This is a genomic window from Ligilactobacillus sp. RTP31139st1_D10_RTP31139_211217, from assembly GCF_040226755.1.
In the GTDB taxonomy this organism is placed as follows: domain Bacteria; phylum Bacillota; class Bacilli; order Lactobacillales; family Lactobacillaceae; genus Ligilactobacillus; species Ligilactobacillus animalis.
On record NZ_JBCOAR010000010.1, the window covers coordinates 1 to 57671 of the forward strand.

A 57671-nucleotide genomic window follows, 5' to 3' on the forward strand; every position below is an offset into this window, starting at 1 on the left:
GTAACCTAAAGCATGGAACTAAGCATAACGAATATATCTGTTATGAATGCGGAAGTGTTATGGACCGAGATGAAAATGCGGTTTACAATCTTTTGGCTTTAATTAATTAAAAAAATACAGGGATGGGCTACACCCTTAAACTGTAAGAGTTAGTCACTGTCATTACCCTCTCGTTAGGATATGGGAATACTAATATTGACGGCAGTAAATAAAATTAGGAAAGGAAAAACTATATAATTCTTTCTAACAGTGTAGAAGAATGTACTTAAACTTCCATATTGTTCTACATTTTATATAGCAGATGAATATTGCGCATCCTTTTCGTGAAGGAAATGGGCGGAGTATGCGTTTGTGGCTCGATAATCTGCTAAGAGCTAAATTAGGTAAGATCGTAGCCTGGAATAATATCGATAAAAACGAATACCTGAATGCAATGAAGCGCAGTCCTGTTTCGACCGGTGAACTCAAATATCTTTTGCAAAATAATTTGACGGATGATCTGAGTAAGGAAAGTTTTTTCAAGGGGATCGATGTTTCATATTACTATGAAGGTTTTAATACCTATAAAACTGAAGATTTGAAGTAAAACTCATGCTGTAGGATATTTGTACTCAGATTTTAAAATTTATTTTGCAAATATACTTGACGCACGATCTATTGCATGGTAATATACTAAAGGTCAATATATGATTCTACCTAAGACTCAGGTGGCGCAAGCCTTAATATCCTGCCGAGGAGTAATGTTACGGTTATTCTCTCTGTGTCTTGGTGGACATGGAGCTTTTTTATTTTAAAAGAGTTTCGACACAATGACTAGGAGGTGAATCAATTGAGTAAAGAAATTATCGCTAAAAAAGCTGCGATCGTTGAAGAAGTTGTTGAAAAATTTGAAAAGGCAAGTTCTGTTGTCGTAGTTGACTACCGTGGTTTAACGGTTGAAGAAGTTACTAACTTGCGTAAAGAATTACGTGAAGCAGGCGTTGAAATGCGTGTTATCAAGAACACATACTTGAAGCGTGCTGCTGATAAGGCAGGTTACGAAGGTCTTGATGATACATTCTCAGGCCCTACCGCCGTTGCTTTTGCTGATGAAGATGTTACAGCTCCTGCTCGTATCTTATCTAAATTCGCAGAAGATCATGAAGCTTTGGAAATCAAGGGTGGTATGATCGAAGGCAAGGTCGTTTCCTTGGAAGAGATCCACGCTCTTGCAAAATTACCAAACCGCGAAGGTATGCTTTCTATGTTGCTTTCTGTATTGCAAGCACCAGTTCGCAACTTCGCATACGCTGTCAAGGCAGTTGCCGACAGCAAAGAAGAAGATGCAGCTTAATGCGCGCATCCTGATCGCTTAATTAAAATATATAATTATTATCTACAAAATGGAGGATTTTAAAATGGCCTTAGATACAGAAAAGATCATTGCTGACTTAAAAGAAGCTAGCATTCTTGAATTAAACGACTTAGTAAAAGCTATCGAAGAAGAATTCGGTGTTTCCGCTGCTGCTCCAGTTGCAGCTGCAGGTGCTGCTGCAGGCGCTGCAGAAGAAAAGAGCGAATTTGATGTTGAATTAACAGATCCAGGTGCTGGTAAAGTTAAAGTTATCAAAGCAGTTAAGGATATCACAGGTCTTGGCTTGAAAGATGCTAAGGGCTTAGTTGATGGTGCTCCTTCCGTTATCAAAGAAGGCGTTGCTAAAGAAGAAGCTGAAGAAATCCAAGCTAAACTTGAAGAAGTTGGCGCTAAAGTTACTCTTAAATAAGAGTTTCTCAACTGATTTACTTTCAGTTTGCTAAAAAACGTATCTCTCATTTGAGGGATGCGTCTTTTTTTAGATTTAAATATCTGTTGTGCGCGATTTTGATTGACAGTTCTTGATGTGTGGTCTAAAATATACAAAAAATATTTTAGAATATGCAAAGTACAGATTTTAGAGATTAGGCAAATAAGTTAAGTATTTGCTAGGAAAAAGCTACAATAAAATTATAAGTGAAGAAAAGAGGTCAAAATATGGGTACTTTAGTTAACGGTAAATGGACGCAAAAAAGTTTAGCTCAACTGCGAGCTGAGGGCAAAGATATCCAAGTCGATCCCGGTTTTCGTAATTGGATCACCCCAGATGGTGCAGCGGGGCCAACAGGTAAAGGTGGTTTTAAGGCTGAGAAAGGTCGGTACCATCTGTACGTTTCTTACGGTTGTCCGTGGGCAAGTCGTGCTTTATTGATGCGTGATCTCAAGGGCTTACAGGACTATATCGGCCTCTCAGTCGTTGATCCGGTATTGGGAGCTGATGGGTGGCAATTTAGCGATTTTCCAGGCACGATCGCTGATCCGATCTTTGGGGCCAAATCATTGCCAGAAGTTTACACCAAAGCAAAAGCTGATTACACTGGGATCGCTAGCGTACCGGTCTTGTTTGATAAACAGACGGGACAGATCGTTAATAATGAATCAGCGGACATCATGCGCATGTTAGAGTCGGCATTTGATGAATTGACGGGAGATCACACCGATTACTACCCTGAGGCTTTACGCACCCAGATCGATGAACTAAATGTTTATTGCGATTCGTTTTATGCTAAAGTCAATGCGACGAAAGATGCTAAAACACAGTCTGAATATGAGCAAGCAGTCGCGCAAGTGTTTACGATGTTAGATGATTTAGAACAGCGTTTAGAAGGTCAAGCATATTTGCTTGGCGATGCTCCAGTTGAGAGCGACTGGAAGATATTTGTTTTCTTAGTGCGCTTTGATGTCGTCTTTTATGGCTTATACAAATGTAACCTCAAACTTTTGAGCGACTATCCTAATCTTTGGCGTTATGTTCGTCAATTGTACAATACGCCAGGAGTAGCAGATGCAGTCAACTTTGAGCATATCAAAGTCCATCATTATCGCGGACAATTAGACTTAAATCCATCGGGGATCGTGCCGGTAGGACCAAAAGAAGATTGGAGTTTATAACTTCCCTAGGTCACCTGTTGTGGGTGGCCTTTTTTTAGTGGGGCATATGGTATAATTAAGAAAGTATAAATTACGAGGGGGTTTTACAAAAATGAAGCAAGCGTTTCAGCAGATGAAAAGCTTCGTTGAAAAAAGAGCAACTATTCTGAAATTAATTTTTGTCCTTTCAGTATTGATTTTTGTAACTTTTGAAATCGGAAAGATCTTTCGCGAGGTCGATTGGTATCAAGTTGAACAGGGACTCGCTGATCAATCATTATTTAGTATTATTTTAATGATTGGTGCCGGTGTTATTGCGGTCAGTCCCATGCTATTGTATGATTTTTCGATCGTTAAATTTTTACCAGATAAATACAGCCTGTGGTACATCTTACGCAGTGGGTGGATCACTAATACGGCGACTAATATTGCCGGTTTTGGTGGCTTTTTAGGAGCAGCTTTGCGGGCTGATTTTTATCACAAAAATGCTAGTAAAAAGCAGGTCGTCTATGCGTTATCTAAGATCGCACTGTTTTTATTAGCAGGTCTATCGCTCTATTGTTGGGTCTCACTAGGATTGATCTTTGGCTTTGATCTTGGTCCACATTTAAAGGGCTATTGGCCGTGGCTGATCGGTGGCGGACTGTATTTTCCGATCCTGTTTCTAACGACTAAATTCAAGCAGGGAGATTTTTTTAAGGATCTGACTTTAAAGCGAGAACTGGTCTTGATCTTAGCTTCATTGTTAGAATGGGGTTTTGCAGCGTTATTTTTCATCTTCATCGGTGAACAACTCGGGATACATACGAATTACGCTGCCGTTTTAGCGTTGTATTTTACAGGTTCGGTATTAGGGATCGTCTCCATGGTGCCAGGGGGCTTGGGCTCATTTGATGTCTTCATGATGTTTGGGTTATTGCCGTTTGGTGTCACCACAGAGCAAGCCGTGATCTGGTTATTGTTTTTCCGTTTGTTCTATTACATCATTCCTTTTGGGATCGGGTTGAGCTTTTTTATCCACTATGCGGGCAGTCAAGTCAATCAGAAGTTAAACGGGATCCCAAAGTTGATCTTGCAAAAGACGGCCCATATATTATTGACCGCTTTTCTATATGTCTCCGGGATCTTATTGTTATTAGAAGCAGCTATTCCTAATTGGGCGTATTCAAACTCATTTTTAGCAAAACTATATCCGTACACCTTTTTATTTATCAACCAGTTGACCGATATTGTCTTTGCATTTGCCTTGATCGGGATGGCACGTGGAATCGAAGCTAAGGTCAAAAAAGCCTATTGGCCGACATTGATCATTTTAGGGATCGGGATCGTCAATACTTTATGGCGCGTCTACACGCCAACTTTAGCGATCTTTTTAGGTGTGATCTTAGTGATGGTCGTCTTGTCACGTAAAGAGCTCTATCGCAAGCAACTACGCTATTCGATCATTAAAAAGATCGTAGATGGCTCGATTTTTGCGGGGATCTTCTTCTTGTATGCGATCGTTGGGTTTATCAACTCACCAAGCTATGTGCATCATCATCGCGTGCCAACGATCTTTTTATTCCCGGCACAAAGTATCTGGCTTTCCGGGTTTATCGGCTTATTGATCGCGGCTTGTGTCTTATTATTGATCAGTAACTATTTGTGCAGTGGTAAAGACATTTTTGCAAATACTGGTTTTGATAAAGAACGTGTGCGGGCGGTGATCGAAAAATTTGGTGGTAATGAAGTGAGCCATCTAGCCTTTTTACAGGATAAAGAGTTGTATTTTTACACCGAAGATGGCGAAGATAAACTCTTTTTCATGTACCGGATCAAGACTGATAAATTGATCATCATGGGTGAACCGGTGGGCGATCATGCTTATCTCCAAGAAGCTGTCCAAGCGTTCATGCAAGAAGCGGATAATTATGACTATCAATTGGTCTTTTATGAGATCAACGAGAGCTTCACGATGTTACTGCATGAGTATGGGTTTGATTTTATCAAGACAGGTGAAGAAGGCTTGGTCAAGCTAAGTGAGTTTACGCTTCAAGGTAAAAAGCGGCGGGCGCAACGTGCTTTGATGAATAAATTTGAACGTGAAGGCTATGAATTTACTTTTGCCAAACCACCATTTGATGATAACTTGATGGCTGAACTTCAAGCAGTCTCGGATAGCTGGTTAGGTAAACAAGTTGAAAAGGGCTTTTCACTAGGTTTCTTTGATGAAGCCTACTTAAATGAAGCACCGGTCTGTTTGATCCGTGATGCTTCGGGCAAACTAGTCGCATTTGCTTCGATGATGCCGATGGACGAAAAGACATTATCGATCGATCTGATGCGTCACAGTCAAGATGCACCATCCGGGATCATGGACAAGATCTTTATCAGTTTATTCGAGTATGGTAAAGAGCAGGGCTATGAGTACTTTGATATGGGGATGGCGCCGTTATCAAATGTCGGTGAATCACGCTTTAGCTTTATCGGTGAACGAGTTGCGCGCTTTATCTTTGAATATGGTGATCGCTTCTATGCTTTCCAAGGGTTACGTTCCTATAAGAACAAATATGTCACCAAGTGGAGCGCTAAATATACGGCTTATCGAAAGCGGACTTCATTAGTCGATGCGATGATCTTAGTGACATTGACTGTCAACCAAAAGCATATCAAAAAGGGCACCAGACGCAATTTGCTCTTACCAAGATTTTTACAATAAACATTAAGCATCCAGGCATGTGTCTGGGTGTTTTTTGCTTTCTTTGGCAGTAGTTGTTCAGATATACTTAAAGTGGGAATAAACATAGAAGGGATCGGGGAAAATGAAGGATCTACTGTATTTTATTTGGGTAAATGCAATATTTTTTTGGTTACCGCTAATTATCTTAGGTGCAAGTGTAGTTGGCATAATTGCTTTGATCAGAACTAAAAAGTTACCGCCAATTGCCAAGATCGTACTCGTAATACTTGCGCTCCTTATTCTATGGTACGTGGAATTTTACTTGTAGAATAGAAAGGGTTGAGAAAGATGGACGGTTTTTTACAGCTTATGTTGCTCAAAGTGATATTTTTCTTACCACTCTTAACTATTTTAGTAGCAAGTTTAGTGATTATGCTCATTGTGATCAAAACTAAAAAAATGTCGTCCTTGGCTAAGGTCGGGCTTGTTGTGATCTTTGGCCTTATCAGTTTGCTTATGGTGTATGGAATGATATTTGTGGTTATATTTGGATATAATTCTTAAAATTTGGCTCCAGTTGTTAGCTGGAGTCTATTTTTATTGAATGGATTTGGGGAATTTAAGTTCTGTGCTATAATCTGTAACAAATCAAAGGGGGGAGTGCTTTGTTACAACTACATAAAAATATCAAAATATTTTATTTAGCAACTATTCTGACCACATTAGCGGCATCTTTACCACATGCAGTTTTGACCGTGCTCTTGTTTGCTAAAGGCTTATCATTGACGCAGATCATGCTGGTCCAAGCGACTTATAGTCTGGTCATTTTAGTCAGTGAATATCCCAGTGGCTTATTAGCTGATTTGTATTCTAAAAAAGTTCTCTTTTTATGGGCAAAAGTCTTTTTGATCGGGATGTTTTTGCTAGTTTGGTTAGGTGAAAGCTTTCAGACGATGCTACTTGCTTGGGCGTGCTATGGCTTGGCAATGGCACTTGAAAGTGGGACGCTGGATGCACAACTGATAAATGAACTCAAGCACCAAGATCAAAGCCACCTAGTCGCTAAATTTATCAGTAATACTAATCGTTTGGATCTTATCGGGTTACTGCTGGGCGGGACAATTGGTTCATGGTTGTATTACTCGTTGGGGATAAAGTTTTATTTGGTGAGTGTGAGCTTGACGTTAGTAGCGTTTTTGGCGGTCAGGTATGGTTATCTTGAGGCAAATACTGATATTTCACAGCAAAATTTGAAACAGAGCTTGGTCGCACAAATGGTAACGGGATTTAGCGAACTCAAGCATTCACGGCAGTTACGGCTGATGATCGCCTTGACGATTGCAGGACAATTTTTCTTTCAGGCTCACCACCAACTCTGGCAAGCGTTATTTTTGAAGCAGGGATTTGATAAGGAGCAATTTTATATTTACTATGTTATCTTCCAACTGATAAGTCTTGGTGCCTATAGCTTGCCGGTAAAACTGGACACATCTACGATCAAACGTTGGTATTTGGCATCCATGTTAGGATTAGTGGGTGCGAGTGTGTTTTTAGCATTTACAGTCAAAATGAGTTTTTTACTCAGTTATTTAGTTTTAGTCTTTATCTTCACCCTTTTTGAATATTTCAGCAACGTGCTATTTTCCAAAACAGTTTCACCGACGCATATTTCATCTTTGACTTCATTGCGTTCGAGCTGTGGGCGTCTGGCTTCATTAGCCTCATTGTTGCTGTCGAGTTTACTTTTGACATATCTTTCAGTCAAAAGTGTAGTTTTATTGAATTTTGGTTTGGCGATAATTGCCAGTTTAGGCGTGATCTTTTTAGCGCTCAAGAACAATACAGTTCACAGTAAATAACAAGGGTCCCATTATGATGCGTATCTTTACATCATAATGGGACCCTTGTTATTATATGTTTTTAAAATTCATAATCGCTGTCTTGCATAGCTTCCACGTTACCAAGTAAGTAACCATTACCAACTTGGGAGAAGAAGTCATGATTGGAAGTCGAAGTGGAGATCCCGTTCATAACGACAGGGTTAACATCTTCGGCTGTATCTGGGAAGAGCGGATCCATCCCTAGATTCATCAAAGCTTTGTTGGCATTATAGCGCAAGAAAGTCAAAACATCATCGACCCAGCCAACTTGATCATAGAGGAGATGGGTGTATTTTTCTTCATTTTCGTAGAGATCATACAAAAGTTCATACATCCAACCTTTGAATTCTTCTTGTTCAGTTTCACTCAACTCGTTAAAGCTCAATTGGAACTTGTAACCAATATAAGTTCCGTGAACAGATTCGTCACGTAAGATCAACTTGATGATCTCCGCCACGTTAGCGAGTTTATTATGCCCCAACCAATAGAGTGGTGTGTAAAAACCAGAGTAAAAGAGGAATGTTTCCAAGAATACGGAAGCGACTTTCTTTTGCAAAGGTGTTCCGTTTTGGTAGATATCATTGATCTTTTGCGCCTTGTATTGCAAGATCTCATTTGAATCGGTCCAAGCAAAGATCTCTTCGATCTCTTTAGGTGTATTCAAAGTTGAAAAGATCGAGGAGTAACTCTTAGCGTGTACTGATTCCATAAACTCGATATTGTTGAAGACGGCTTCTTCTTGTTGTGTCCGGATATCTTTTTTAAGCACTGCGACCCCGTCTTGAGATTGCAAAGTATCCAATAATGTTAAGCCCCCAAAGACTTTAGCAACGACATCTTTATCAGCCTCGGAAAATTCCCGCCAGTCCGCTAAGTCGTTTGAAAGGGGGATCCGAGTATCCAACCAAAATTGTTCGGTCAATTTTTCCCAAGTTGCTTTATCGATCTGGTCTTCTAAATTGTTCCAGTTGATTGCTTTATAGTTTTCCATTTTCCAAATACCTCGCTAAATTACACAGCTTTCGCATTCGTTGACCCCGACTTCATCTTGTGTATCGGTAAACGTGCGGACATAGTAGATCGATTTGATCTGTTTATGATGAGCATAGTTACGTAGGATCGAGAGGTCACGGGTCGTCATCTTATCAGTCCGACCATTCTTCCATTCATAAAGCCCGGCTGGGATCGAGGAACGCATAAAGAGCGTCAAACTCATCCCTTGATCAACATGTTGTTGTGCGGCTGCATAAGTATCGATCACTTTACGCATGTCTAGATCGTAAGCCGAAGTGTAGTATGGTAAAGTTTCGTTTGAAAGATATGGTGCGGGATAATAAATTTTACCGATCTTTCTTTCTTGGCGTTCTTCGATCTTGTTGATGATCGGTTGCAGTGAGGCAGTCGTATCATTGATATATGAGATCGAGCCATTTGGTGCGACGGCTAAGCGATTTTGATGGTAAAGGCCATCTTGTTTGACTGCTTGACTCAATTTTTCCCAATCGGCTTTAGTTGGAATGAAGATATCTTTGAATAGTGCTTTGACTTTTTCAGAATGTGGTGTAAAGTCTTCAGTCAAATACTTGGTGAAGTATTTACCATTGGCATAATCACTCTCTTCAAAACCAACAAAGCTAGTTTGGCGTTCTTTAGCGATCTTGTTGGAAGCAACTAAGGTCCAGTAGTTGAGCAACATGAAGTATAAGCTGGTAAATTCCAAAGCTTCTGGTGAACCATAGTGCATTTGGTTTTTAGCTAAAAAGGCATGTAAGCCCATAGCACCAAGTCCGATCGTGTGCGCTTGGTGGTTGCCGTGTTGCACGGATGGCACGACATCGATATCTGAATGATCGGTCACAAAGGTCAAGGCCCGTGTCATGGCTTCGACAGACCGACCAAAATCAGGGGAGTCCATCAAGTTAGCAATATTGGTCGAGCCTAAGTTACAGCTGATATCAGTTCCTAAAACATCATAGCCTTGTTGATTGTTGACTAAAGATGGTGTTTGAACTTGCAAGATCTCCGAGCAGAGGTTGCTGGTGATGATCTTACCTTTGATCGGGTTGGCCTTATTAGCTGTATCGACATTGACAACATAAGGATAGCCAGATTCTTGTTGTAATTTTGAGATCTCTTCTTCGAGCAAGCGAGCAGAGATCTTCTTTTTAGCGATATCAGGATCGTTGACCAGATTATCGTATTCGGCTGTAATATCGACGTAAGAGAACGGTGTACCGTATTTTCTTTCGACATCATATGGGTCAAAGAGATACATATCGGCGTTTTGCTTGGCTAATTCGTAGAACTTATCCGGCACGAGCACACCTAAAGAGAGTGTCTTGACCCGGATCTTTTCATCGGCATTTTCTTTTTTGGAAGCTAAAAAGTCGATGATGTCGGGATGGAAAACATTCAGATAAACGACCCCAGCCCCTTGACGTTGGCCTAACTGATTGGAGTAAGAAAAACTATCTTCGAGTAATTTCATAACAGGTACGACCCCAGAAGCTGCGCCCTTGATCCCTTTGATCGGTGCGCCAGCTGAACGCAGGTTACTCAAGGTGATCCCAACGCCACCACCGATCCGGGAAAGTTGAAGGGCGGAGTTGATCACGCGGCCGATCGAATTCATATCATCAGTAACTTGTAAAACAAAACAAGAAACTAATTCACCGCGGCGAGCTCGCCCAGCATTCAAAAAGCTTGGTGTTGCTGGTTGATAGCGTTGGTGAACGATCTCATCAGCTAGTTGCAGCGCTAATTGTTCATCGCCATCAGCAAAGTACAAAGCATTGATCGCTGCACGATCGATGAAACTTTCCAAGTAATAACTACCATCATCGGTTTTTAGCGCATATTGGGTATAAAACTTGTAAGCTGCCATAAAGGTCTTGAAACGAAAATCAGCTGCTTCTAATTGCGCATAGAGCTTTTCGATGAAGGCAAAATCGTATTTTTGGATAAATTGTGTTTCAAGATAATTATTGTCTAGTAAATAGTCAAAGCGTTCTTTAAGTGAAGCAAAGGTCATCGTATTAGGAATGACGTTTTCCTTGAAAAAGGCGCTCAAAGCTGCTTTGTCTTGGTCGAGTTGGATCTGACCGTTTAAAGGAATATTGACTCGGTTGTTTAGGTCGTAGTACGTAACATTGTTGATATCGATATCTTTAAGACTCAAGTTCATTCACCGCTTCCTTGAAATTTTGGACGTCTGTGGGTGTTCCATTGAATTCAAACGAATAGATCACTGGAACATTAAACTTTTTAGACAAGTTTTTAGCTGTAAAAATAAATAACTCTGCAAAATTACGGTTGCCGGTCCCGACGATCCCTTTTAATGATGCAGCGTTATTTGCGTATTCTAAAAATTCAGTCACAGGGTAAGTGATCTCGTCTTCATAGGTCGGTACGATCAAGACGAAAGGTTCATTTACCATAAAAAGTGGGTCCACTGGATCGATCTCAGTGGCATCGACGGTAGGCCCAAGTTTTTTGATGAAGCGTCGGGTCTGCCCGGTGACGCTAAAATAGATTATTTTCATTGAGCTGCCAGCTTCTTTAAGAGATCAGGCCGAAAACCATTGATGATCGGTGCGTGATCTTGTTCTAAAACTGGAACTGTGCGTAAACCTTTTTCTTTTAGGTAGTTGATATATTCTGGATGATCGGAGATATTATGTTCTCCAAATTCAATATTATTCTCCATTAAAAACTTCTTGGTCATTTTGCATTGGATGCAGTTATCTTTGGTATATAGATCTAAAGCCATCAGAATAAAACCCCTTCTAATTTGATTGTGATATCAGTATACCACAATTTACACAACATGTAGTATAAATTTTGCTCTGCTAATCGCTAGATATTGTGTCATTGGCTCAACCACGCAAAAAACGGACTCAAAATTTTTTTGAGTCCGTAAAGTTATATTTAACTGATATTAGTACCAGCCGTTAGCAAGCCAAAATGACTTAGCTGCTTGCCAAGAACCGTAACGATTTGCAACATAGTTATCAGCTACACGTTCTTGGTTTTCTGGGGAGTAATCTCCACCAAGGTAAGAGTTAGTCAATTGATATTTACCATAATAACGGCCGTTTTGAGCGGTATAAGAACCACCTGATTCAACATTAGCGATCCAAGCTTTAGCACTTGCTTCAGCATCGTTTGATGGAGTTTGTGGAGCAGTTGTTTGCACTTGTTGTGTTTGCTGTTGTGCAGGTTGTGCTTCTTGGACTTGAGTTTGAGCTTGTGGAGCTGCTTGTGCTGGTTGAGCTTGTTGTTGAGCAGCTTGTGAAGCAGCTAAAACGTTGCTACCAAATTCTAAGCGTTGACCAACGAAGATCAAGTTTACATCTTGTAATTTGTTAGCTTGTTGGATCGCATCAATCGTTGTGTTGTATTTAAGGGCTAATTCAGATACTGTATCGCCAGCTTTAACGATAATTTCATCGGCATTTGCTGTTTGGCCCAATGCAACTAAACCAGATAACGCGGCAGCTCCCGTAATAACTTTCTTCATTTCCATAAGTAAACTCTCCTTAAAAAAATATTTAATATTTACTTGCTTTTCATTTATCTACACTAGCAGTATACATTTTTTATATAACATACATATTCCGATAAAATTACAATTTGTCACGTTTATGTAACAAACAGATTAATTATTGTCAAATTCCACAAAAATAGAATCTATATGGGAAAATAAAGCATCTTTTTGAATTTTACTTTTTAAGTTATACTTAAAAGTATCGGAGGTGTGCAGAAATGCCTAAAATTTTGTTAATGAATGCCGGAAGTTCATCAGTTAAATGGAAACTATTTGAATTGACCGATGAATCAGTCGTCGCTAAGGGCTTGGTAGAGCGGATGTTAGCTCCAGGTTCAAAGTTTGAGATCAAATATGGAGATCAGACATATCAAGAAATACAAGATAACCTATCTTATGAAAAAGCGGCTGAAATGATCATTGAAAAGATCCAAGAGTTAGAGATCACATCTTTAGCTGACATTAAATGTGTTGGTCACCGTGTCGTAGCTGGAGGAACTAAATTCACGCAAGCTACTAAGATGGATCAAGCAGCGATCAAAGAAGTCTTAGCTTTGAGTGACCATGCTCCATTACATAATCCAATGGAAGCAAAATACATCGAATTGATGCAACAAGTCATGCCCGATACGCCCCAATATGCGGTCTTTGACAGCCAGTTCTTTACACAAATGCCAGAAGAAAATGCGATCTTTAGTTTGCCATATGAATTGACGCAAAAATATGGGATCAGACGTTATGGTGAACACGGGATCAGTCATGAATATTTGGCGCAAAAGACAGCTGATCTTTTAGAAAAACCGTTGGCTGATCTTAAATTGATAACTTTGCACTTGGGGAGTGGCTCATCTGTTTCAGCTGTTAAAGATGGAAAAGCCTTTGCTAGTTCGATGGGATTCACGCCTTTGACCGGACTAACGATGGGGACCCGAGCTGGGGATGTTGATCCTTCAATCGTGCCATTTTTAATGAAGAAACTCAATAAAACAGCCGATGAAGTTCTTGAGCTCTTTAACCAAAAGTCAGGGCTATTAGGATTGTCAGGCTATTCGGATGACATGCGTGATATCAAAGCTAATCAAGCTGATCAACGTTGCAAGTTAGCTTTAGATGTTTACCTAAATAAGATCGTGTCATATGTCGGAAGTTATTTTGCCCAATTAGGTGGGGCCGATGTGTTGGTCTTTGCCGGTGGGATCGGGGAAAACAACCCATGGTTACGCGCTGATGTTTGCCAACGCTTAGCTTGTTTAGGCGTTCAATTAGACCAAGAGCTAAATGAAGCTAACCATGAAGGTGTGATCTCCACGGAAACTTCAAAAGTCAAAGTGATGCTAGTTCCAACTAACGAAGAGCTCGCAATGGTCCAACAGATCAAGGCCCAACTGGACTAATAATATGTTATAATCAACATATACTGTGTCTCTAATAATTAAGCTGAACGGCAATTAGACAAAATCTGGAGGAATTTATGGAAAAAATGCAAGAAAATGCAAATATCAAGTTATTTGCATTGAATTCCAATCAAGCATTGGCACAAAAGATCGCAGATGAACTGGGGATCAAGTTATGTGATGCTTCAGTCAAGCATTTCAGTGATGGTGAGATCCAAATCAACATCAATGAAAGTGTGCGTGGAGACGATGTGTTCATCGTGCAATCAGTCGCTGATCCGGTTAATGAAAACTTTATGGAATTGATGGTCATGATGGATGCGTTGCGACGCTCCAGTGCTGGTTCGATCAATGCAGTTATTCCTTATTATGGTTATGCACGTGCTGACCGTAAAGCACGTTCGCGTGAACCGATCACAGCTAAGATGATCGCTAATTTCATCACTTTAGCTGGGGCTGATCGAGTTGTGACCATGGACCTACATGCAGGCCAGTTACAAGGCTTCTTCAACATTCCAGTGGATCATTTGTTAGCGATCTACGAACAAGCCGCTTACTTTAAGCAAAAAGGCATTTGTGAAGACGTTGTTGTCGTAGCGCCTGACCATAATAGTGTTAAGGGTGCAAGAAATCTAGCAGATCTCTTGAAAGCACCGATCGCGATCGTTGATAAACGCGATGATACTCGTTTAGATATCGAGAATTCTTCGATCATTGGTGATGTCAGTGGCCATAACTGCATCGTCTTTGATGATATGATCGATACTGGTGGTAAGATGGCCGATGCAGCGGCAGCTTTGGATAAGGCGGGCGCACGTGAGATCTATGCTTGTGCAACGCATCCGGTCTTTTCAGGAAGTGCCGTCGAAGAGTTAGAAGAATCACCATATAAAGAAGTTGTGGTAACAGATACGATCGCGATCCCAGAAAACAAGCAATTCTCCAAGCTAAAAGTTTTATCGATCGCACCGATTTTTGCGAAAGCAATTTCTTTGATCTATCACAATCGTTCGGTAGATAGTTTGTTCAATAACAACGATAATATTTAATGAAAAGGGGTTCTGTTTTAAACAGAGCCTTTTTTGTTTTGCTTTGATATAATTGGTGTAAATTACATTTAGAAAGGGAAAAAAGTTATGAGTTTGAATTTTGTGCTAGGCACAGCGGCTAAAGACCACCAGACGTTACTGTTAGAGCAGATAAAAAACATCAGTCAAACTGATCCTAAAGCCAAAATATATTACATCGTTCCCAATCATATAAAGTTTGCGGCTGAAGTTTCAATTTTAGATCAGTTACGGCAAAGTAGAGATCAAGATCTATTAGCCGCTACGGATATCCAGATCCTTTCTTTTTCACGGTTGGCTTGGTATTTTATGAAAAACGATCCTAGCTACCAGTTGCCCCGACTATCGGCTGCTGGAGCTAATATGTTGGTCCATAAGATCTTGCGGACTAAAAACGATGAATTGACGATCTTTAAGAGTGAGCAGACCCAGACTGGCTTTGTGTCACAATTAGCTGGTCAATTGATCGAATTGAGTTTAGCTTTGATCACAAGTGAGGATCTGTGGCATAGTTATGAGATGTTAGAACAGAGTAAAGATACCGATCTAGTAGCTAAGTTGCACGATCTAAGTATCGTTTATCGGGAATTTGAGCAACATATCCAGGGAAAATACCTTGGAACAGCTAATATGCTAGAAGCCTTAGCTAAAAAGTTGGCGCAAAGTGAGCTTAGTCACAGTTATTTTATCTTGGATGGCTTTTCCCAGTTCAACGCCGGCGAATATCAGATCATTACTAGTTTATTGCAAAATGCAGAACAAGTGACCGTTTCTTTAGTCTTGGATCGTCCATATGTCCATCATGCTCCAGAAGCAAGTGAGCTTTTTTACCGCTCAGGTCAGGTGTATTATCGCTTGTATCAGTTAGCACGCCAAGAACATGTTAAAGTCATGGTCGATAGTTTTGCTAAACAAGACCGTGTCAGTGCTGATCTAGTTACGCTGGAAGACTATTGGATTGCTTCAAATGATCTAAAACCATTTACCTTGACCGCTAAGTTGCAAGGTGATCTCCAACTCATCGAGGCTGATGATCGTTTAGAAGAAGTTAAATGTTTAGCCACAAAGATCCGCCAGATGGTCTTACTTGAGGGCTATCGTTACCAAGATTTCTTATTATTGACGCGCCATCTAGATCCGTATAAAAATATTTTGCAACCGACATTTGAGCAATTTGAGATCCCATTTTTTACCGATCTGCAAAAAAAGATGTCCGATCATCCCTTGGTCGAATTGATCCAAGCCCTCTTTTTGGTCGAACAGCGCAACTACCGCTATGAAGATATGATGCGCTTGTTGAAGACAGAGTTGTTGTTACCAAAATGTGAAGGTAAATTCATACCATTAGCCGAGTATCGCCAAGCTCTTGATCTAGCCGAAAATCAAGTCCTTAAATTTGGCTACCGTAAAAAGGGATGGTTAGGTGAAGATTGGGTCTACTATCGGTTTGGAACTAGTGATTTTGGCGCACGAACGAAAAATGAAGATGTGATCACCGCTAAGATCAATCTGATCAAAAATTATGTAAAAGAACTCTTGCCACCGTTTTATGCGAAGTTGGCTAAAGCTAGTACCGGAAAAGCTGCTGCCAGTTTGTTATATGAATTTTTAGTCGATGCCGGCGTAGTTGAACAGTTAGATCTTTGGCGTAAGCAGGCTTTAAAGGCTGGGAAGGTCGATGCTTCAACGCGTGAAGAACAGGTCTGGGGGACTTTTTGTGATCTTTTAGATGAGTATGTGGAGATCTTAGGTGAGCAGCCATTTGAGCCCCAAGATTTCTTAGATCTGCTCCAAGCAGGTTTTGAAGGAGCAACCTATAGTCAAGTCCCAACGACTTTGGATCAAGTTGTCATCTCTGAAAGCGGGATGGTCCAACCAAATGACAAAAAAGTCGTCATGCTTTTAGGGGCGACAGATTTAGTGATGCCCGACGTTGCTGTCAGTGAAGGGTTATTTTCCGATCATGATAAGGAAATGTTACAGCCGACTCTAAGTGAAACGAGTTACCTACCCGATGATACTGAACATGTTTTAGCCAATGAGCCTTTTTTGAATTATCTTGCCTTCTTGACGCCGACCCAAAAACTCTTTTTGAGTTATCCGCGAAGTGATAATGATCAGCTCAATCTCAAATGTTCACCCTATGTCGAGCGGATCAAACAAGCTTTAGAGCTTCCATTGAGCCACGCCCATAAAAATGATGGAACGAGTGATGCTTTAAATTATATCGGTACTAAACGGACCACAATGAGTGAACTCATCAAAGTCGAACGTCAAGCGATCACCGAACAGCGGGAATTACCCGAAGTTTGGGATCATCTATTCCAAAGCTTTCAACAAGATCCTGCGACTAAACCGTTGTTTGAGCAGTTAAATCGGAGTTTGGACTATAAAAATATTCCTGAGCAACTGACCCCTGAAAGTGTCAAAGGCTTGTATGGTAAAGAATTAAAGACCTCGATCTCGCGGCTAGAAGACTTTTATGCTAATCCGTATGAATATTTCCTAAAATACGGTTTGGGCTTAAAAGAACGTGAGATATTTGAGATGAACGCAGCCAATACAGGTGAATACTTCCATACGTTGCTCGATACATTTTTCAAATTGCTCTTAAAAAATGGGCAAGATCTCAAGTTATTAAAGGGGCCCGAATTTGATGCTTACTTTAGAGAAAGTGTCGAACTGACTAAACGTTTACCACAGTTTAAGATCTTGGATAGTTCTAACCGAATGCGTTTTTTGGCGCGACAATTGAATGCAGCGGCTAAACAAGTTGGGGGAGCAATCCACAAACAGCGGCAATTCAGCAAGTTAAAGACGATCCAGACCGAAGCTTTATTTGGACATGTAGGTGAATTATCCGGTCTAGCTGGGCTGCAATTCACCACACCAAATGATCGTTTAGTGACCGTGCGTGGTAAGATCGATCGGATCGACGAATTGGTTTTAGGGGATAAGCATTATCTAAGTTTGGTCGATTACAAGTCGAGCGCAAAGAAATTTGACCATGCGAAAGCTTATTTTGGCTTAGCGCTACAATTATTGACGTATTTGGATGCTTTACTCAAGAATAAGACGACTTTAGTTAAAGATGCTACAAAAGAGCAGATCGCGACAGCTGGTGCGATGTATATGCACCTTTACAATCCGACCTTCAAGCAAAAAGAGATCTATCAAGCTGTTTATGAAGATGAAGTGCTCAAAAAGAACAAATATAATGGGCTATTGCTAGATCAGACCGATGTGTTAGAGGGGCTAGATGAAAGCTTGCTCGAGAGTTCAGGTAATTCATTGATCTATCCTTTTAGACGAAATAAGAATGGGAGTTATAAAGCAACCGGCGCACAATTAGTGACTGCCGATCAGTTGGAGGCGTGGTTGTTACACAATGAAGAATTGATCAAACAAGCAACGGATATGATCTTTAGTGGGCGGCTCGATCTGATGCCCGCCTTGTTCAAAGATGGTTCGGCGTTACAATACACACCATATGAAGCGATCATGCAGTTTGATCCGATGCTACCTGAAAATAATTATTATCGGCTCCCAACGGAAAAGCCCGCCGATATTTTAAAACTTTTACAAGCTGAGGAGGAAAAATAATGGCTGAGATCAAATTTACACCTGGTCAGCTCCAGGCGATCAACGATGAAGGCAAAAATATTTTAGTTGCTGCTTCAGCCGGCTCAGGGAAGACCCGGGTGTTGGTCGAACGTGTTATCAGGAAGATCAAAGAGAAAACTGCGGTGGATGAGATGTTGATCTTGACCTTTACTGAAGCAGCCGCGCGGGAAATGAAAGAACGGATCCAAGGCGCTTTGCGACAAGCGATCAATGCTGAAGCCGACCCTGAGACTAAGCGGTTTTACCTACAACAACTGACAAAACTCAATGTAGCTGATATCAGTACGATCGATGCATTTTGCTTGCGTATGGTCCAAAAATATTACTATTTAGCCCAGGTCGATCCTGATTTTCGCTTGTTGACTGATGAAACAGAGCGGGCTTTACTGCGCGAAAGTGTTTGGGAAGATCTGCGGGAAGAACTTTACGGTAAGTTAGATCCCTTGTTCGAACAGCTGACCTTGAATTTTTCTAATGATCGCAGTGATGATGGCTTGACTGAACTTGTGATGGAGTTATTTGATTTTGCCAATGTCAATCCTGATCCCAAAGCTTGGCTTGAAGATTTGGCTAAAAATTATCATTTGGAAGCGGGTAATTTAGAGCAAAGTGGTTTTTATCGCAATGAATTCATGCCGTACGTCGCTGAGCAACTGCAAAAATTTGCCAACTATATGGGGCAAGCAGCGCAGATCTTAGAGGAGATCGATGATCCAGAAGATAAGTTAGCAAAATTAAAGGCTCTTTATCATACAGAAGAGCAAGCGCTGTGTAAATTAGCTGAGCTTGATCTGTCAACGATCTCGTATAACGAGCTAAAAGTGACTTTAGAGGCGGTCGAATTCAAACGGGCCCCTGCAGCCCGCTTGGATGATGAACAAAAAGTGCTAAAAAATCAAGCTCAAGCGCTGCGTGATGAGACGAAAAAGCAGTTGAGCGAACTTTTGAGTAATTATTTTAATGCCCAAGAAAGTGAGGCCATTGAGCTATTTACACAAGCTGAGATCTTGGCTAAAAAGGCAGCTGAAGTGGTCTTACGCTTCATGCGCCGCTATCAAGCAGAGAAAAAACGGCGCCATGTCTTGGAATTTAGTGATCTAGAACACCTGACGTTAAAGATCTTACGCCAACAAGAAGATACAAGTGTCAAAGAACTCTTGCAAGCACGCTACAAAGAGATCATGGTCGATGAGTATCAAGATACTAATCAACTGCAAGAAGCGATCTTGACGACTTTGGCGCAGGATAACATGTTCATGGTAGGGGATGTCAAGCAGTCGATCTATGCGTTTCGTTTGGCTGATCCAACACTATTTTTAGGTAAATATCAGAGATTTGGTCGCTCAGATGATCCAAACGAGCGGATCATTTTGGCTGAGAATTTCCGCTCAGCTGAAAATATCACGGCAACGACGAACTTTATCTTTTCACAGATCATGGATCAAAAGATCGGGGAAATGGATTATGACAAAAATGCGCAGTTAGTTTATGGAGCTAAGGATTACCCGGAAATGTCGCTACCGACTGAGATCTTGTTATATACCTCGGAAGAAGATCCTTTGAATGATCCAGCTAAAAAGCCATTAAAAATGCGTTGGGATCAAGAACCAGAAGCGATGGGGCCTGACTTTGAGATCAATTCCAATCAAGAAGGTCAGATCGCTTTAGTGGCTAAGAAGATCAAAGAATTGCATGATGAAAAGTTTGAGATCTATGACCGAGGATCAGGCCAGATGCGTCCGATCACATACGGCGATATTGCGATCTTATCAGAGACACGGACCAATCATCTATTGTTATCTGAAGAGTTGAAGCGACTAGAGATCCCATTTTATGTGCAGAAGTCCCAAAATTATTTTCAAACAACGGAATTGCGGATCATGTTGGCGCTTTTAGCTTTGATCGATAATCCTTACCAAGATATCGAGCTTGCTGCGGTCTTACGTTCACCGATCGTGGGGCTAAAGGAAAATGAGTTAGCCTATCTGCGGATCAATGATAAGAGCGGGGATTATTTCCACGCCCTAGAAAAATTCTATCAAGATCCAAGCAATCAAGGAAAAGAACCGTTTGTCCAAGCGCTTTATGCTAAGATCACACGTTTTATGGAGCAATTGCAAGGCTTTAGAGATCTGGCGCATCAAAATGAACTGGCTACCTTGATCCTAGCGATCTATGAGCAGACAGGCTTTTTGGATTATGTCGGTGGCATGCCAGGAGGGCCCCAGCGCCAAGCTAATCTGCATGCACTTTATGAAAGAGCCGCGATGTATGAACAGAGCAGTTTTAAGGGACTATTTCAGTTCATTGGTTTTATCAAAAAGATGCAAGAAAAACAAGATGATCTCTCCGAGGCGGTCTTAAAGACAAGCGATGACACGGTAAATATCATGACGATCCACGGCAGTAAGGGGCTGGAATTTCCGATCGTATTTTTGATCGATGCGGCTAAAAAATTCAATATGCGTTCACTGGATAAAAAGTATATTTTAAGTGAAAAAGCTGGTCTAGCGATGAATTACTTAGATCAAGAGCGCCGGATCGAACATGAGACTTTGGTCAAAAATCTTGCTAAACAAACCGCTAGAAATAAGAGTGCCGCTGAAAAGATGCGCTTGTTATATGTTGCCTTGACCCGGGCCAAAGAAAAACTCTTTATCGTGGCAGGCTATGATTCACGAGAACAAGTGGAAAAACTGGTCGAAAAGGCTCAAACTTCTGAATTGTTATTGCCAGATGATGTTCGCGCCAATGCCAAAAATTTCATGGATTGGATCTTGCCCGCAGTTGCACGGCGGGAAAATATTGCTCAAGCATTTGATCTCTTAGTGCGACCACACCCAGCTTTAGATGAGATACCAGCCGAATTTGCATTGGATTTTGCTAATTACAACGATATTGCGGATGAACAACGGCTAGCGCAAGTAGATCTAACTAAGTGGTTTGATGAGCAAACCACAGCCCAAACCAAACTTACCCCTGAGATGATAACTAAGATCGATCAGATCCTAGCAGGTAAGTATCAACATGAAGCGGCAACTAGGACTGCTGCCTATCAAGCTGTTTCGGATATCAAGCGTTTGTTTGATGATCCTGACCTTGAGAAAATGGCAAAGATCACGCCCGAGACAACGGCTAATCGTGAAGTCGGTGATTTTAGAAAACCGCGCTTTATGACAGAAGAAGTTCAAGTGACGCCAGCTGCCATCGGGACGGCTGTTCACTTGCTCTTCCAAGAATCGGATCTGACTCAGATCCCAACGATCACAACGGTCAATGCTTTATTACAACGTTTGACCGCTGATGGCTTGATCACGCCTGAAGTCGCTAAACGGATCGATGTTGCTAAGCTCGTAGCTTTTTATACGACACCGTTAGGCCAAGAGCTCTTAAAAAATCATACGCGGGCTAAGCGCGAAGTAGCTTTTTCGATGGTCTTGCCAGCGGGTAAAGTTTTTGAGGAGTTAGATGAGACCTTGACCGATCCGATCTTAGTCCACGGGATCATGGATGGTTATTTTATCACTGAAAATGATGAGGTCGTTTTATTTGATTACAAGACCGATCATGTTTATGGTGAAGATGGAGTCGAAAAGATCAAACAACGCTATCAAGGTCAGTTGAATTTATATCAAACGGCTTTGGAGCAGATCTTAAATAAACCTGTGCCCCATAAATATCTTTATTTAGTTGAACTTGATCAAGCTGTTGAATTACCGTGATGTCTAACAAATAAAATAATACGACAAGGGACCTACTATGACGCAAAATATGCATCGTAGTAGGTCCCTTACCGTATTATTTATTCATTTTTCTTCGTACTGATCAGTCTTTGTAGATGAATTTTCTTTGGAAGAATTTCACAACTTCAACGATGATGATCATTAAAGCACCAGCGCCTAAAACGATGCCCCATTGTTCTAACGCAAGCGTTGTAACGTGGAACGTGCTATTAAAGGCTGGAACGAAGATCGTCATTGCTAATAACACAGCTGAGGCCAAGACAGCAATGTTGAAGTACTTGTTGTTGAATGTTTCCTTAGAAAAGATCGTTCCATGGATCGATTTGGAGTTAAAGGCATGGAACAATTGGATCACACCTAGAGTTGCATAAGACATTGTCAACGCATCAGCATGGATCTGAGCTGATGTCTCATGGAATGGATAGTTGATCGCGATCCAATAGACCCCAAGCGTTAGGACACCTTCCAAGATCCCTTGGTAGATGATACTTGAACCGACACCATTAGATAGGAAGTTCGACTTGCTACCACGTGGTTTCTTTTTCATGATGTCTTTTTCGCCTTTTTCAACACCTAAAGCGATCGCTGGGAACGTATCTGTGACTAAGTTGATCCATAAGATCTGGACTGGAGCAAAGATCGACCAGTTGAGCATGGTCATCATAAAGAGTGTCAATACTTCACCCAAGTTAGCCGACAAGAGGTACTGGATCGCTTTTTGGATATTGGCAAAGACCTTTCTACCTTCGCGAACAGCTAAAATGATCGTGGCAAAGTTATCATCGGCTAGGACGATATCGGAAGCATTCTTAGATACTTCAGTCCCGGTGATCCCCATGCCGACCCCGATATCAGCAGTCTTTAGAGCTGGAGCATCGTTGACCCCGTCACCAGTCATCGCTACGATCTTGCCATGTGCTTGCCATGCCTTAACGATCCGTACTTTATGTTCTGGAGCAACGCGAGCATAGACCGAGTATTTAGCCACATTTTGCTTCAATTCTTCATCAGACATTGCATCTAGATCGCGTCCGGTGATCACACCACTTTCATCATTTGGTTGAATGATACCTAAGCGGATCGCGATCGCTCTAGCGGTATCTTTGTGGTCACCTGTGATCATAAGTGGGCGGATACCAGCTGATTTAGCTTCAGCAACGGCATCTTTGACTTCAGGTCTTTGAGGGTCGATCATCCCGATCATTCCGGCAAAGATCAAGTCATTTTCAAAATTATCCGATGTTGCTTCAACGTTGCTTTCTGCTTCAGTCAAAGGCTTATATGCAAAGCCTAAAACACGTAAAGCTTCGAGCGCTAATTCTTGATTGGTGTTCAAGATCTTATCTTTATCGGCTTGCGTGATCGGTCTGACTTCACCATTATCTTCGATCTTAGTTGTTCGTTGTAAGATCTCATCAACGGCACCTTTGGTCATCAAATAACGTTGGCCAGCATGCGAAACGATCGCTGACATCATTTTACGTTCAGAATCAAAGGGGATCGAATTGATCCGTGGAAAATCATTTTGGACTTGTTTAACGTCCATTTGACGATCCAAATAGTATTGGATCAAGGCGGTTTCAGTCGGATCACCGACTAGGCCATCGGGCGTTTCTTGACTATCATTAGCTAAGATCATGATCTGGGCTAAACGTTTTTCAGGTGAGACTTTGAAGCTATCAGCTGCTACTAAGTTATGGTCAGTGTAGAGTTGTTCGACAGTCATCTTATTTTGGGTCAAAGTCCCAGTCTTATCAGAAGCGATGATCTCAGTTGTCCCTAAGGTTTCGACTGCTGGTAATTTGCGGACCAGCGCCTTGCGTTTAGCCATCGTCTGGGTACCTAAGGCGAGGGTGATCGTTACGATCGCAGGTAGACCTTCAGGGATCGCAGCTACAGCCAGTGAGATCGCTGTTAATAACATGTCTAAGACGGATTCACGTCCTGTCATGACCCCAAAGACAAAGATCACAACAGCGATGATCAAGATCAAAACAGTCAAGACCTTACTCAAATGGGTAATGTTTTTTTGTAGAGGAGTTACGGAGTTGTCAACTTCATCTAACATGGTAGCAATATGCCCAACTTGGGTCTGCATTCCCGTTGCAAAGACGACCGCTTCAGCTGTACCATATGTGACGCTGGTGTTCATAAAGCACAAGTTGCTTTGTTCGCCTAAAGGAGGTTCTTTTTCAGTCAAAACACTACTTTCTTTATCGACGGGCACCGATTCGCCCGTTAAAGCAGCTTCTTCGATCTTGAGAGAAGAAGATTCGAGGATCCGCATGTCGGCGGGAACGATATCGCCAGCTTCGAGCAAGACGATATCCCCTGGTACGATCTCATCACTTTTGACTTGCATGACCACACCATTGCGTTTGACACGTGAATAAGGGGTCGTCATTTCCTGTAAAGCATCGATCGCATTTTCAGCCTTGGCTTCTTGAAAGACCCCAAAGACAGCATTTAGGATCACCACTAAAAAGATGATCAAAGCATCGGATACTTCACCTGCAAGCATGGCAACTAGGGCAGCAACCATCAAGATCACGATCATCAAGTCTTTGAATTGAGCGATGAACTTTTGGAGTAAAGTTGTATGCTTCTTGGATTCTAAGACGTTAGGACCGTATTTTTCTTGACGTGCTTTGACCTCAGCTTCAGTCAAACCATTAGCTGAACTCTTTAATTCAGCAAGTGCCTGTTCTCCAGTAAGTTGATAATATTTCGTTTTCAATCACGAAATTCCTCCTTTAATGTGATTTATTAGGTTACAGGGTTATCGTATCACACTTACTTATTAAAAAGAAATTATTCGATGGTAAATTCATTGTAAATTTTATGTAAAATATTGGAAATTAAGGCAAAATAAATCCACATGTGCACACCTGACAGGGGCCCATGTGGAGCTATTTGTATTCAATTAATTGAACTTTTCCCGGGTTATCAGCAAAATCTCGCGAGTGATCCTGCAGTTAAGATATCCCGGTCAGAGCTCCACTAGTATGTCATGTGGTGCTCAATTATTTAGCAGCTTTTTCAGCTTCTTCGCGTTCCTTTAAGAAACTCAATACAGCTTGATGTTCTGCACGACGCTTCTTAACGTTTTTGTTGTTAACTGGGCGGCGGTCGTTACCAACGCCTACGTGTGTATTTTGTGACATGGTAGTCCCTCCCTTCATTACTCATGCAACTTTATATTTTAGCGAAAAACTTCCTAAATATCAAGGGTAAATTATAGTAGTTCTTTAAAAATAGCGGTTCTATGGTATAATTAGCGAAAGATTTGAGTAGAAAGAATGAATTGAAATGAGTATTTTAGAAGTAACAGATCTCTCGATGAGTTATGCGGATAAGCAACTTTATGATCAAACTTCATTTGTCTTGAACAAAGAAGACCATATGGGAGTTATCGGCCAAAATGGTGCGGGAAAATCGACTTTGATCCGCTTGATCACGGGCCAGACTTTACCGGATGAAGGGCAGATCAAGTGGCAACGTGGCAAAAAGATCGGTTATCTCGATCAATATGCAGAATCAGCGCATGATCTGACTATTGGTGACTTTTTGCAGAGTGCGTTTAAGGAATTATACGAGATCGAAGCTAAACAAGCTAAGTGCTATGCTGATTACGCAACAACTTTTGACGATGCTTTATTGGCCAAAGCGGGTAAATACCAAGAACAGTTAGAAGCAGCTGATTTTTATGGTTTGGATGTCAAGATCGATCAAGTCATGACCGGGCTAGGGATCGATGCCCTAGGTAAAGAACGTCAAGTCAGCAGTTGTTCTGGCGGGCAACGTTCTAAAATCATTTTAGCTAAATTATTATTGGAAGAACCCGATGTTTTACTCTTAGATGAACCGACAAACTATTTGGATACTGAACATATCGAGTGGTTGATCGGTTATCTAAATAAATTTTCGGGTTGCTTTATGGTCATCTCACACGATTATGACTTTTTAGAAGCAATCACTAATACGATCATTGATGTGGCATTTGGTAAGATCACGAAATATACCGGTAGTTTCCAAGCTGCGATCAAACAAAAAGAAGTCAAAAAAGAAGTTCAACTCAAGGCTTATGAAAAGCAACGACGCCAGATCGAAAAAGACGAGGCTTATATTCGCAAAAATAAAGCGGGGACACGCGCTGCAATGGCTAAATCACGGCAAAAACGACTGGATAAATTAGAGCGCTTGACGCCACCAAGTGATAATCTCCAAGCTCATTTCAACTTCCCATATCTAGAACTGCTTTCGAGTGCGACTTTGCGGGTCAAAAAGTTATCGGTGGGATATAACAAACCGTTGCTCGAACCAGTGACGTTTTCGATGAGTCACGGGGAAAAAGTCGTACTTAAGGGATTTAACGGAGTCGGAAAATCAACGTTGATCAAATCGATCTTAGGCAAGATCAAAACTTTTGGCGGGACGGCCCAATTTGTTGATGCGGCGGTGATCAATTACTTTACCCAAGAGTTAACGTGGCAAGACCCCGAACAAACGCCGCTCCAAGTCTTACAAGATGCCTATCCTAAACTTGAGCCCAAGACGATCCGGCAACGCTTAGCTCGGGCGGGGATCAATGCGGCTAATACACTCAAACCGATGAAGTTATTGAGTGGGGGCGAACAGACTAAGGTCAAATTGTGTTTGCTGGAATTGAAACCAAGTAATTTCTTGATCTTAGATGAACCGACAAATCATCTTGATGATGAGACTAAGCAGGCCTTAAAACAAGCCTTGATGAATTTCCCAGGAAATGTTTTGCTGGTCACTCACGAAGCTTCATTTTATGCTGGTTGGATCGATAAGATATTTGATGTGGAAAATATCCAGCTAAAACGCTGATAAAGTTGACATTTTCCAGGCTTATCCTTATATTGAATTAAGGTCAATTAGTTAAGAAAGGATCACTTTAATTATGAAAAAAGCAAGTTGGATCCATTGGGCAGTTGCAATTATTTTAGTTGGACTTGCAGGATATAGTGCGGTATATATTCACCGTGCCGAAGAAAAAAATGCGCTAAAAGTTGAGCGTCAAGCAAAACTTGATAAGCAAGAAGAGAAACGAAAAAAAGAGCTTTTGCGGGAACAAAAAAAGCATATGCGAACACCGATCGCTTGGGACCAGCCGTCAGAGACCTTGCCATATCCTGATGTAAGTCAGGCTGTCAAGTCTAAAAAGCTCGAGCAAAAGATCTGGTTATTGGTCTCACCAAATAAACAACGCGTTTACGTGCGCCAAGGACCGTATACGTTATACACGATGTATGCTTCGATCGGGAAAAATTTTGAAAATGTCAAGAATTATCAAGAAACACCAACTGGAGATTTTAAGCTTCAGAAGGAACGTGGTGAAGAATTCTACGACGCGACGAAGGGCTATGGAGCTAAATACTGGACATCGTTTAGAGGATATGGTGCATATCGCTTTGAGTCAGTGCCATTTGATCAGGCGGGAAAAGTTATCGAAAGTCAAGCTAAAATGTTAGGGCAAAAGGTGACCAAAAAACACAATGTCAAAGCATATGGTAGCATTCGTTTGAGTGTAGCTGATGCTAAGTGGATCATGGATAACCTTCCAGCTAAAACAAAAGTCGTGGTCGAAGATAATGATCCTAAGCATGATGCATGGGAGTATATGAAAGATTGATAAAAAAGGCTCACATCGATATTTTTCGATGTGAGCCTTTTTTATTAGCCGTTGATCACGACTTTTGTACCGGTTTTTAAGTTTTCTGACATCCATTTTGAATCAGGAATGCTTAGACGGATGCAACCGTGAGAAGCGGATTTTTTACCTAGCTTTTTAGCTTCTTTGACGTTGTAATTGCCAGAAGCATCCGTTGGGACCGAATGGAAGAGGTAGATCCCATGGTCTTTGAATGAGACCCAATTATTAGCCCCTTCATTTAGGGATGTGTTGTAAAATGAATCACCGCGTTCGGGTTCGATGTAGAAAGTACCAGTTGGGGTGTAACTTTCGTATTTACCAGTTTCTTCATCGTGATGATAACTCCCGCCAGACGAATACATCGTATAGATCACTTTATCGCCTGACATTAGGTAAGTCCGATTCTTTTTAAGATCGACCTTGACCCAAAAATCACTGACTTGGTCTAGATCAGGATAAGGTTTGGTTTCAGAAGACTTTTGCCAATCGATCGGGGTTCGCATGGTCTTACTCTCAGAAGCAGTTGTTTTTTTAGCAACTGTAGCTTTAGTCGCTTGAGTTTTTTCAGTTATCTGTGCTTGAGTCGTTGTTGAAGTTGGTGATTGTTTAGTTACACGGTAGATCAAAAAGGCACCGCAGATGATCACAGCGATCGCGAGACTCAAATAAAAGCGAGAACTTTGTGGTTTCATATTTTAGTCTATCCTATTCTTTAGTAAGTATTGTCACTATCTATTATACAGATTTCTAAAATTAATTGTAGTAGCATTAGGAAAAATTAAGGTGTAAACTTTTAAAGTGTCAGGAAGGATATGATAAATTATGAATGAACAAGCATGTACGACGATCTTAGTAGGAAAGAAAGCCACGATCGATGGATCAACGATGATCGCGCGCAATGACGACACGTTTTTACCACTGACACCACAACGCTTTATCATGCAACCGGCAGTGCATGGTCGCCAAGAGATATGGCGCTCAACACAAAATGGGTTTGAAGCCCCACTGCCAGCTGATGGCTATCGAACGACGATGACACCCAATGTCGATGTTGAAGGGTTAGGCTACTTTGGTGAAAGTTCGATCAATGAGAAAAATGTTGCAATGTCAGCGACCGAATCTGTTTATGGTAATCCGTTAGCTCTAGCCCACGATCCCTTTGTCGAGGATGGTTTAGCTGAGGATTCCTTACAATCAATGGTCGCACCATTTATCGATTCAGCCCGGGAAGGCGTTTTATACTTAGGTAAATTGATCAAAAAATATGGTTCGCCTGAAGGTAATGGTGTTTTGTTCGCGGATAAAGATGAAGTTTGGTATATGGAGATCGTAACGGGACACCATTGGGCTGCAACGAAGATCCCCGATGATGCGTATGCGATCGCTGCCAATCAAGTTGCACAAGATTACATAGATTTTAATGACCCCCAAAACTATTTGTGGTCAGAAGGTTTACAAGAATTTGTAGAAAAATACCACTTGAATCCCGATAAGTCGACGTTTAATTTTAGAAAGATCTTTGGGACTGACAATGAAAAAGATCGGCATTACAATACGCCCCGGGTATGGTATGGTCAACGTTGCTTTAACCCAGAGATCGAACAAGATCCACAATCAAGTGATCTACCATTTATCTGCCGTTCTAAGCGGTTGTTGAAAGTTGAAGATCTGACATATGTTTTAGCTTCTCACTACAACGAAACTAAATACGATCCTTTGGGACATGGTAGTCAAGCTGATAAGCTCAAATTTCGCCCGATCTCATTGAACCGGACCCAAAATTCGCATGTTTTACAGATCAGAAATGATGTCCCAGCTAAAAATGCAGCCTTGATGTGGATCTGCTTTGGGGTCCCAACATTTACCCCATATGTGCCATTCTATACGAATGCGACTGATACTGATCCAAGCTGGAGCCAAACGCCATTGGATTATGATATCACCAGTGCTTATTGGATGTATCGGACGTTATCGATGCTGACTGAATCGCATTACACGCAATTTATACAAAAAAATCGCGATTATCTGATCCAAACACGTGAAGTTTTACACCGTTTGCTCAGTGAAGTCGACAATGGAGTAGCTGATTTAAACGGTGAAGAAGCAACGACCTATTTGACGAAGCAAAATTATCAGATCATGGCTAAAATGCGAGAGCTGACGATGAAAGCGATCGCTGATTGCATCACTGGCGGACTAGAATTATCCAAATTGACCTTCGATATGGATAAGAATCTTTAAAGTTGTGATATAAAATTTTGTAATTTGGAGACTTTTTGTGTAGAATGTTCACTGAGATTTAATTGGGGTGTGAAATAATGGAAATCAAAGTCAGTGATTTTATCACAACAGTCACAGAAGAAAAATTTAATCGAGATACGATCTTAGCTACACTTGCACAAGTTGAAGATCTAGGAATTGCAGATAGCTTAGCTCCGATCATGGAAAAGATGATGGACGCAATCAAGCAAGGTCAACTGGGACAAGCTGAGCTTTCGATCGAAGGTAGTGACGAACCGATCTATATCCGACTTGAGACGGGGATCATTAATTTACCCTTTGAGAATATCAATCGGGTCGCTAATTTCTTTGATGAGCCCGAGGCAGTAGTTCCAGTGAATGTCTATCTGGTAGTTGTTTCACCTGATTTGAATGTATCGGGGCTACATATTATGCAGATCTGTCCGGCAAGTGACTTCGCCAAAGGACAAGGCCAAGATGCTGTAATGGTCGCTGTCGCTGAAAGTCTAAAACAGATCCAAGAAAATAAAGCCCAAAAAGAAAAAGTACCAGCTGAATAAACTAAAGTTCCAAACTTCGAGCGGAGTTTGGAACTTTTTGATATAAAAGTAATTTAATAATAAAGTATCAGTTAGGTTAGTTTTTTATAATTTTATTTTGAGAGTAAAACCCAGTGATATCAAGTGATTTTTGCTGATGACAAATGTTTTTCAAAAAAATATTAAAAAATTTATTGACAAATTAAAGAAATAAAGATAATATCAAAGCAACAAAGATAACTAAATATTTAAAGACGTTGATGAGAAGAGTAGTCTGTTGGAGTAGATAGACAGAGACCCTCGGTTGCTGAAAAGGGGGATCGAAAGAAGAGATGAAGATGAGCTCGGAGTCTGATCGTTGGTGCAAGCTTGCGGTCCGTTTTAATGCGATATAATTTGAGACTACTGATTTAGAGTTAGTAGTTGATGAGTCTACTTTTGTGAAGAAGTAGAAAAATAAGGTGGTACCGCGAGTTTTCGTCCTTTTAGGGATGGAAGCTTTTTTTTTGCCCTAATTTTAAAATTAACGATGAGAAAGTAGTGATCAAATGATTGAATTTAAGCAAGTTTCAAAGACTTTTGCGACTGCCAGTGGTCAAGTTGATGCGGTCAAAAATGTTGACTTGACCATCAACGCGGGCGAAGTTTACGGGATCGTCGGTTTCTCTGGCGCCGGTAAGAGTACATTAGTCCGCATGTTGAATGGCTTGGAAACACCGACCAGTGGTGAAGTGATCATCAATGGTAAGCGGATCGACAATTTAAAAGGCAAAGAGTTACGTGATCAAAGAAAGAAGATCGGTATTATTTTTCAACATTTTAACCTCTTGTGGTCACGAACTGTTTTAGAAAATATTGAATTTCCGCTTGAATTAATAGGTGTCGCTAAAGAAGAACGCCACAAGAAAGCTAAGCATTTAGCAGATCTAGTTGGTTTAGGTGAACGGATCAACGCATATCCTTCCCAACTTTCTGGGGGCCAAAAGCAACGGGTCGGGATCGCACGTGCGTTAGCGACCGATCCAGACATTTTGATCTCGGATGAAGCGACCAGTGCGCTTGATCCTCAAACGACCGATGAAGTTTTAGATCTACTCGATGAGATCAATGAAAAACTTAATTTGACGATCGTGATCATCACCCATGAAATGCATGTTATCCGTCGTTTAGCCGATAAAGTTGCCGTGATGGAAAATGGCCAAGTGATCGAGGAAGGCCCCGTATCAGAAGTCTTCACACATCCAAAAGAAGAGTTGACCAAACGCTTTGTCAGTGCTGAAGTTGATACCAAACAAACAACTGATGTCAAACAAGTTGTCGCTAACTTGCTTGAGAAAAATCCACAAGGTAAGCTAGTTGAGCTCAAGTTCCACGGTCAACAAGTTGAACGCCCTGTGATCAATGAATTGAGTAAGAATTTCCCTGAACTAGAGATCAGTATCTTAGAGGGTTCGATCCATCAGTTAGCGGATAAAGGGACGATCGGTTCATTATTCGTTCAATTAGTGGGACCAGTTGAACAGATCAAAGAAGCGTTGACTTTATTAGAAAAACTTGAAGTGGAAGCGAAGGTGATCGAACATGGATAGTCAAGGTTTAGCATCATATTTTGAATTTAAAAATGTGAATTGGCCCGATCTTTGGGCCGCCACTTGGGAAACAGTCTGGATGACCGTTGTTTCGGTGGCAATTGTAGCAATTTTAGGATTGTTATTAGGTCTGTTGCTTTATGAAACATCAGATAGTAAGAGTTTTGCAGTTAGAGCTTTAAATTGGATCGTGGCATTGTTCGTCAATGTTTTCCGCTCGATCCCCTTTATCATCTTGATCGTCTTGTTACTCCCAGTTACTCAGGTAATTGTAGGGGCGATCACGGGTGCTAAAGCAGCGATCCCATCGTTAGTCATCTCAGCCGCTCCGTTTTATGCTCGCCTAGTTGAGTTAGCCTTCCATGAAGTTGATGGGGGCGTGATCGAAGCCGCTGATGCGATGGGAGCAACCAAATGGCAGATCGTTTACAAAGTTTTGATCCCTGAAAGTCTACCAGCTTTAGTTTCTGGGATCACAGTCACAGCGATCTCATTGATCGGATACACTGCTATGGCCGGTGCGATCGGAGCTGGTGGTTTAGGACAGTTAGCCTACACTGACGGGTTCCAATCTTACAACAATGCGATCACTTTAGCTGCTACAGCGGTGATCGTGGTCATCGTCTTTGTCTTCCAATATCTAGGCGACTTTTCAGTTCGCAAGATCGACAAGCGTTAGTTAGTAATTATAAAAAATAAACATTTATGGAGGAGATCACTATGAAAAAAGGTATCAAGCATTTATTAGGTATTACAGTTGCAGCCACAGCCCTACTTTTAGGGGTAGCCAACACAGCTAAAGCAGACACAACTTTGACCGTCGGGGCTTCAGCGGAACCACATGCTAAGATCTTAGAACATGTGAAACCTGAATTGAAAAAACAAGGCGTTGATCTAAAAGTTAAAGTTTTTAATGACTATATCTTGCCAAACAAGGCTTTAGCTAATAAAGAATTGGATGCTAACTACTTCCAACACGTACCATTTTTGGATAACTGGAACAAGAAAAATAAAGGGACTTTGATCAATGTTGGTAGTGTTCACCTTGAGCCGATCGGGGTCTACTCCAAGAAATATAAGAGTCTAAAAGACTTACCAAAGAACGCAACAGTTTATGTTTCAAGTAATGTGGCTGACTATGGTCGTGTCTTACAGATCTTTAAAGATGCTGGATTGATCACCTTGAAGAAAGGGACAAACTTGACGAGTGCAACCTTTGAAGATATCAAAACTAACAAGAAAAATATCAAGTTCAAGCACACATTTGAAGCTAAATTGATGCCTAAACTTTATGAATCAAACGAAGCTGATGCAACAGTCATCAATGCTAACTATGCAGTTCAAGCTGGGATCGATCCTACTAAGAAGGCGATCGCATTAGAAAAGAAGAATTCACCTTATGTAAATATCATTGCTGTTCGTAAGAGTGAAAAGAACAACAAAGCGGTCAAGAAATTAGTCAAAGTACTTCAATCCAAATCAACTCAAAAATGGATCGAAAAAGAATTTGACGGCGCTGTGATCCCAGCAACTAAATAATTGCCCTAAAGCACCTAGGTTTATTCGTCTAGGTGCTTTTTGTTTAAAAAAATGATATGATTATCTATAGTAGAAACGAGACTGGACTTTGACTGTTACTGTGATAGAGCTGTGGGAGCCAGAATCAAACAAGATAACTATTTTTTGAATGGAGATGGAGTTAATATGTCTAGTGGTCAGGCGATAACGAATCTGATCATCATCTTGATTGTTTTTTATTTTGCTGCTTTCTTTGTGGCGGCTGAGTTTGCGATCGTATCAGTACGTAAAAGTGCGATCGAAAGTGCGTTAGAGAATGGAGAAGGAAACCAACGGAAGCTTAAATTAGCCTTAAAGATGGTCACCAACATGAATGAGTATCTTTCAACGACCCAGGTCGGGATCTCGACAACAGGGATCATTTTAGGTTGGATCGGGGCTGATACCTTGACTAAGATCTTGACGGATGTTTTAGGTTTCATGCCGATCAACCATGCGACAACTGTGGCGATCAGTGCGATCTTAGGGGTCGTGATCTTAACGTATCTTGAAGTGGTCGTGACCGAGATCGTGCCTAAAAATATCAGTATCGATATGCCATTAAAAGTGATGATGTTCATTGTAACGCCACTGCATTACTTCCACGTGGCATTTTACCCATTTGTGTGGTTGCTGAACGCCTCAGCTTCCGGGATCGTGCGCTTAGTCGGATTAAAACCAGCTGGTGAAGGTCAGGATGTCTTATCGCAAAGTGAGATCTTGAGTATTTCACGTAATGCGGTGACTGGTGGTGCGATCGATAAAGATGATTTTGTATATATGCAACGTGCTTTTGAATTCAACGATAAGGTCGCTAAAGATATCATGGTCGACCGGACGAGTTTAGAGGTCGTTGATATCACAGATACAGTACATGATGTGATCGAAAAGTATCTGCATAAAAAGTATACGCGTTATCCAGTGGTCGCTAATAACGATAAGGATAAGATCTTGGGGTATGTCTATATCTATGATATGATCCGTCAAGCTCAAGTCGATGATACAGTTCGGGTAAGTAAATTGATGCGGACGATCATTACCGTCCCAGAGGTCACTCCGATCCAAAAATTACTGCAAAGTATGGTCCAAAAGCAAACACCGATCGTAGTTGTGTTAGACGAATACGGTGGAACTAGTGGGATCGTAACTGACCGTGATATCTATGAAGAACTATTTGGCACGGTGCGTGATGAAGCTGATGATGTGATCCAAGAAGATATCGTGGATAACCATGATGGGACCTATCGTGTTTCAGGGAAGACGACTCTTTATGATTTCCAACGCTTCTTTAATTTCTATACCAATGATTTCCAAGAAGCTGAAAGTGTAACGATCGCAGGTTATCTTTTGGAAAATTATAAAGTTGAATTGGGGACCGTCATTACGTTGGGCGACTTTGACATCAAAGTTACCGATTTTAGCCGAAACTATATCGAATGGATGGAAGTCAGCCCCCACCAAGAAACTGAAGAAAAAACCGAGAGTTAAACAATGAGAAGAGATCAAGGAAAAACTTGATTTCTTCTTTTTTAAAATCTAAAAAGTTGCTCAAAATATAGTTTGATGAGGTGATCTAATGATAAAAGTAGCAGCTGCTGTGATCGTTTCAGAGGGCAAGATCTTAGCTGCCAAGCGGAAAAATGAACGTCTTGGCGGAGGCTTTTGGGAATTCCCTGGTGGTAAACTCGAACCCGGAGAAACACCAAAGCAAGCTTGTCAAAGAGAAGTTGCCGAAGAACTAGGTGATCAGTGTGAAGTGTTGGAGCGGATCGATGTTTCCCGGCATTTTGAGACGCCGTATGGTGAGTTAGAGATCGATTTCTTTTGGACAAAACTAAAGACATATAATTTAAAATTGGTGGCTGCTAGTGAGTACCGGTGGTTGACACCAGAGCAACTGGAAAGTGTTACTTGGCTCAAGCCCTCTGAACCAGTTCTAGAGGTCATCAAACAAACAGATCTGAGGAAATTTGAATGAGTGAAGAATTTAAAAATGCGATCTTAGCTGGTTTATATGACAGCAAATATGCACCTAAGTTAGATGGGCCAGTGCCTAAATTATTGACTAATCAACCGACCGAGACATTGTGGAGTCACTTACAACAAGAATTATTGACGTGTGATCATTTTGTCCTAGCGCCAGCCTTTTTGACCGTTGATATGTTAGTGCCACTAAAAGCTGTTTTGGCCCGTATAGCCAAAAAAGGTGTGACCGGAACGATCTTAACGGCTGATTATTTGGGATTCAATGCGCCCGCTGTGTTTACGGAGCTGTTGAAGTTACCCAATGTTACGACTAAGATCGTGACTAAGGAAGCTTTCCATATGAAAGGTTATTTCTTTTGGCATGGTCCACAGCAAACAGCTTACGTAGGAAGTGCTAATTTTACGCGAAATGCTTTATTGAAAAACTGTGAATTGACTTTACGGGTGACTAGTGCAGAACAAGCTGATTTTACGCAACAATTAGCGCAGATCTTGAAGCGACTAGCTGAAGATGCAATTGATCTGACTACTGACTGGATCGTAGCTTATCAAGCACGCTACCGTCCACCAGTGAGACCAGCTGCTACCAAAAAAGAAAAACTGCTACCTAATCGAATGCAAAAAGAAGCATTACTGCAATTGGCTAATTTACGAGCTCAGGGCAGTACTAAGGGGTTAGTCGTTTCAGCTACGGGAACGGGGAAGACTTACTTAGGTGCTTTTGATGTTAAAGCTTATGCCCCTAAGCGCTTTTTGTATGTCGTTCATCGTGAACAGATCTTAGAAAAGACCAAAGCTAGTTTTCAAAAAGTCATCGGCGGTCCAGCCAGTGATTTTGGCACATATTCTGGTAAAAAGCATGAAACTGAGGCTAAATATTTATTTGCTACAGTCCAATCACTGGCTAAAGACGAAGCCTTAGCTCAATTTTTGCCGACTGAGTTTGATTACATCTTGTTTGATGAAGCCCATCATTTAGGGGCACCTATTTTTCAAAAAGTGATGGATCATTTTACGCCGGCCTTTTGCTTAGGGATGACCGCAACGCCAGAACGCATGGATGATTTCAATGTGTATCGTAGCTTTGATTACAATCTAGCCTATGAGATCTCATTGGATGAAGCTTTGACGGCTGAATTATTATGTCCATTTGACTATGTAGGTGTGACTGACTATGAATATGAAGGCGAAATGATCACCGAAAAGACACCGCTCAAGCAGTTAGCTGCACCTGAGCGTGTTGCCCATATTCTAAAGCAATTAGAATATTATGGTAGTACTAAAAGTCGGGGGGGCTTAGTTTTTTGCAGCCGCCAACAAGAAGCAAGAGCGCTGGCCGAAGCCTTTACAGCTGCTGGGTATCCGAGTCAAGCCTTGACCAATGAAGATAGTGTTGCTAAAAGAGATCAAGCCGTTGCCCGCTTAGAAAGGGGTGCCGTAAAATATTTGATCTCAGTTGATATCTTCAATGAAGGGATCGATATTCCCTGTGTCGATCAGATAATTTTGTTACGCGATACGCGTTCAAAGATCGTCTTTACCCAACAATTGGGCCGGGGATTGAGATTATTTCCCGGGAAAACGAGCGCATTGATCTTAGATTTTATCGGTAACTACCAAAACAACTATCTGATCCCCCAAGCTTTGACAAATGATCGTTCTTTGAATAAAGATCGTTTGGTCACTGACTTAAAAGAGCAGGTCGTCTATGGCCTATCCACGATCAATTTTGATGAGATCGCCTATCAAAAGATCTTAGCTGTGATCGCTAGAACTAAACTTGATTCACTTAAGCACCTAAAAGAAGCTTATTTTGAATTATCCCAAAAATTAGGGCGCATACCGATGCGACGCGATTTTTATCAGAGCAGTCAACTAGATCCGCAGATTTTTACGCAAGGTAACACCTTAGTCAGCTATGCCGATTTTTTGGATAAGCTAGGTGTAAAGCAAGAACTATCGCATTACGCTAAACAAGTTATCGCTTTTCTAGAAAAAGAATTGATGAATGGAATGCGTAAACATGAACTATTGCTGTTACAACAATTATTGATAGCCGAAGTGACGCAAGCTGACTATTGCGAACGCTTGACTAAAGCGGGATGCTATGTGGATGATGCGGTCTTGGACTCGGTAAATGCGATCTTGTCACTGCGCTTTTTTGAAGTCAAAGCAGGCAAGAAATTACGCTCTGAAACCTATGGTGCTAAACCTTTGATCGTACTTGAACAAGGTAAATATCGTCTAAGTAGCGCATTTAGTGAAGCATTGTTGCAGCCAGCATTTAAACAACACGTTGTAGATATTATTGAAACGGGGCTTTTGCTGAGTCAAGCTTATCAGGCGCAAAAGCGTTTTACACTGTATCAAAAATATACGCGTAAAGATGTATGTCGCTTGTTAGATTGGCCTAAGGATATCAGTGCCCCGCTCTATGGTTATCGTGTGGTCGATGATGTGTGCCCGATATTTATCACCTACCAAAAAGAAAAGCAGGGTTATCAAAATGTCTTGACGGATGACCGTGCGATCCGCTGGTATACGCGAAGCCCTAGATCATTAGCGTCAAAAGAGGTAAAAGAACTTTTAGCAGGTGTTAAAACTGGGGACCCATATGTTAAGTTGCCACTCTTTATCAAGCCAAGTGATGCTTTTGGTGCTGAATTTTACTATGTGGGGGAAGCTAAGATCATCGCTAAAAGTGTACGCGAAGTTGAACTAGGTACTAAAAATAAACCTAAAAAAGCAGTGGCGATGGATCTGCTCTTTGAACAGCCACTGCCGCTTGAAATGCTGGAAAAACTCCAGGCGTTTCCAGTAGATCCCGAAGATTAGAAAAAAATTTCGGTAAAATTAAAGATTTTTCCAAAAAATAAGGTGAGAAAAACTTGCAATTGTAAAGATTTTTTTGTAAATTATAATACAATATAATAATTTAAAACAAAGGAGAGTTTACGATGTCCAATTGGGATACTAAGTTTACAAAAAAAGGTTTAACGTTTGATGACGTGTTATTGATACCGGCAGAAAGTAATGTTTTGCCAAATGAGGTCGATTTGAGTGTTCAGCTCGCAAAAAATTTGAAATTAAATATCCCAATCATCAGTGCTGGTATGGATACAGTTACTGAATCTTCAATGGCGATCGCAATGGCTCGCCAAGGTGGTTTAGGTGTTATCCATAAAAATATGACGATCGAACAACAAGCAGATGAAGTCAACAAGGTAAAACGCTCTGAAAGTGGCGTTATCATTGATCCATTCTTCTTGACACCAAAGCACACGGTAGCTGAAGCTGAAGGCTTGATGGCTAAGTATCGTATCAGCGGGGTGCCGATCGTTGAATCCATGGATAGTCGTAAATTCTGTGGGATCATCACAAACCGTGACATTCGTTTTGTGTCTGATCACAATGTTGAGATCGGTGCAGTTATGACCAAGGGCAACTTGATCACTGCACCAGAGGGAACCTCTTTAGAAAAAGCTGAAGCGATCTTACAACAACATAAGATCGAAAAATTACCGATCGTCAATGAAGCTGGCGAATTAACTGGTTTGATCACGATCAAGGATATCGAAAAAGTGGTCGAATTCCCAGATGCCGCTAAAGATGAACATGGGCGTTTGTTAGTTGCTGCCGCTGTGGGGGTAACAAGTGATACATTTGAACGTGCAACTGCATTATTGAATGCTGGGGCTGATGCTTTAGTCATTGATACAGCTCATGGCCATTCAGCTGGTGTTATCCGCAAGATCAAAGAGATCAGAGAACATTTCCCAGATGCAACTTTGATCGCCGGAAACGTAGCTACTGCTGAAGCCACACGTGCATTGTTTGATGTCGGTGTTGATGTCGTTAAAGTTGGTATCGGACCAGGCTCTATCTGTACAACACGTATCGTTGCCGGGGTCGGTGTTCCACAATTAACAGCGATCTATGATGCTGCTAGTGTAGCGCGTGAATATGGTAAAACGATCATTGCTGACGGTGGTATCAAGTATTCAGGTGAGATCGTCAAAGCGATCGCCGCTGGTGGGAATGCTGTTATGTTAGGTTCAATGTTAGCCGGAACTGATGAAGCACCCGGTGAAACGATCATCTACGAAGGTCGTCGTTTCAAGACATATCGTGGTATGGGTAGCTTAGGCGCAATGGATTCAACACACGGTTCATCTGATCGTTACTTCCAAAGTGGGGTCAATGAAGCTAACAAGTTAGTTCCAGAAGGGATCAAAGGCCGTGTTGCTTATAAAGGTAGCGTAGCCGATATTATCTACCAAATGGATGGTGGTCTACGTGCTGGTATGGGTTACGTAGGCGCAGCTGACTTGAAAGATCTAAACGACAATGCTCAATTTGTTCAGATCACAGGTGCTGGATTACGTGAATCACATCCACACGATGTTCAGATCACAAAAGAAGCGCCAAACTATTCAACTCGTTAATTTAAAAGCCTAAAAAAAACGCCGTTACTGGCGTTTTTTTTAGGCTTATTTTTTTTGAACTAATTGTCCGTCCGTCAGTTCATAGATCTTGTCGGCTTGTTCGATCAAGCGAAGATCATGCGTTACAGTAATGACGGCTTTATTTTGTTGCTTAGCTAAGGCTTGTAAGATCGTACCAACTTTTTTGACGCGCTGACTATCGAGCGCAGCCGTTGGTTCATCGGCTAAAACGATCTCCGGGTCAGTGTAGAGCGCCCGGGCGATCGCAGCGCGTTGACTTTGACCACCGGAAAGTTCATTGGGATATTTATCTTTGAGTTCAGCGATCTCAAGGTGAGCTAACAGCCGTTCAAGTTCGGCTGGACTTAGATTGCCCGTCTTTTTGACGCGATCGACCAGTTCAAACTGTTCTTTGAGCGTTAAATAAGGAACGAGATTATGAGCTTGTAAAACAAAACCGATCTGATTCAGGCGGAGTTGTTCTCTTTCTTTGTTGCTATAGGCAGCGATCTCTTTTCCATTGATCAAAACAGAGCCACTACTAGGACTTAAAATGTTACCGGCAATTGTTAAAAAAGTACTTTTCCCTGAACCAGAAGGCCCTAAGATCAAGACAAATTCACCTTTATCAGCTGAAAAATCGATATCTTTAAGGGCATGAACTTTAGCTGAACCACTGCCAAAATATTTGTTAACATTTTTAAATTCAATTACTGACATAAAATCAACCTCCGATCGCTTGGGCTGGATCGATCCGCAAGATCGCTCTGACTGGGATCAAGGAACCCAAAACTGATGTTAAAACGAGTCCGACAGAAACTAGACTTAAGAATTTTAGATCAAAAGTCATCGGAACATTTGCTGGGATCACCAGGGCGGTAGCTAAGGTCAGCAAAGCTCCAATGATCAAGCCTGTAACGACTAAGATAAAAGATTGCCCGATCGTATTTTGGATTAAGACTTTGTTAGCGATCCCTTGGACCCGCAAGACTGCGTAGTTGGGGAGTTTTTGGATCGTGATGATATATAAGAAAACGGCGATCACGATCAAAGAGATGATCATCAAAAAAGCGATCATAAAGGTAAAAGTGCTATTTTGAGCACTGTAGCCAGGTAATTTATCGATCAAAGCTTGTTGTGTGGCCACTTGCAGTTGCGGATCAGTGACTTTAAAATCAGGATCTTTGGATAAGACCCCGCTGGCAGCAAAGTTAGGACCAACGTTTTTTAGTTCAGACCAAGCAGTTAGTGAACCATAGACAACGGGTAAAACATTTAACTTGGCATTTTTTATAAAGCCAGTGATCGTATAGGGTGTTGTTTGGGAGTTGAAATATACTTTATCTCCAAGTTTATAGCCGTCATTTTTGAAACTATCATCGACGACGACTTCTTGCTTAGTTTTGGGAAGATGCCCCGAGCTTGCTTTTAATTGTTGATAGACGAACTGAGATCTCTCTAGCCCAACAAATGTAGCCGAGAGTTTTTGGCGTCCCTTTTCTTTGACAATGATGGGGGCTTGTCCGATCACGGCTTCATTTTTAGTCAATTTAAGTTCGTTTATCTGCTCTTTTGTGAGCAGTGACTGACGCAAATTGACATCGGCATCACGGTTCAAGGCGATCTTTTCAAAATCCCAACTTTTGATCGCATAAGTATTTTCGTGCGCCAATCCGAGCGCAAGACTGGTCAGGATAAAGACGAGATAGCTGATCAAAACGACCATCGCGATGATCAATGAATAACGGATCTTTTCATGTTTGATCTCTTTTAGTGCTAGATACATAGTGAAACTTCCTTTCTTAGTTATCTAGGGGAGAAAGCAAGGCAATGCTTTTCTCCAAGCGCTCAAGATAGAGTTCTTTATTTTGCGGATCATTTAAGGCTTCTCTTAAGGCTTGATGGCTCAAAGTCGCTAACGCCCAGCGAGTAGCAGAAAGGCTAGGGTCGGCAAAAGCTAAAGGTAATTCATTTACAGTCAAATGTAACTTGAGCAGATCGTAATAGGGGCTTTTTAGTGAAGCCGTGATAAAAGCGCGCGTTGCGTTGAGGAGCGCTTGCGGTGAACTTGACTTAAGATCGGCATGGATATCAACTAGCGCTAAGTGGTAAAGATAGTCATAAGCTTCGTTTAAGTCAGTGAAATATTTGTAAAAAGCCCCGCGCGCGATCTGAGCATCTTTGACGATCCGGGCGACTTGGGCGTCTTTTAGTGGATAAGTGGAAAATTCCGTCAAGAGAGCAGCATTGATGCGCTCTTTTTTTTCAGGGGCAAGATTTTTGAATGTCGGTGAAACCATAGTGTACCTCCTTAAAAGTATAAAAGTAATTTACGCTCTAAGCATAACAATAAAGTGACACGTTGTCAACGTTGGGTAAAATAAAAAAGCTATGTCGCAACATAACTTTTGAAAAACTAGATCCCAAATGTCCCACCGTGAACTTTAACAACGTTTGAAGCGATGATAAAAGCATCGGGATCAATATCATGGATCGCAGCTAGTAATGGGCCGTAGCTTTGATTGTCGATGACCGCCATCAATAATTCTTTTTCGTTAGCTGAATAACCACCACGAACATTGAAGATCGTCATGGCATGGTCTTCAGATTCGAGCATTTTTTTGATCTCAGGGAGTTTAGTTTGACTCATCACTTGGATCTGATATTTGTGGTCAAGACCAGCTTCGGTATAACGCATGACGATCGAGGTGATGACCAGTGAAAATGAAGCCATGAAAAAGGCATTCAAACCGGAAACAAAGATATTAAAAAAGGTGACTAGCATATCGATCGCTAAAAGTGAAAACGCAGGATTGATATGGAAATACTTTTTAAAGATCATCGGTGGAACAGTTGTCCCGCCACTGGAAGCGTTGATCCGATAAAGGGCAGCTACCCCGAGCGCAAAGACGGCTCCGCCAACGATCACGGCTAATAGATTATCTTCAATTATCTTTTGACTGGGAGTGATATACATTAACAGTGGTAAAAGGAAACTACCATAGATGATATTTTTAACAGTCTTTTTGTCGAGCAATAACCAAGCAGCTAAGATCATCAGTAAATTGATGAGTAAAACTGTCAACGAGCGATTGATCCCAAAAGCAGCGTCTAACAAGATCGCAAGTCCCGTTGCTCCACCGGCCGCAATATTGATCGGGGCATAGAAGAAGTTGACTGAAATGGCAATCAATTCTAGCGCAATGACTAAAACGAGCCAATAAAACCAAGGTGTTTGGACTAATCTTTTTTTCACGAATATTCCCCCGTATTTATTTGATAATATAAGTTTAACGTATTCAAGAAAAAATAGCTATATTTTTTAAAATATAAATTTTTGTTGCTTTATTTCTAAGCGTAAGTCGCCTGGTGGAAAGGTAAATGTTTCTCCATTAACTTGAATGATCTGGGGGGCAGTAGTGGTCAGTTCAAGCTGTTTAGTTGTATAGAAGCTAAGTGAGCGGGCCTGAAGATGATAAGTTCCGGGTAAAAGCATCAATAAAAAGATGCTTAAGAAATTTAATAAATTCTTTTTTTCGATCACGACCAAGGTAAGGTTTCCATCATCTAATCGTGCTTTGGGGAAAAGCGCAACACCACCGCCAAAATACGCTTGATCAGTGATCGTACACAAAAAGGCATGTGAAAAATTTTTAGCTGGAAAATCCGGCGATACCACCGTTACTTCGAATGCTTTTTGGCATCTGAGCGCTTTGAAAAAACAAGCAGCATAGGCGAATTTACCTAAGTGTAATTTATTTAGCTGCTTTTTTAAACGTGAATTATTCGTCATTTCGACGATCCGGGCATCAAAGCCAAGCCCTAAATTATTTGAGAAAACACCAGTATGATTTGAAGTCTTAAAGTATCCTAGATCAAGCGTATGGGGCGTTTTTTGAGCTAAGAGCTGAGCTAAAGATTTGTTGGGGTCGGTAGAGATCTGAGCGGCTTTGGCAAAATCGTTGCCAGAGCCACAGGGGATGTATCCTAAAGTAACATCTAATTTGGTGGGAAAGGCTACGGCATTTAAGGCGTGATAAAGCGTACCATCACCACCTAAGATCACAAAGATAGTAGTTGGCTTTAGCTGTGCTTGCCGGCGTAGGTGCTGTTTTAGATCTGTACTTGATGTGGTCAAATAGTAGCTATACTTTACATTTAGTTGGTGTAATTGCTTTTGTATTTTAGGCCAACTTTTCCGAGCGCGTCCATTGCCAGCACAGGGGTTGATAATAAAATGATACATAAAAAGCCTCCAAATTAAGGTTCTTGATAAGTATACCTTAATTTGGAGGCTCAATGTTTATTTTTTATCTTTCAATAAATCACGAATTTCAGATAAAAGTTCGATCTCTGGTTCTGGACCAGTCTCTTCAACTTCTTCTTCGACTTTCTTAGGCATAACTTTATTGACTGCTTTAACGATCAAGAAGACAACAAAAGCAATGATCAAGAAGTTGATCACGGCGTTCAAGAAGACACCAAATTTGAAGGTCGTACCGCCGATCGCAAGTTGAAGATCAGAAAGGTTGATCTTACCGAGGAATAACCCGATAAACGGATTGATCAAGTTAGTAACAAGTGAGTTAACGATTGCAGTAAATGCGCTACCGATGATAACCCCGACAGCTAAGTCTAAAACATTACCTCGGCCAATAAATTCTTTAAATTCCTTTAACATTAATTTCACCTCCAGTACAAATTGGTTGCAATCAAGATATTTTTAAGTTTAGCTAATATATCTAAATAAAACAAGCTAAAAGCCTTGAAAAAATTCAGTTTTTTTGAAAAATTCAACTTTTGTCTGGAGTGAATTATGTATAGATGCAAAAATATAACAAATTAGTTTTTAAACTTTAATATGAGTTTAATTTGGGGAATAGGACTTGAATTTTAAATATACATTAGGGTAGAATTAGAAATAGAATTTGAGCAGCAGAAAGTCAAACGTAGATGCCACCAAATACTACGATCTTCAAGAAAGGAAAAACTATTAAAGTCTTTCAAAATACAGTAATGTATTTTTCTACGTTTATTTAATAGTAGGGATAAGAGATGGGATATGTCGATGAAGTTTTAGCACGTGTAGCAAAGCAAAATCCAGAACAAGCTGAGTTCAAGCAGGCGGTCGAAGAGGTTTTAGAATCGCTTCGACCAGTGATCGAGCGCGACGAGGAAAAGTATCGTAAGCAAGCGATCTTGGAACGTTTGACCACCCCTGATCGGCAATTGCTTTTCCGGGTCGCTTGGGTCGATGATGCAGGTCAAACACAAGTCAATAATGCATATCGAGTTCAATTCAACAATGCGATCGGACCATATAAGGGTGGTTTACGGTTGCACCCTTCAGTTGACCTAAGTATCATCAAGTTTTTGGGCTTTGAACAGATCTTTAAAAATGCTTTGACTGGCTTACCAATTGGTGGCGGTAAAGGTGGGTGTGACTTTGATCCTAAGGGAAAATCAGACCGCGAGATCATGGCATTTTGTCAAAGCTTTATGACTGAACTAGCTAAATATATCGGGGCTGATATGGACGTACCAGCTGGTGATATCGGAACTGGGGCACGTGAGATCGGCTATCTTTTCGGCCAATACAAGCGCTTAAAGGGTGTCTATGAAGGTGTCTTGACGGGCAAAGGACTCGAATACGGTGGTTCTTTAGCCCGAACAGAAGCGACAGGTTACGGTTTATTGTATTTGGTCGATGAATTACTAAAAGATCACGATCAAAGTCTACGTGGTAAAACAGTAACTGTTTCAGGTGCCGGTAATGTGGCGATCTATGCGATCAAGAAAGCGCAAGAACTTGGCGCTAAGGTTGTAACTTGTTCAGATTCGACCGGTTGGGTCCATGATCCAGCGGGGATCGATGTCGCTTTATTACAAGAAGTAAAAGAAGTTAAACGGGCGCGTTTGACAGAATATGTGGCCAAGCGTGCTTCGGCTAAATATCATGAGGGACATGGTGTTTGGAGCGTTAAAGCTGATGTAGCGCTACCGTGTGCGACCCAAAATGAATTACATTTGGCTGACGCAAAACAGTTAGTCGAAAATGGGGTCCTAGCTGTGGCAGAAGGGGCTAACATGCCAACGACCTTAGAAGCAACAAAATACTTACAAGAGCATGGTGTTTTATTTGTTCCTGGTAAAGCGGCTAATGCTGGTGGAGTCGCTGTTTCAGCGCTGGAAATGAGCCAAAACTCAGAACGTTTGAGTTGGACCTTTGAACAGACGGATGAAAAATTAAAAGAGATCATGCAAAAGATCTATCAAAATATCAAACAGGCTGCTAAAGAATACGGCTATGAAGATGATTTTGTTTTGGGAGCTAATATTGCGGGCTTCAAGAAAGTCGCTACAGCAATGGAAGCACAAGGTATCTATTAATGAAACGATAGCTTATAAATACAGCAAACGAGGGGCCCATCACTGTATCGTGGTGGGCCCCTCGTTATTTAGGATTTATTCTTGTGTAGTTGCTTTGGCTGCTTCAATATCAGCTTGGGTGACCGAGATCGTAGCGAGATTGCTGCCATCAGGATTATCGTATTTTACCAAGACCTTAACATCGGGTGCAATGGCCTTAGCCCTATTTAATAAAGGCTCAACTTCTGGGATCAAAACTTGTTTTAAAGCTTCATTATCAAGATTGATATTTTGTGGTTGAGAAAAAGTATAGGTGTAAATGATCGTACTATCTTCACCTTCATCGATCGCGATATCTTTAAAAGTATCATTTTCGCCGTTGAGCTGAGCTTTAAGGGCTGGGATCTGACTTTGGGCAGTTTTGATCATTAAAGCAAAGTCTGCGGAGTTGCCTTTGGTTGATCTAGCACGTGAAAGTGAGTTTTTACTGGTCGAACTGGCTTTACTGCTCAAACTTTTAGCACTACTGGAACTGGTAGAACTGCTAGAAGAACTACTTGCAGTATCCTTTGCTTTATCATTAGAACAGGCTGTTAAACCAAAAAGGAAAAATACACTTAAAAATGCAATAAAAAACTTGTTTTTCATTAAAAAAACCTGCTTTCTTTTAAGATATATTTTCATTATATAAAGGGGGATATCGAGTACAAATCTAAAAAAATTGATATTGTACCTTTGAATGGGGACAGTTACAAATATAACTATATTATTTTAGATGTTATTGAAGCGATAATATCAATGGGATAAGAAAGGTGTTTTTTGCGAGTTTCTACCTATAATATGTAGATTATACTAAGTGGACATTTTGAGTAACTGGAACTTTCTTAAATTAATTGTTAAACTTAAACTAAAGAAAGATAAGGTAGGGGAAGCGAGATGACCGAGTTACACATTAGACATCGCAAATTATTATATTGTTTAAGTGGTTTAGGGATCGTTTTGGCAGCAGTACTGATCTATATTATTTTCAAAAATAACGAAGCGCAGTATTTACAATTTTTAGATCCTAAACATGATAAGAGTGTTTTGATGCATACATTTCGTGATCGTGGTCCTAAAGATGCACTATTGTTGATTTTATTGACGGCGGTTACTTCGGCTGTGCCAGCACTCTCAAGTTCAGTTATCTGTATTTTTAATGGTGTTTGTTTTGGGCCTGTTATCGGATTATTGATGAATATTACAGGCAATTCACTAGGAAATGCACTAGTAGCTGGCTTTTTTACTAAGTTTGATGAAAATCATGATTTTAATAAGGAAACTAAGCACCCTAATCGGATCTTAGAGCGCTTGGCTCATTTTAAGAACAAAATGGTCGCATTGATCCTAGGCTATATGATCCCGATCATCCCATCGTTTTTAGTCAATTATATGGGAGTTCGTTTGAAGATGGATTTTAGAAAGCAATTCTTATGTATCGTGATCGGTGTTTTACCGACATCATTTTTATATGCTTTTGGTGGGGATGCCATTTTTAAGGGAAATGATCTCCGGTTGATCGTCAGTGCATTGTGCATTATCTTACTGGTAGTGGGTGGTGTTACTTTCTATCGTAAAAAGCATGATGCTAAAAAAACTAATTAATGTATAGTAGTAAAGATCAGGTAGTGGGTCAGACCACTGCCTGATTTTTTTATATTTTGCGCTAAATGACGCATTTTTGTCATAAATATTTGGCAACAAGTGGAAGTTAAGATAAAATATCGACCAAAAATACGAACTTATGTTTGTTATGGGTGTTACACTATTTCATGAATGTAACAAGAATGGCTAAAAAAGCGGAATTTTCGAAAAAATAACCGTTTTTTGGCCGTTGAAAAAATTTTTTTCGAATTTTTTCAAAAAAATTTGGTCAGAATTGGTAAAAAATCGGCTTTTTTTGTCATAAAACTTGTAAAAGGTAAGAACGGCGCTATTACGGGCTTGAGTTTAAACATAGATAATTTTAGTACAAAAGTTTTGTTACTAAATATTACGAAATGTAACAAATATTACATAACCTCCATTTTAGGTAAAGTTTTTGGTACTTTAATGTCACAAACAATCCGTATACTATTCATTGTTAGCTCGCAGGGAGCTAAAAAGCTTTGAGCTTTGGATGTTATTAGAAAAATAAATAATTGAATTTAAAAACATATAAGTAGAAGAATTTTACAGGAGTGAATATATTTTATGAATTTAAATAAGGTTTTATTGTCAGCCGCAACAGTCGTAGGTTTTACCGCTGCTACAGCAGCTGCCGCAAATGCAGATACAGTAACAGTTAATGCAGGTGATACACTTTCACACATCGCATTGCGTAATAACACAACAGTTGAAGCTCTTCAACAATTAAACAACTTAGAAAACATCAACTTGATCTTCCCAGGTCAAAAGATCGAAGTTGGCGGTCAAGCACAAACAGTTGAACAAGCACCAGTTGTAGCTGCTCAACCAGCACAAACAACACAAACAACTCAAGCTGACCAAGCTCAACAAGTGGCTCAAGCCCAAGCTCAAGCAGCAGTTGAAGCACAACAAGCAGCAGCGCAAGCACAAACCCAAGCAGCCGCTCAAGCTCAAGCTGCAGCACAACAAGCAGCCCAAGCAGCAGCAGTTCAACAAGCAGCACAAGGTCAAAGCTACACAGCTACTCAACAACAAACAACAAATACGACCGGTAACGGTGATGAAGCAGCTGCTCGCGAATGGATCGCAGGTAAGGAATCCGGTGGTTCTTACACAGTAACAAACGGTCAATACATCGGTAAATACCAATTATCAGCTTCATACTTGAACGGTGACTACTCAGCTGAAAACCAAGAACGTGTTGCTAACAACTACGTATCTTCACGTTACGGTTCTTGGACAAACGCTAAACAACACTGGTTACAAAACGGCTGGTACTAAGATAAAATAATAATAAGTTTTAAAAGACTAGGCTCGTTCTAGTCTTTTTGTGTTATTTTTAAACTTTCACTAAATGAGCTTAATTTTCATGAAAACTGCCAAGGAAAGTATTATAATTTTAAATGATGAAATATTTAGTAACTTGAGGTGAGGATATGCGGCTTTCAACAACGCTAATTATTCTGTTGGCATGTTTGTTTGGGTTGTTGATGATCATTAGTGCGGTCAATATGCACGAAAAAGAGTCGATCATAATGAAAGTTATCTTATTTGTCATCGGTGTGTTGGCACTGATGGTCGGAGGGTATCTTTTGATTCGCGTAGTCTTATTAGGGTAAGATAAAACAAATTATTTGGTCTATAAAGCGCAATGTGGTAGTGTTAGAATGAAAGAGCTAATTATTAATTGGAGGGATCTGTATGGAAAAAGAATTTGATTTGACCCAGTTAGCGCAATATGACGGGCAAGATGGACGTCCAGCTTATGTTGCGATCGATGGTGTTGTCTATGATGTTACTGCAGTACCTGCTTGGAAGGGTGGCAAGCACCACGGGAACACAGCTGGTAACGATCTCAGTGCTGCGATCGCCCATGCTCCCCACGAAAAAGCAGTCCTAACTAAATTACCTAAAGTTGGTACACTAAAATAATACAAAAAAAAGGAAGGTTTTTTAGCCTTCCTTTTTTGTGCTCATTTTTAGAGATCAAGGGTGTTTTTTGTGCTGAAATTAAGCCCAGTCACCGTTTCTAAAGATCGGGGCTTTTGTACCATCAGCACGGATGCCGTCAATATTCATGTCAGCTGAACCCATCATGAAATCGACGTGGATCTGGCTGAGATTTAGTCCAGCCGCTGCCAATGCTTCATCATTCATCGTAGTTCCATCCTGGATACTGAAAGGATAGGCACTTCCTAACGCTAAGTGGTTGCTGGCATTTTCATCAAATAAAGTGTTGAAAAAGACGATCCCTGAACGTGAGATCGGTGAAGGGTCGGGAACAAGTGCTACTTCACCAAGGGAGCTAGCCCCAGCATCAGTTTCGACTAAATGTTCTAAGATATCTTGTCCAGAGCTAGCTTCGATCTTAGTTACATGACCAGCTTTGAATGTAAACTTGATATCTTCTAGAATATTGCCTGCATAGCTAAGTGGTTTAGTCGAAGTGACATAGCCGTCGATCCGATCTTTATCAGCCGCAGTGAAGACCTCTTCAGTTGGCATATTAGCCATAAATTCGATCCCCTCGACACTAAAGCTACCAGCACCTTCCCAAATATGGTTTTTAGGTAATCCAATAGTCAAGTCGGTCTTAGGGGAAGTGTAGTGGAGAGCCACGAATTGTTCGTCATTGAGCCATTTAGCTTTATTACGCAAGGTTTGATCGTGTTCTTGCCACGCTTTGATCGGGTCTTTTTGATCGATCCGACAAGTCTTAAAGATCTCCTCCCAAAGACGGTCGACGGCTTCAGTATCACTTAGATCAGGGAAAACTTTTTTGGCCCAAGCTACATCTGAAGCAGCAACGACAGTCCAGGTAAGGTCATTGTTTTGGGTCGCTTTACGTACATTTAAAAGAGCTTTTCCCATCGCAGCCTGGTTTTTAGCGATCCGTTTGGGGTCGATCCCACTAAATGCATCGGGGTCTTCAGAGATCACTGATATCCGTGCGGCATGCTTATCCACGATATAATCTGCTTCAGCGCTTACGTAGGCTGGGATGTTTTCTAGGCGTTCTTCTGAAGCATGGGCTAAAAATTGCCGGCTAGTGAAGGTATCATTCCATTTAACGATAACTTCATTTGCTCCAGCAGCATAGGCTTCTTTGACGATCAAATGAGCTAATTGTTGTTGCGTCACTGAGATATATAGGACAACAGTTTGTCCAGGTTGAATGTTGACCCCCGTTTTTATGATCAAGTGAGCATATTGGGCGAGTTTATGTTCGAAATTTGCAATGGCCATAAAAATTCCTCCTTATTTTTTATCTATAATACCATAAGTAGCTTGAATTAAGGTACAATTAAATTTTTGTTTGAGCTTAACTATTGTTATAATAAGATGAAATACAAAACTTTTAGGAAGTGATGTACGTGAAAAAGCTTAAAGTGATGCCAATTTTTGGAACTCGTCCAGAAGCGATCAAGATGGCACCATTGATTTTAGAATTAAAAAAACGTGCGGCTGAATTTGAAACTGTTGTCACTGTGACAGCTCAGCACCGTGAAATGTTAGATCAAGTACTCGAAATTTTTGAGATCACCCCTGACTATGACCTTGATGTGATGCAACCAGATCAGACGATCACAACGATCACGACTAATGTGATGAATCGTTTAGAACAAGTGATCCAAGCCGAAAAACCGGATATCATCTTAGTTCATGGTGATACAACAACGACTTTTGCTGCTAGTTTAGCGGCCTTTTACAATAAAACTGCAATCGGTCACGTTGAAGCAGGGTTACGGACTTGGAATAAGTATTCGCCTTATCCCGAGGAGATGAACCGGCAGTTGACCGATGTTTTGAGCGATCTGTATTTTGCGCCGACTCTGCAAAGTAAAGAAAATTTATTACAAGAAAATCATCCTGTAGAGCAAGTTTATGTGACGGGAAATACGGCGATCGATGCCTTAAAGCAAACGGTCGCTCAAGATTATCAACATGATATCTTGGAAAAAGTTGATTTTTCTAAAAAAGTTATTTTAGTAACGATGCATCGCCGGGAAAATCAAGGTAAACCGATGGAACAAGTCTTTAAGGCGATGAAAGATGTTGTGGCCAAGCATCCTAATACCGAGATCATTTATCCCGTCCATCTCAGTCCCACGGTGCAAAAATTAGCCCATGCTGCCTTTGATGGGGTCGAGCGCGTCCATTTGATCGACCCGCTAGATGTTGTTGATTTTCACAATTTGGCAGCCCGAAGCCATTTTATCATGAGTGATTCTGGTGGGGTCCAAGAAGAAGCTCCATCCTTGGGCAAACCTGTATTGGTCTTGCGCGATACGACCGAACGTCCGGAAGGGATCGCGGCTGGAACGCTTAAGTTAGTCGGGACTGAATACGAAAACGTCAAACGTGAAATGACGGCGTTGCTAGAAGATGAGAACCAGTATCAACAAATGGCACAAGCTAAAAATCCATATGGTGATGGGCAAGCTAGTCAGCGGATCTTAGATGCGATCGCCTACCACTTTGGTCAGTTGGCTGACCGACCACAGGATTTTAGTTGATAAAAAGCATAAATAACTAACTGACAAAGGACCCATCACGATGCAAATGCATCATGATGGGTCCTTTACTATTTATACGGTTTTAGTGGCTTTTTTATTTTTCAGAAATGCGAAAAGGCCTAAGCTAGCATATAATAGCAGCCCTAGTGCTGATAATAAAGCCCCGATCTTTAAGCCAGGTAAGTGGTAAGTAAAACTTACGTGGTGTTTTCCCTTAGTTAAGGTCGTCCCGATAAAAGCATGATTAGTCTTGATGACGGTGCGTTTTTTACCATCGACCGTAACTTCCCAGCCCTTTGAGTACGGGATCGAAGACGTCAAGATCCCTTTTTTGGTGGCGGTAATATTACCGCTAACACCATTTTTGGTCAATTTGACATCTTGTAAAGCCTGTTTTTGGAGTTGTTGGACTTGCTTATCATAGCTAGTGCCCAGCTTTTCAACGTAGATCTTTAATTTAAAACTATATGTTCCAAGTTTAGATGGCGTCAAAGTCAAACTTGCAGGTAATTCTTTGAAATAGCCACTATTTAAAGTACCCTGAGTAACAGTCTTATAAAATGATAAAGCGTTTTGCTTAGGCTGGAAGAGTTTTTCTTGCCCAAGGTCTGAAGTTACACTAAGTGAAAAACTGTTGTCCGGCGATCCTTGTAGGATGTGGTAACGGAAATATTTGTAGGAACTTAGAAGTTCATTTTTCGCTAAGATCCCTTGGGTCAGATCGTTAATTTGCTTGCGTTTTTCCAAAGCTAACTGCTCACTAAATGTGAAAGGCGTGTATTTGATCTGAGAAAAATCAAAATGTAATTCGCCTGCACCGTACTTTTCGGGTTCTTCTAACATGATCTGGTAGGTCTCATCACTATCTTGTTTTACAAGGTCTTGGGGTGAGATCACCGTTCCCCGGCTTGAGATCAAACGATAAGGGACTTCAACGACTTCAGAAGTGATGGTCGTTGTAGGATAATTTTTAGCTAGCTTATCATCGACCACGACCCCTAAAGCTAAAGCCCGTTCACGTTGGGTGGGATTTAATTTATCAGCAGTCGAAGTAGCGATCGCTTTAGACTGGAGATACAACAGTGGAAAAGCATTTTTTGTTTGATAGAGCAAAGTTTGTTGATCTTTTTTACTATTTCCATTTGGATCAGTGAGCTTTTGGGTCGTCTTAGCCAGCTCATAACCATAAGGGATTTTATTAGCGTTAGGCTGGTTGAGCAAGGCAAACAGATAGCGGACGCCTAAGAAATTATTCAATACTGTTCGGTCAGAAACTTGGCCCAAGGGAATATTAGCTTCATACTGTGAGTTTTGCATCACATTTGAAAAATCGCCTAAGGACTTAGTTTGAAGTGAGTAGTATGAATTGATCGAATAGAGTTTAGAACCTAAAACATTGTAGAGATGGTAATCTGAACCCAATTCATAATTCTTGCTCAAAGTCGAGATCCGGTAAAAATCAGTTTGCGGATCGGGCAACGCTTTGTCTAAACCAAAGAAACGCTCATTTTTTAAAGTCTTATAGGCACCAGCGGGTAACATTTCGGTCGCATAGCCACCGTTATAGGGTGCTTCAAAGTAGATAGCATTAAAGCAGACATTAGCGATCAAGGCCCATAATAATAGGTGGGCTGGTAATTTTGAGCGGATCTTGGGCATGTTTGAAGCGATCAAAATACTCCAAAAGATAAATAAAAAGACGACCGGGATGAAGAGTTTTTCATCATTTTGGAATAGATAAGTCACGCCAATATAGGCTACATAGATCAGTAGGCTATACGTAAAGCTTTTTAAGCTCTTTTGTGTGAGCTTGTGGCTATTTTTTATCAAGCAACAAACTGCTAAGGCCATCGGTAAACATGTTAGCAAAGTCCACCGATTTGACGGTGCAAGCATCCCGTTAAAAACTGCGCCGAAAAATGGAAAGAGCAACATGATAAAACTCAGCAAAAAGCTCCCAAATAATAGCGGATATTTTTTGCGTTCACATACGATATAAACGAGCGCAAAAAACGCCAAGCTAGCAAATCCTAGCGCGCTCCAAAAGTAAAAATCACGGTTAGCTCCATTGATCAGCTGACTTGGCAGTGCTAAGTAGTAATAGGGGGGATAAAACGTCAAGCCATTAGCAAATGCGCCCCCTGAACGAGTCGAGTTTTTAACAGCCAAGATCTCAGGGATGAGCATGATACTGGCACACAACAAACTGGTCAGTGTCACCAGGCCTAAATTGAAGATGACCCGGAAAATATCTTTTGGCTGATAGAGCCGACGATAGTGTGTCCAAAAGCGTAATACCAAGTAGAGCATGGCTCCGATCCCTAAGACATAGGCAAAGTAAAAGCTACTGATCAGCATCCAAGTAAAAACGAGGATCAAAGGTAAGTAAGAACGTTTTTGCAAAACTGCTTCTAACGCCACGATTATCAGTGGAAAGAGGATAAACGGGGTCGTAAAGAAGGGTTGCGCGACATTTGAATAGAGCAAAAAGGCATTAAAAAGATAGACCAATGCTCCGGCAACGATCGTCCAACGTCCAAAGTCAAAATGCTTAGCTAGATAACAAAAGGCCAATCCCGCACAGTATAACCGCAAGATGATCGTCAATTGAAAAGCTAAAGCCAGCTGACTTTTAGGGAATAGCAAAGCGATATAGGTGAAAATATCTCCAATATTATAGTAGGAATAGACTTGAAAAGCATCACTTCCCAAGCCAAAGTTCCACGCCCATTGAGTTATCCCCTGACTAGGATCTTTGAAAAAGTTTAAGACCAGCTCGCGGTATTGTTCTAGTAAAGGCAGATGTTGATTAGCACCATCTAAATGCCAGATCAAGGCGTGTCCAGTGATCAAATAAGTTCCATAGACAAAAAATGAAACCAGTAAGAAGGCCAAAGTATAGGTCAAATACAGATGTTTTAACTGTTTTTTCTCAAAGGAAAAATTCAAAGCAGTCACCTCAGATCAGTTTTTGTCATGGATCTAACTTTAAGCATTGACAGCTTGAGCTAAAGCTGCGGCAAAATCATCCAAACGTTTGATATCTTCGTCACTATCGGGTGCTAAATTGATCTTGACGTTTTGAGCTCCTTGTTTAGCCCCAGCATTTTCTAAAGCTTGTCCAAATTTATCGACTGCCAAGCCAAAATATTCACCGTAGAAAGTATCGCCAGAGCCAGCCACACCGTAAACTTTGCCAGTTAGATCGACATCGGCTAGTTCTTCGTAAAAATCGATCCCTTCATCAGGAAGTGAACCTTCATCGTAAGTATAGGGGCAGACCACACAGAGATCGACCTCTTCGAAATCAGCTGGATCGGCTTGTGAGATCTCTTCGACTTCGACGTCCATTCCTTTTTCTTCGAGTGCTTGTGCGATAATATCTGCAATATCTTCATTGTTGCCAGTGATCGTGGCAAAGACAACTTTAGCTGTAGCCATAAAATTATCCTTCTTTCATATTTAATGTTTAGTTACAAGGACTATTATACCAAAATTGATAACAAATATTTTCCCAGAAAGGATAAGATATTTAAAAACTCAAATGATAAAGGTATAATGAAAGGGTCAAAGAATTTTATGAAGGGAATTTAGATATATATGATCACATTAAAATCACCACGCGAGATCGAAGCAATGGCAAAGTCTGGTGCGATCCTAGCGGGGATGCATGTAGGCTTGCGCGACATCATCAAACCGGGGATCTCGAGTTGGGATATTGAAGAATTTGCTAGAAAGTATTTTAAAGAACACGATGCAGTTGCTGCTCAGATCGGGTTTGAAGGGTATGAATATGCAACTTGTGTCAGTGTCAATGATGAGATCTGTCATGGCTTCCCACGTAAGAACTTGATCTTAAAAGAAGGCGATTTGGTAAAAGTCGATACAGTAGTGGACTATCATGGAGCGTTTAGTGATTCTTGCTGGAGTTATGTAGTGGGCAAAGCAACACCAGAAGTTGAACGCTTGATGGAAGTGACAAAAAAAGCGATGTATCTTGGGATCGACCAAGCAAAAGTCGGTAACCGGATCGGCGATATCGGGGCTGCGATCCAAAAATACGTTGAGGAAGAAAATGGTTATGGCGACGTTCGTGAATTCATCGGTCACGGGATCGGGCCAACAATGCATGAAAGTCCAAATGTACCGCATTATGGTGAAGCAGGTAAGGGCGTTAGATTGCGTGAAGGGATGACGATCACGATCGAACCGATGGTCAATATCGGTGACTGGCGGGCTGATATGAGCGATCCAGATGGTTGGGTCGCTCGGACTGCTGATGGTAGTTTGTCTTGCCAATATGAGCATACGATCGTGATCACTAAGGATGGTCCTAAGATCTTGACCTCACAAGATCCAGATATTGATGCAAAATATCTCTACCATCCATAGTGGGCTGTTAAAAGAGATAGTAGAGTGAGGCGTAATTTTTCGAATTGTGTTATAGCTTGTAAATCTGGGTAACACTGGTATAATTAAATTTGGAATGCTCAAGCGTTACCATTGTGACTATAGTGGGACGTAGAAAATTTTAAAGAGGTATTATTAAATGAAAGTAAGAAAAGCAGTTATTCCTGCCGCTGGTTTAGGGACACGATTTTTGCCTGCAACTAAGGCTTTGGCTAAAGAAATGCTGCCAATCATCGATAAACCAACGATCCAATATATCGTTGAAGAAGCTAAAAAATCTGGGATCGAAGATATCTTGGTCGTGACCGGTAAAGGTAAACGTCCGATCGAAGACCACTTCGATTCAGTTCCTGAATTGGAACAAAACTTAAAGGAAAAGGGTAAGACTGAGTTGTTACGTCTAGTCGAACAAACGACTGATATCAACTTGTACTTTATCCGCCAATCACATCCACGTGGCTTGGGTGATGCAGTTTTAATGGCCAAAGACTTTGTGGGCAATGAGCCATTTGTGGTCATGCTCGGTGATGATATCATGGAAGACAAAGTGCCATTGACAAAACAATTGATGAATCGCTACGATGAAACACATGCTTCAACTTTAGCTGTCATGAAAGTGCCACACGAAGAAGTCAACAAGTATGGTGTCATTGATCCAACTTCGGAAACCAAACCTGGCTTATACGATGTTAAACAATTCGTTGAAAAACCAGATGTTGATAAGGCTCCATCTGATTTGGCGATCATTGGGCGTTACTTATTGACCCCAGAGATCTTTACGATGCTTGAAACTCAAGAACCAGGCGCTGGTAA

General features: G+C 41.0%; 46 protein-coding genes, 2 pseudogenes and 1 other annotated feature (1 of these 49 running past the window's edge). Of the genes and pseudogenes, 30 read left to right on the forward strand and 18 right to left on the reverse strand.

The genetic code is table 11. The annotated features are described in order from the left end of the window. The 7 genes and pseudogenes from ABT996_RS06945 to ABT996_RS06975 form a co-directional block, all read left to right on the forward strand. Positions 1-110: pseudogene (locus tag ABT996_RS06945) on the forward strand (zinc ribbon domain-containing protein); the annotation flags it as partial. Positions 111-301: 191 nt separating this feature from the next. After that, positions 302-586 (forward strand): annotated as a pseudogene (locus tag ABT996_RS06950) (protein adenylyltransferase Fic); the annotation flags it as partial. Positions 587-677: 91 nt separating this feature from the next. After that, positions 678-796 (forward strand) — a sequence feature (ribosomal protein L10 leader region). A 33-nt stretch (positions 797-829) separates the two neighbouring features. After that, positions 830-1333: a 50S ribosomal protein L10 gene (gene rplJ, locus ABT996_RS06955; protein WP_004051400.1), complete on the forward strand. Its 504-nt coding sequence runs from the start codon at positions 830-832 to the stop codon at positions 1331-1333. A gap of 64 nt (positions 1334-1397) precedes the next feature. Continuing rightward, positions 1398-1763, forward strand: a complete 366-nt coding sequence (gene rplL, locus ABT996_RS06960) for a 50S ribosomal protein L7/L12 (protein WP_004051402.1) — start codon at positions 1398-1400, stop codon at positions 1761-1763. Between the two features lie 248 nt (positions 1764-2011). Further along, positions 2012-2965, forward strand: a complete 954-nt coding sequence (locus ABT996_RS06965; RefSeq protein ID WP_035448467.1) for a glutathione S-transferase family protein — start codon at positions 2012-2014, stop codon at positions 2963-2965. 91 nt (positions 2966-3056) lie between these two features. Next, entirely contained in the window at positions 3057-5642 is a 2586-nt protein-coding gene (mprF, locus tag ABT996_RS06970; RefSeq protein WP_035448465.1) for a bifunctional lysylphosphatidylglycerol flippase/synthetase MprF, read from the forward strand. Between the two features lie 626 nt (positions 5643-6268). After that, positions 6269-7462 (forward strand): MFS transporter, encoded by a 1194-nt coding sequence (locus tag ABT996_RS06975; RefSeq protein WP_035448463.1) that lies wholly within the window; start codon positions 6269-6271, stop codon positions 7460-7462. A gap of 61 nt (positions 7463-7523) precedes the next feature. Here the strand turns inward: ABT996_RS06975 and nrdF are convergent, their stop codons facing one another. The 5 genes from nrdF to apf (ABT996_RS07000) all read right to left on the reverse strand — a co-directional run bounded on the left by nrdF (position 7524) and on the right by apf (ABT996_RS07000) (position 12008). Next, positions 7524-8474 carry a class 1b ribonucleoside-diphosphate reductase subunit beta gene (gene nrdF, locus ABT996_RS06980; protein ID WP_035448461.1) on the reverse strand — a complete coding sequence of 317 codons (951 nt, stop codon included), beginning with the start codon at positions 8472-8474 and terminating at the stop codon, positions 7524-7526. A gap of 15 nt (positions 8475-8489) precedes the next feature. Beyond that, a complete protein-coding gene (nrdE, locus tag ABT996_RS06985) occupies positions 8490-10661 on the reverse strand; it encodes a class 1b ribonucleoside-diphosphate reductase subunit alpha (protein WP_035448478.1) in 2172 nt (723 codons plus the stop codon). Beyond that, the gene (nrdI, locus tag ABT996_RS06990) at positions 10651-11025 is read right to left on the reverse strand and encodes a class Ib ribonucleoside-diphosphate reductase assembly flavoprotein NrdI (protein ID WP_035448459.1); all 375 of its coding nucleotides are present in this window, start codon (positions 11023-11025) and stop codon (positions 10651-10653) included. Before nrdI ends, nrdE begins: the two co-directional genes overlap by 11 nt. Beyond that, positions 11022-11252 carry a glutaredoxin-like protein NrdH gene (gene nrdH / locus ABT996_RS06995; protein WP_004051414.1) on the reverse strand — a complete coding sequence of 77 codons (231 nt, stop codon included), beginning with the start codon at positions 11250-11252 and terminating at the stop codon, positions 11022-11024. The genes nrdI and nrdH overlap by 4 nt, the downstream gene beginning before the upstream one ends. Positions 11253-11420: 168 nt before the next feature. Continuing rightward, entirely contained in the window at positions 11421-12008 is a 588-nt protein-coding gene (apf, locus tag ABT996_RS07000; RefSeq protein WP_035448457.1) for an aggregation-promoting factor, read from the reverse strand. Between the two features lie 239 nt (positions 12009-12247). On the opposite strand from apf (ABT996_RS07000), the gene ABT996_RS07005 reads away from it, so the two are divergent. The 4 genes from ABT996_RS07005 (at position 12248) to addA (ending at position 21836) form a co-directional block, all read left to right on the forward strand. Further along, positions 12248-13423, forward strand: a complete 1176-nt coding sequence (locus tag ABT996_RS07005; protein ID WP_035448455.1) for an acetate/propionate family kinase — start codon at positions 12248-12250, stop codon at positions 13421-13423. Between the two features lie 77 nt (positions 13424-13500). Continuing rightward, positions 13501-14472, forward strand: coding sequence for a ribose-phosphate diphosphokinase (locus tag ABT996_RS07010; RefSeq protein ID WP_035448453.1), 972 nt, complete (start codon positions 13501-13503; stop codon positions 14470-14472). An 87-nt stretch (positions 14473-14559) separates the two neighbouring features. Then, on the forward strand, positions 14560-18093 hold the full coding sequence (locus ABT996_RS07015; protein ID WP_035448451.1) for a PD-(D/E)XK nuclease family protein: 3534 nt from the start codon (positions 14560-14562) through the stop codon (positions 18091-18093). Beyond that, positions 18093-21836 carry a helicase-exonuclease AddAB subunit AddA gene (gene addA, locus ABT996_RS07020; RefSeq protein ID WP_035448450.1) on the forward strand — a complete coding sequence of 1248 codons (3744 nt, stop codon included), beginning with the start codon at positions 18093-18095 and terminating at the stop codon, positions 21834-21836. Before ABT996_RS07015 ends, addA begins: the two co-directional genes overlap by 1 nt. Positions 21837-21939: 103 nt before the next feature. Here the strand turns inward: addA and ABT996_RS07025 are convergent, their stop codons facing one another. Together ABT996_RS07025 and ABT996_RS07030 are read right to left on the reverse strand one after the other, a co-directional pair. Beyond that, positions 21940-24594, reverse strand: a complete 2655-nt coding sequence (locus ABT996_RS07025) for a cation-translocating P-type ATPase (protein ID WP_035448448.1) — start codon at positions 24592-24594, stop codon at positions 21940-21942. Between the two features lie 286 nt (positions 24595-24880). Next, positions 24881-25021: a hypothetical protein gene (locus ABT996_RS07030; RefSeq protein ID WP_004051430.1), complete on the reverse strand. Its 141-nt coding sequence runs from the start codon at positions 25019-25021 to the stop codon at positions 24881-24883. A 145-nt stretch (positions 25022-25166) separates the two neighbouring features. Between ABT996_RS07030 and ABT996_RS07035 the strand changes: the two genes are divergently transcribed. Next, on the forward strand, positions 25167-26711 hold the full coding sequence (locus tag ABT996_RS07035) for an ABC-F family ATP-binding cassette domain-containing protein (RefSeq protein ID WP_035448446.1): 1545 nt from the start codon (positions 25167-25169) through the stop codon (positions 26709-26711). A 73-nt stretch (positions 26712-26784) separates the two neighbouring features. Continuing rightward, positions 26785-27516, forward strand: coding sequence for a L,D-transpeptidase (locus tag ABT996_RS07040; protein ID WP_010688493.1), 732 nt, complete (start codon positions 26785-26787; stop codon positions 27514-27516). A gap of 44 nt (positions 27517-27560) precedes the next feature. Here the strand turns inward: ABT996_RS07040 and ABT996_RS07045 are convergent, their stop codons facing one another. Beyond that, on the reverse strand, positions 27561-28229 hold the full coding sequence (locus ABT996_RS07045; protein WP_035448444.1) for a L,D-transpeptidase: 669 nt from the start codon (positions 28227-28229) through the stop codon (positions 27561-27563). A gap of 130 nt (positions 28230-28359) precedes the next feature. Between ABT996_RS07045 and ABT996_RS07050 the strand changes: the two genes are divergently transcribed. The 9 genes from ABT996_RS07050 to guaB all read left to right on the forward strand — a co-directional run bounded on the left by ABT996_RS07050 (position 28360) and on the right by guaB (position 39894). After that, entirely contained in the window at positions 28360-29778 is a 1419-nt protein-coding gene (locus tag ABT996_RS07050) for a C69 family dipeptidase (protein ID WP_035448442.1), read from the forward strand. A gap of 77 nt (positions 29779-29855) precedes the next feature. Continuing rightward, a complete protein-coding gene (locus tag ABT996_RS07055) occupies positions 29856-30338 on the forward strand; it encodes a hypothetical protein (protein WP_035448440.1) in 483 nt (160 codons plus the stop codon). A 527-nt stretch (positions 30339-30865) separates the two neighbouring features. Then, complete coding sequence (locus ABT996_RS07060) at positions 30866-31906, forward strand: methionine ABC transporter ATP-binding protein (protein WP_010688485.1); 1041 nt, start codon at positions 30866-30868, stop codon at positions 31904-31906. Beyond that, entirely contained in the window at positions 31899-32585 is a 687-nt protein-coding gene (locus ABT996_RS07065) for a methionine ABC transporter permease (RefSeq protein WP_010688483.1), read from the forward strand. The genes ABT996_RS07060 and ABT996_RS07065 overlap by 8 nt, the downstream gene beginning before the upstream one ends. A 41-nt stretch (positions 32586-32626) precedes the next feature. Then, positions 32627-33445, forward strand: a complete 819-nt coding sequence (locus ABT996_RS07070) for a MetQ/NlpA family ABC transporter substrate-binding protein (protein WP_035448438.1) — start codon at positions 32627-32629, stop codon at positions 33443-33445. A 165-nt stretch (positions 33446-33610) separates the two neighbouring features. Continuing rightward, positions 33611-34951, forward strand: a complete 1341-nt coding sequence (locus ABT996_RS07075) for a hemolysin family protein (RefSeq protein WP_035448436.1) — start codon at positions 33611-33613, stop codon at positions 34949-34951. 88 nt (positions 34952-35039) lie between these two features. Further along, on the forward strand, positions 35040-35441 hold the full coding sequence (locus ABT996_RS07080; RefSeq protein WP_005917899.1) for a (deoxy)nucleoside triphosphate pyrophosphohydrolase: 402 nt from the start codon (positions 35040-35042) through the stop codon (positions 35439-35441). Further along, entirely contained in the window at positions 35438-38284 is a 2847-nt protein-coding gene (locus ABT996_RS07085) for a DUF3427 domain-containing protein (protein WP_035448434.1), read from the forward strand. Before ABT996_RS07080 ends, ABT996_RS07085 begins: the two co-directional genes overlap by 4 nt. A gap of 122 nt (positions 38285-38406) precedes the next feature. Then, complete coding sequence (gene guaB / locus ABT996_RS07090) at positions 38407-39894, forward strand: IMP dehydrogenase (RefSeq protein WP_035448432.1); 1488 nt, start codon at positions 38407-38409, stop codon at positions 39892-39894. A gap of 45 nt (positions 39895-39939) precedes the next feature. Here guaB and ABT996_RS07095 read toward each other — a convergent pair whose 3' ends face one another. The 6 genes from ABT996_RS07095 to mscL all read right to left on the reverse strand — a co-directional run bounded on the left by ABT996_RS07095 (position 39940) and on the right by mscL (position 44575). After that, complete coding sequence (locus tag ABT996_RS07095) at positions 39940-40614, reverse strand: ABC transporter ATP-binding protein (RefSeq protein ID WP_035448429.1); 675 nt, start codon at positions 40612-40614, stop codon at positions 39940-39942. 4 nt (positions 40615-40618) lie between these two features. After that, on the reverse strand, positions 40619-41680 hold the full coding sequence (locus ABT996_RS07100; protein WP_010688474.1) for an ABC transporter permease: 1062 nt from the start codon (positions 41678-41680) through the stop codon (positions 40619-40621). Positions 41681-41696: 16 nt separating this feature from the next. Continuing rightward, a complete protein-coding gene (locus ABT996_RS07105; RefSeq protein WP_010688472.1) occupies positions 41697-42194 on the reverse strand; it encodes a TetR/AcrR family transcriptional regulator in 498 nt (165 codons plus the stop codon). 116 nt (positions 42195-42310) lie between these two features. Beyond that, positions 42311-43150, reverse strand: coding sequence for a YitT family protein (locus tag ABT996_RS07110; protein WP_035448427.1), 840 nt, complete (start codon positions 43148-43150; stop codon positions 42311-42313). Between the two features lie 66 nt (positions 43151-43216). After that, entirely contained in the window at positions 43217-44140 is a 924-nt protein-coding gene (locus ABT996_RS07115; protein ID WP_035448425.1) for a diacylglycerol/lipid kinase family protein, read from the reverse strand. Between the two features lie 57 nt (positions 44141-44197). Beyond that, positions 44198-44575 (reverse strand): large-conductance mechanosensitive channel protein MscL, encoded by a 378-nt coding sequence (gene mscL, locus ABT996_RS07120; protein ID WP_035448423.1) that lies wholly within the window; start codon positions 44573-44575, stop codon positions 44198-44200. Between the two features lie 374 nt (positions 44576-44949). On the opposite strand from mscL, the gene gdhA reads away from it, so the two are divergent. Further along, complete coding sequence (gene gdhA, locus ABT996_RS07125) at positions 44950-46284, forward strand: NADP-specific glutamate dehydrogenase (RefSeq protein ID WP_035448421.1); 1335 nt, start codon at positions 44950-44952, stop codon at positions 46282-46284. A 75-nt stretch (positions 46285-46359) separates the two neighbouring features. Here gdhA and ABT996_RS07130 read toward each other — a convergent pair whose 3' ends face one another. Beyond that, positions 46360-46911, reverse strand: a complete 552-nt coding sequence (locus ABT996_RS07130) for a hypothetical protein (RefSeq protein WP_052006364.1) — start codon at positions 46909-46911, stop codon at positions 46360-46362. A 288-nt stretch (positions 46912-47199) separates the two neighbouring features. Between ABT996_RS07130 and ABT996_RS07135 the strand changes: the two genes are divergently transcribed. The 4 genes from ABT996_RS07135 (at position 47200) to ABT996_RS07150 (ending at position 49863) form a co-directional block, all read left to right on the forward strand. Further along, positions 47200-47907: a TVP38/TMEM64 family protein gene (locus ABT996_RS07135; protein ID WP_010688461.1), complete on the forward strand. Its 708-nt coding sequence runs from the start codon at positions 47200-47202 to the stop codon at positions 47905-47907. A 588-nt stretch (positions 47908-48495) separates the two neighbouring features. After that, positions 48496-49212, forward strand: coding sequence for an aggregation-promoting factor (gene apf / locus ABT996_RS07140; RefSeq protein ID WP_035448417.1), 717 nt, complete (start codon positions 48496-48498; stop codon positions 49210-49212). Positions 49213-49367: 155 nt separating this feature from the next. Further along, positions 49368-49550, forward strand: a complete 183-nt coding sequence (locus tag ABT996_RS07145; RefSeq protein ID WP_035448415.1) for a hypothetical protein — start codon at positions 49368-49370, stop codon at positions 49548-49550. Positions 49551-49632: 82 nt separating this feature from the next. Further along, a complete protein-coding gene (locus ABT996_RS07150) occupies positions 49633-49863 on the forward strand; it encodes a cytochrome b5 domain-containing protein (protein ID WP_035448413.1) in 231 nt (76 codons plus the stop codon). Positions 49864-49941: 78 nt separating this feature from the next. On the opposite strand, the gene ABT996_RS07155 is transcribed toward ABT996_RS07150, so the two are convergent. Further along, positions 49942-51177: an aminopeptidase gene (locus tag ABT996_RS07155; RefSeq protein WP_035448411.1), complete on the reverse strand. Its 1236-nt coding sequence runs from the start codon at positions 51175-51177 to the stop codon at positions 49942-49944. Between the two features lie 128 nt (positions 51178-51305). Between ABT996_RS07155 and wecB the strand changes: the two genes are divergently transcribed. After that, positions 51306-52448 carry a non-hydrolyzing UDP-N-acetylglucosamine 2-epimerase gene (gene wecB / locus ABT996_RS07160; RefSeq protein WP_035448409.1) on the forward strand — a complete coding sequence of 381 codons (1143 nt, stop codon included), beginning with the start codon at positions 51306-51308 and terminating at the stop codon, positions 52446-52448. A gap of 72 nt (positions 52449-52520) precedes the next feature. Here wecB and ABT996_RS07165 read toward each other — a convergent pair whose 3' ends face one another. Then, a complete protein-coding gene (locus ABT996_RS07165) occupies positions 52521-55397 on the reverse strand; it encodes a YfhO family protein (RefSeq protein ID WP_035448408.1) in 2877 nt (958 codons plus the stop codon). Between the two features lie 39 nt (positions 55398-55436). Beyond that, entirely contained in the window at positions 55437-55889 is a 453-nt protein-coding gene (locus ABT996_RS07170; RefSeq protein ID WP_010688454.1) for a flavodoxin, read from the reverse strand. A 159-nt stretch (positions 55890-56048) separates the two neighbouring features. Here ABT996_RS07170 and map point away from each other — a divergent pair, with 159 nt between their 5' ends. Next, entirely contained in the window at positions 56049-56840 is a 792-nt protein-coding gene (map, locus tag ABT996_RS07175; RefSeq protein WP_035448406.1) for a type I methionyl aminopeptidase, read from the forward strand. 157 nt (positions 56841-56997) lie between these two features. Continuing rightward, positions 56998-57671, forward strand: the 5' portion of a protein-coding gene (gene galU, locus ABT996_RS07180) for a UTP--glucose-1-phosphate uridylyltransferase GalU (protein WP_035448404.1). Its footprint extends 199 nt past the window's final position; 674 of the gene's 873 nt are visible here — the first part of the coding sequence; its start codon is at positions 56998-57000; its stop codon lies beyond the right edge, outside the window.

What these genes read in the sequence shown, in the direction of transcription:
- apf (WP_035448457.1), bottom strand. Translation starts at nt 12,008, where the DNA reads ATGGAAATGAAGAAAGTTATTACGGGAGCTGCCGCGTTATCTGGTTTA.
- apf (WP_035448417.1), top strand. Translation starts at nt 48,496, where the DNA reads ATGAATTTAAATAAGGTTTTATTGTCAGCCGCAACAGTCGTAGGTTTT.
- nrdI (WP_035448459.1), bottom strand. Translation starts at nt 11,025, where the DNA reads ATGAAAATAATCTATTTTAGCGTCACCGGGCAGACCCGACGCTTCATC.
- ABT996_RS07010 (WP_035448453.1), top strand. Translation starts at nt 13,501, where the DNA reads ATGGAAAAAATGCAAGAAAATGCAAATATCAAGTTATTTGCATTGAAT.
- ABT996_RS07130 (WP_052006364.1), bottom strand. Translation starts at nt 46,911, where the DNA reads ATGAAAAACAAGTTTTTTATTGCATTTTTAAGTGTATTTTTCCTTTTT.
- ABT996_RS07080 (WP_005917899.1), top strand. Translation starts at nt 35,040, where the DNA reads ATGATAAAAGTAGCAGCTGCTGTGATCGTTTCAGAGGGCAAGATCTTA.
- ABT996_RS07055 (WP_035448440.1), top strand. Translation starts at nt 29,856, where the DNA reads ATGGAAATCAAAGTCAGTGATTTTATCACAACAGTCACAGAAGAAAAA.
- ABT996_RS07050 (WP_035448442.1), top strand. Translation starts at nt 28,360, where the DNA reads ATGAATGAACAAGCATGTACGACGATCTTAGTAGGAAAGAAAGCCACG.
- ABT996_RS07030 (WP_004051430.1), bottom strand. Translation starts at nt 25,021, where the DNA reads ATGTCACAAAATACACACGTAGGCGTTGGTAACGACCGCCGCCCAGTT.
- ABT996_RS07065 (WP_010688483.1), top strand. Translation starts at nt 31,899, where the DNA reads ATGGATAGTCAAGGTTTAGCATCATATTTTGAATTTAAAAATGTGAAT.
- ABT996_RS07075 (WP_035448436.1), top strand. Translation starts at nt 33,611, where the DNA reads ATGTCTAGTGGTCAGGCGATAACGAATCTGATCATCATCTTGATTGTT.
- ABT996_RS06965 (WP_035448467.1), top strand. Translation starts at nt 2,012, where the DNA reads ATGGGTACTTTAGTTAACGGTAAATGGACGCAAAAAAGTTTAGCTCAA.
- ABT996_RS07135 (WP_010688461.1), top strand. Translation starts at nt 47,200, where the DNA reads ATGACCGAGTTACACATTAGACATCGCAAATTATTATATTGTTTAAGT.
- mprF (WP_035448465.1), top strand. Translation starts at nt 3,057, where the DNA reads ATGAAGCAAGCGTTTCAGCAGATGAAAAGCTTCGTTGAAAAAAGAGCA.
- ABT996_RS07005 (WP_035448455.1), top strand. Translation starts at nt 12,248, where the DNA reads ATGCCTAAAATTTTGTTAATGAATGCCGGAAGTTCATCAGTTAAATGG.
- rplL (WP_004051402.1), top strand. Translation starts at nt 1,398, where the DNA reads ATGGCCTTAGATACAGAAAAGATCATTGCTGACTTAAAAGAAGCTAGC.
- ABT996_RS07095 (WP_035448429.1), bottom strand. Translation starts at nt 40,614, where the DNA reads ATGTCAGTAATTGAATTTAAAAATGTTAACAAATATTTTGGCAGTGGT.
- ABT996_RS07150 (WP_035448413.1), top strand. Translation starts at nt 49,633, where the DNA reads ATGGAAAAAGAATTTGATTTGACCCAGTTAGCGCAATATGACGGGCAA.
- ABT996_RS07155 (WP_035448411.1), bottom strand. Translation starts at nt 51,177, where the DNA reads ATGGCCATTGCAAATTTCGAACATAAACTCGCCCAATATGCTCACTTG.
- ABT996_RS07100 (WP_010688474.1), bottom strand. Translation starts at nt 41,680, where the DNA reads ATGTATCTAGCACTAAAAGAGATCAAACATGAAAAGATCCGTTATTCA.
- ABT996_RS07035 (WP_035448446.1), top strand. Translation starts at nt 25,167, where the DNA reads ATGAGTATTTTAGAAGTAACAGATCTCTCGATGAGTTATGCGGATAAG.
- guaB (WP_035448432.1), top strand. Translation starts at nt 38,407, where the DNA reads ATGTCCAATTGGGATACTAAGTTTACAAAAAAAGGTTTAACGTTTGAT.
- addA (WP_035448450.1), top strand. Translation starts at nt 18,093, where the DNA reads ATGGCTGAGATCAAATTTACACCTGGTCAGCTCCAGGCGATCAACGAT.
- nrdH (WP_004051414.1), bottom strand. Translation starts at nt 11,252, where the DNA reads ATGGCTTTAGATCTATATACCAAAGATAACTGCATCCAATGCAAAATG.
- ABT996_RS07015 (WP_035448451.1), top strand. Translation starts at nt 14,560, where the DNA reads ATGAGTTTGAATTTTGTGCTAGGCACAGCGGCTAAAGACCACCAGACG.
- nrdF (WP_035448461.1), bottom strand. Translation starts at nt 8,474, where the DNA reads ATGGAAAACTATAAAGCAATCAACTGGAACAATTTAGAAGACCAGATC.
- ABT996_RS07070 (WP_035448438.1), top strand. Translation starts at nt 32,627, where the DNA reads ATGAAAAAAGGTATCAAGCATTTATTAGGTATTACAGTTGCAGCCACA.
- ABT996_RS07045 (WP_035448444.1), bottom strand. Translation starts at nt 28,229, where the DNA reads ATGAAACCACAAAGTTCTCGCTTTTATTTGAGTCTCGCGATCGCTGTG.
- ABT996_RS07085 (WP_035448434.1), top strand. Translation starts at nt 35,438, where the DNA reads ATGAGTGAAGAATTTAAAAATGCGATCTTAGCTGGTTTATATGACAGC.
- ABT996_RS07170 (WP_010688454.1), bottom strand. Translation starts at nt 55,889, where the DNA reads ATGGCTACAGCTAAAGTTGTCTTTGCCACGATCACTGGCAACAATGAA.
- ABT996_RS07115 (WP_035448425.1), bottom strand. Translation starts at nt 44,140, where the DNA reads ATGTATCATTTTATTATCAACCCCTGTGCTGGCAATGGACGCGCTCGG.
- map (WP_035448406.1), top strand. Translation starts at nt 56,049, where the DNA reads ATGATCACATTAAAATCACCACGCGAGATCGAAGCAATGGCAAAGTCT.
- ABT996_RS07145 (WP_035448415.1), top strand. Translation starts at nt 49,368, where the DNA reads ATGCGGCTTTCAACAACGCTAATTATTCTGTTGGCATGTTTGTTTGGG.
- ABT996_RS07040 (WP_010688493.1), top strand. Translation starts at nt 26,785, where the DNA reads ATGAAAAAAGCAAGTTGGATCCATTGGGCAGTTGCAATTATTTTAGTT.
- ABT996_RS07060 (WP_010688485.1), top strand. Translation starts at nt 30,866, where the DNA reads ATGATTGAATTTAAGCAAGTTTCAAAGACTTTTGCGACTGCCAGTGGT.
- gdhA (WP_035448421.1), top strand. Translation starts at nt 44,950, where the DNA reads ATGGGATATGTCGATGAAGTTTTAGCACGTGTAGCAAAGCAAAATCCA.
- ABT996_RS07105 (WP_010688472.1), bottom strand. Translation starts at nt 42,194, where the DNA reads ATGGTTTCACCGACATTCAAAAATCTTGCCCCTGAAAAAAAAGAGCGC.
- mscL (WP_035448423.1), bottom strand. Translation starts at nt 44,575, where the DNA reads ATGTTAAAGGAATTTAAAGAATTTATTGGCCGAGGTAATGTTTTAGAC.